The sequence below is a fragment of the Accumulibacter sp. genome, from assembly GCF_029255285.1.
Lineage (GTDB): Bacteria > Pseudomonadota > Gammaproteobacteria > Burkholderiales > Rhodocyclaceae > Accumulibacter.
Map to the genome: position 1 here is coordinate 1 of NZ_JAPUVI010000043.1, position 56597 is coordinate 56597.

The window sequence follows — 56597 nt, forward strand, 5'->3', positions numbered from 1 at the left end:
GCGCGCCAACCTGCTACATGCCCTTGCCAGTACGCTGCCACTTCGCCAGCCTTGCCCATCGCGCTCTCCCGTGAAAACCTCGAGAGGGTGCGGCAACTGGCACTGGATTGGTAGGTGGGCCCGATAGACGCTTACGGTGCGTGGCGAAGGCATGGCGAAGACCGTGGATACCGCCCTCGGGGGCGATGCCGGCGGCGATCGGTGGTAGGGTAGTACTTCGCCAGTTCGATCAGCGCACCGATGTAGGCTTCCTGGGTTCGTCCCGCCATTCCTCGCAGGCACATGGCGTTGCTCATGCGCTCACGCAGCTCACTCATGATCTTCTCCTCGATGGCTGCGGGGACGCCGCCCGCAACGACGAGGATCGAGGACTTGCGAGTGAGTTGGGAAGCGAGGTGTCGAGACCTCAAGCGGTCAGGGCAAGGGCGAGACCCAACGCCGGTAGCGACAGAGGGAGAACGCAAGGGCGCTGGGGTGCTTACACCAGCGCGCAGCGCTTTAATTCAACGAAATAAAAAAGCCCGAAGTGACGAGGGTTTAGGTGTGTTCTCGGCTACTCGGTGCCAGACGCCAAATCACTCCCACTCGATCGTCGCAGGCGGCTTACTCGAGATGTCGTAGACGACGCGGTTGATTCCCCTAACCTCGTTGATGATCCGGTTGGACACTTTGGCGAGCAGACTCAGCGGTAGCTTGGCCCACTGCGCGGTCATGAAGTCTTGAGTCTCCACCGCGCGCAGCGCGACGACGTGCTCGTAGGTTCGTCCATCACCCATGACGCCCACCGATTTTACCGGCAGGAAGACGGCAAATGCCTGGCTGGTCTTCTCGTACCAGCCGGCCGCGCGAAGCTCGTCGATGAAGATGGCGTCCGCGCGGCGCAGCAGCTCGGCGAACTCCGGTTTGACCTCGCCGAGTATCCGGACGCCGAGACCCGGACCCGGGAAGGGGTGACGATAGACCATGTCGTGCGGCAGGCCGAGGGCGACACCGAGTTCCCGCACCTCGTCCTTGAACAGCTCGCGCAAGGGTTCGAGGAGGTCGAGATTGAGCTTTTCCGGCAGGCCGCCAACGTTGTGGTGGCTCTTGATGGTGTGCGCCTTTTTCGTCTTGGAGCCGGCGGATTCGATCACGTCGGGGTAGATGGTACCTTGCGCCAGCCACTTGGCGTTGTTGAGCCGGCTCGCCTCGGCCTGGAAGACCTCGACGAACTCTCCGCCGATGATCTTGCGTTTTTGCTCGGGGTCGACCACGCCTTGCAGTCGTTTCATGAACTGCGCCGCGGCATTGACGTGTACGACCTTGACGCCGAGGTTGCGGGTGAAGGTCTCCATGACCTGCTCGGCTTCGTTCAGGCGAAGCAGGCCGTTATCGACGAAAACGCAGGTGAGCTGGTCGCCTATGGCGCGGTGGATGAGGGCGGCGGCGACCGAGGAATCGACGCCTCCGGAAAGGCCAAGAATGACCTCCTCGTGACCGACCTGCGAGCGAATGCGGGCGACAGCTTCGGCGACGTAATCCGGCATGTTCCAGTCGCGCCCGCAGCCGCAGATGTCGCGCACGAAGCGGCCGATGATTTCCTTTCCCTTCAGCGTGTGGGTGACTTCCGGATGGAACTGCACGGCGAAAAAGCCACGCGCTTCGTCGGCCATGGCGGCGACCGGCGTCGCCTCGTTGCTGCCGATGAGTCTGAAGCCCGGGGGCAAGCGCGTGACTTTGTCGCCGTGGCTCATCCAGACATCGAGCAAACCATGTCCTTGCTCATTGCGGCGATCCTCGAGGCCCCTGAACAAGGCCGAGTGGCCATGGGCGCGGACTTCGGCATAGCCGAACTCGCGCCTCGCCGAGTTCTCGACCTGGCCACCGAGCTGGGCCGCCATCGTTTGCATGCCGTAACAGATGCCCAATACCGGCACCCCCAGTTCGAATACTACCGGTGGCGCCTTGAAGTCTTCGACCTCGTAGACCGAGTTCGGGCCACCGGAGAGAATGATTCCTTGTGGCCTGAAATCGCGGATGAATTCCTCGGCGACGTCATAGGGATGCAGTTCGCAGTACACCTGATGCTCGCGTACGCGGCGAGCGATCAGTTGCGCGACCTGCGAACCAAAGTCGAGAATCAGAATCTTTTGGTGGGACATGGCGGCATCTCAAAAATGGAGCGGGCGGCCCTTCCGCCGCCCGCTGATGGTCTTCGTCGGCCCTTGGCCGTTACCCCTTTCCCCTTGGCAGCATCACTCGACATGGTAGTTGGGAGCTTCCTTGGTGATCTGTACGTCATGGACGTGCGACTCCCTGACTCCGGCCGACGTGATTTCGACAAAGGCGGCCTTGTCGTGCATTTCGGCGATCGTTCGGCAACCGAGATAGCCCATCGACGAGCGTAAGCCACCCATCAACTGATGGATGACCGCCAGCACCGAACCCTTGTAGGGAACACGTCCCTCAATGCCTTCCGGTACCAGTTTGTCGAGCGTCGCGGTATCCTGAAAGTAACGGTCGGCAGCGCCAGCAGTCATGGCACCGATCGAACCCATGCCGCGGTACGACTTGTAGGAGCGGCCCTGGTACAGTTCCACCTCGCCGGGTGCTTCTTCGGTTCCGGCAAAAAGTCCGCCAAGCATTACCGCGTCACCTCCCGCCGCAATGGCTTTCGAGATGTCTCCCGAATAGCGGATACCGCCGTCGGCGATCAGCGGAACGCCACTACCCTTGAGCGCCTCGAACACCATCTGGATGGCGGTGATCTGCGGCACGCCGACGCCGGCAACGATACGCGTCGTGCAGATCGAACCTGGCCCGATTCCTACCTTGACACCGTCGGCGCCATGATCCAGCATCGCCTGTGCGGCTTCGGCGGTGGCGATGTTGCCGCCGATCACTTCGACCAAAGGAAAGTTCTTCTTGACCCACTTGACGCGGTCGAGGACGCCTTGCGAATGTCCGTGTGCGGTGTCCACGACCAGTACGTCGACCCCAGCCTCGGCCAGCAGTTCGGCTCGTTCTTCGGTCCCCGGACCGACACCGAGGGCGGCACCGACGCGCAAGCGGCCAGCTGCATCCTTGCTGGCATAAGGATGCTCGGTCGTCTTGATGATGTCCTTGACGGTGATCAGCCCACGCAGTTCGAAGGTTTCGTTGACCACCAGAACGCGTTCGAGGCGGTGCTTGTGGATCAATGCCTTGCCTTCCTCGACAGTGGCTCCCTCCGGTACCGTCACCAAGCGCTCGCGTGGCGTCATGATGTTGCTGACCGGCTGGTCGAGGCGGGTTTCGAAGCGCAGGTCGCGGTTGGTGACGATGCCGACGACGACCCGGCCATCGAGCACCGGCACGCCCGAAATCTTGTGCAGACGGGTCAGCGCCAGAACGTCACGCACCGACATGGTCGGCGGAACGGTGATCGGATCCTTGAGAATTCCCGACTCGAAGCGCTTGACTTTGGCGGCTTCGACGGCCTGTGCTTTCGGGCTGAGGTTCTTGTGGACGATGCCGATTCCCCCCTCCTGGGCGAGAGCGATCGCCAGGCGACTTTCGGTCACGGTGTCCATGGCTGCCGAGACGAGTGGCAGGTTGAGGCTGATGTTGCGTGTCAGACGAGTCTTCAGCGTGACATCGCGCGGCATCACGGTGGAGTGGGCGGGAAGGAGGAGGACGTCGTCGAACGTCAGCGCCCTTTGGATTACACGCATGGCCTTTGATCCGAGGTCACAAAAACGTATTATACAGTGTGCTTTCTTATCGCTGAACGACCATGAAACACTTTGCTATTGCCGTTGTGGTGTGCTTTGCCGCCTGCGCGGCACATGCCCAGATCTATCAATGGCGGGACGAAAACAACAAGACCGTGATTTCGGATCGCCCGCCGGCGGGCAAGGCGCGTCAGCAGAAGAAGATCGACGCTGAAGCTCCGTCGGCGAGCAGCGATCCCGGAAAGACGATGGCCGACCGCGAGATGGATTTTCGCAAGCGTCAGAAGGAATCCCAGGAAGCCGCCGAGAAAAGCGAAAAGGAACAGCGCGCGGCGGCCGACCGGAAGGCCAACTGCGAAGCCGCGCGCAACTCGCTGCAAGTTCTGGAATCCGGTCAGCGGATCTCGATGCGCGATAGCCAGGGTGAGCGCATCATCCTTGACGACGCTCAGCGCGAACAAGAACTCGCCAGAAGTCGCAAAGCCGTGGAAGCCAACTGCAAGTGAGCTACTCGCCGTCGCTGTCGCCGGCGCCCTTTTTCATGATCTTGCCTTCGGCGGCGCGCTGCTTGCGTACTTCCTTCGGATCGGCAATCAACGGGCGATAAATCTCGACACGGTCCTGATCGCGCAGCGGCGCGTCGAGCTTGCTCAGCTTGGCGAAGATGCCGACCTTGTTTTTCGTCAGATCGATTTCGGGGTATTTCTGCAACAGTCCCGAGGCCTCTATCGCGTGCCGCAGCGTGCTGCCTGGCGGCAGTTTCAGGCGGACGATCTGTTGCCTGGCAGGTAGCGCGTAAATCACTTCGACGCTCAGCGGATCAGGCATTTGGCATTCCATGCACTTCGTTGGCGCGCTTTACGAAAGCGTCGACAAAAGTATTGGCGATCTGACTGAAAACCGGGCCGATCACCTTTTCGAACATGCGGCTCGAAAACTCGTAGGAAAGCTGGAATTCAATCTTGCAGGCCTGTTCGGTCAGCGGCTTGAAACGCCAAAGGCCGTCAAGGCGACGAAAGGGGCCATCGACCAGACTGATTTTCATCCACAAAGGGGACTCCTTATCGTTCTCGGTCGTGAAGTGCGACTTGACGCTGCGGTAATTGATGTGCAGGGTGGCCACCGTCTTTCGGTCGTTCCGAAACTCACAGCGTGTCTGGCTGCACCACGGCAGGAACTGCGGATAGTCCTCGACGCGGTCGACGAGATCGAACATCTGCTTGGAAGAATGCTCGATCAGCACCGACTTGTTGACCATGGCCATCCGCTGCCACACCTCATGAATCCTGTAGAATCAATCATTCTAACACTCTCCGTCCCATCCCGAATCCACTTACCCCGAGAAACGGCACCATGAGTATCGTCGCCAACAAGAAGGCTTTTCATGACTTTTTCATCGAAGAGAAGATCGAGGCCGGTCTGCTCCTCGAGGGCTGGGAAGTGAAAGCCATCCGTGGCGGCCGAGCAAGCATCAAGGAAGCTTACGTGGTCATCCGAGGCGGCGAAGTCTTCCTGTTCGGCATGCATGTCACGCCGCTGCTGGCGGCGTCGACGCATGTCAGGCCCGACCCGGTACGAACCCGTAAGTTGCTGCTGCACAGCAGGCAGATCGGCAAGCTGATCGGCCAGGTCGAACGTTCTGGCTACACCTTGGTGCCGCTCGATCTGCATTTTCAGCGCGGCCGCATCAAGATCGAAATTGGCCTGGCGAAGGGCAAGAAACAGTACGACAAGCGGGAGTCGGAGAAAGAACGCGACTGGGTTCGCGAAAGAGCGCGTCTGTTGCGCGAGAAAGCCTAGGGTGGGTTGACGGCGCACCAAATAGACCGATGTGAAGAGGGCGATAATTGTTTACCATCGAGTCTTTGCAGAAAGGGAATCATGGCCGTCGCGCCCGAGAACGCCATCATGGCGTTGTATTGTGACTTTGAGAACGTCGCGCTTGGTGTGCGCGACGCCAAGTACGACAAGTTCGACATCAAGCCGGTACTCGAGCGCCTTCTGCTCAAGGGCAGTATCGTCGTCAAGAAGGCCTACTGTGACTGGGAGAGATACAAGGGCTTCAAGTCGACCATGCACGAGGCGAGCTTCGAACTGATCGAGATTCCCCATCTTCGGCAGTCCGGCAAGAACTCGGCCGACATCCGGCTGGTGGTCGATGCACTGGATCTTTGCTACACCAAGTCGCACGTTGACACCTTCGTGATTATCAGCGGCGACTCCGACTTTTCGCCGCTGGTATCGAAGTTGCGCGAAAACGCCAAGTACGTGATTGGGGTGGGCGTCAAGCAGTCGACTTCGGATCTGCTGATCGGTAACTGCGACGAGTTCATCTTCTACGACGACCTGGTGCGCGAGAGTCAGCGAACGGCGAGACGCGATTCGAAGGAATTGCCGCCGGCGGTTCGGCGTTCGCCCGAGGAGGATGCGCAGCGCCGGGCCGAAGTCGAAGCGCGGCGCAGCAAGGCGATCGAACTTGCGGTGGCGACTTTCGATGCCCTGGTCGCCGAGCGCGGTGACAGCAGCAAGATCTGGGCGTCCATGCTCAAGGAAGCGATCAAACGGCGTAAGCCGGACTTTAGCGAGTCGTACTACGGTTTCCGGGCTTTCGGCAACCTGCTCGAGGAGGCGCAAGCGCGCGGTCTGCTGGAAATCGGCCGCGACGAGAAGTCGGGGACTTACGTCTATCGCACTAACGGTGTGCCCGCACCACTTCCGCCTGCAGTCGAGCCGCTGCTCGAAACGGTGACAGAGACGCTCGTCGAGCCGGTGGACGAGGGCGTCGGCGGCGAGCCGGCGACCGAGGCGTCGGACGTTCGCCGGAAGGCGCAGGGCAGGCGCAAGGCGGGCGAAAAAGGGGTGCGGCGGAGTCGCGCAAAGGAAGTCAAGGAAGACGCCGTGGACGCCGAAGTCGTCGAGCGCGCGGCGGACCTTGTCATGGCACCTGCTGTCCATGATCTGCCGACCGACGGCCAGGTTCCGGGAGCGAGCGAGGCGGCCGGTGAAATCCCGGCCGCCGAAGTGAGCCTAACGACAGCCGGCGTCGAGAGCTTGCCGGCGGTAGGCGAAGCTGAACCGGCTGCCGAACAGATGACTCCGCTGGTGTCGGGTGACGAAACCCCGGCCAAGATGGTACAGAAGCCCGCGAGCCGCAGCCGCCGGCCGCGCAAGCCTAAGGAAGCGCCGGAAGAAGCCGTCTGAAGCACTTCCGAACGGTCGTCGGTCGGTCTGTGCGGCGCGCCGGTCGACGGAAAAAACCGATCGGTCAACGAAAAAGCCGCGACCAAGGTCGCGGCTTTCGGCACCTCAGAGAGCGCCGTCAGGCCGCTGCCTGTGCCGGAATGTGGCCGGCGGTACGGACGATCCGATTCTGGGTATCCACGTAGATGAGTTGCGGGGCGTACTTGGCAAGTTCGACTTCGTTGTACACCGCAAAGCTGGCGATGATCAGGATGTCACCCGGTGCCGCGCGGCGGGCCGCCGAACCATTGACCGAAATGACACCTGACCCTCGTTCCGCGCGTAGTGCGTAGGTCGTGAAGCGTTCGCCGTTGTTCACGTTCCAGATGTCGATCTGTTCGTATTCACGGATGTTTGCTGCATCGAGAAGGTCCTCATCGATTGCGCAGGACCCTTCATAGTGAAGCTCGGCATGCGTGGCGCTAACGCGGTGCAGCTTTGACTTCAGCATTGTTCTCTGCATGGAATCACCAGTTCGGAGTTGGAGGGGAAGGGCATTGTAGCGACTAATCGCGGCCTGTCAACGACTCCCGTCGAGCTCGATTTCGACGTTGTCGATCAGTCGTGCGGTGCCCAGCCGACTGGCTCCGAGGGCCACCAGCGAGCGTTCTTCGGCGTGCTCCGGAGGCTGCAGATCGGCCTGTCTGCGCAGTGCGACGTAGTCGGTTTTCCAGCCGTGGCGGTCGAGTTCGGCCGCCGCTTCGCGCTCGAGTCGGGCGAAATCGCGTTCGCCGGCGCGGACCGCGCGACGCATACCGTCGAGCAGGCGGTAGAGGCGCGGTGCCTCGGCACGCTCGGCTGGCGAAAGGTAGGCGTTGCGCGACGACAGGGCCAGCCCATCGTCGGCTCGCACGGTCTCACTGCCGACGATGTCGATCGGCAAGGCGAGCTGACGCGTCATGTTGCGCAAGACCATCAGTTGCTGGTAGTCCTTCTTGCCGAACAAGGCGACTTGCGGCTGAACGATGTTGAACAGCTTGAGAACGACGGTCGCGACGCCGCGGAAGTGGCCGGGCCTAAAATGACCGTCGAGTTGATGCTGAATCTCGGGCGGGTCGACATGATATTGCTGGGCTTCCGGATAGAGATCCGTTTCGCCGGGGGCGAACAACAGATCCACTCCGGCCGCCTCGAGTTGCGCGCAATCGGCCGCAAAGGTGCGCGGATAGCGATCGAAGTCGTCGTTGGGCCCGAACTGCAGGCGGTTCACGAAAATGCTGACGACCACCGTCTGGCCGTGCGAACGAGCGCGGGTCATCAGCGCGATATGGCCAGCGTGGAGATTGCCCATCGTCGGCACGAAGACGATGCCTTCCCGGCTTTTCAGAGCCGTGCGCATCTCCGGAATCGTGGAGTAGATCTGCATCTTGCCGGCCTCTGTCAGTACGCGTGTTCCGGGCCCGGGAAACTACCGTCCTTGACCGCGCCGACGTAGGCTGCGATGGCTTCGGCGATCGACGTCCGCCCGTCCATGAAGTTCCTTACGAAGCGGGCCTTGCGGCCGGCCGAGACGTCCAGCATGTCGTGCAGGACGAGTACTTGGCCGGAGCATTCGCGGCCAGCGCCAATGCCTATCGTCGCGATGGCGAGCTTGTCCGTCACCGCCGCGGCCAAAGCCTGCGGAATCGCTTCCAGGACGATCAGCCCGGCGCCGGCATCCTGCTGCGCCAGTGCGTCGGCGATCAGCCGAGCGGCGGCGGCTTCGTCGCGCCCCTGAACACGATAACCCCCGAGCTGATGGACTGACTGCGGCGTCAAGCCGACGTGCGCGCAGACCGGGATGCCGCGCGTGGTCAAGAAGTGCGTCGTCTCCGCCATCTCGACACCGCCTTCGAGCTTGACCATCTGAGCACCAGCCGCCATCAGTTTGGCGGCATGGCGCAAGGCGCGCGATGGGCTTTCCTGGAAGCTACCGAAAGGCATGTCGGCAATCACCAGTGGGCGCCGGCTGCCGCGTGCGACACTCGCCGTGTGGTAGGCGATGTCGGACAGGGTGACCGGGAGCGTCGAATCGTGGCCTTGCAGAACCATGCCCAGCGAATCGCCGATCAGCAGGGCGTCGACGCCTGACGCATCGCAGAGTTGAGCGAAGCTCGCGTCGTAGCAGGTCAGAACCGCGATCTTTTCGCCGTTGGCACGCATCTTGGCGAGGTCCAGATGCGTCAGTCGGCGCGTTGCAACGTGAGTGGACATGGGTTTACTCCAGGTTGAAGGTAATCTTGCTCGGGGCGTCGCGTCGATTTTCGGCTGGCGGCGCCACGCCGCCACTGATCGCCCGCGTCGGCGGTCGCCCATCTCGCCGCCCGGCGCTCCGGGCGACAGGCTCGCCGCGGTGTCGCAGCGAGCCGTGAATCCCTTCCGTACCCCCAAACATCGTGCCACTCCCCTGGTTTTTCGGCCGCTCCGGCGCATTGCTCGGCGTCCTCGCGGCCAGCGTATTGAAACGGCGCCTAGGATACACAGAGCGGCGCGAAGATGCTCGGGTTTGCGTCGCCGCGGACAGAAAAAAACTGCGCATTCGTGGCGATACGGCAGGGGCTGACGGCGTTTCGCTTGTCGGTGCTGCCGTCGGCGGCGCCTGGTGTGGCATCAGAGGTTGCGGGACGCAACATCCGGTAACAACTCGTTACCTACCGATTGCCGGTTGCCGCGTTAACAGAGTGTGATCTGTCGGAGAAACCCATGAAAACGCTCCTTTCCGCCCTGTTTGCCGCCGCCAGCCTGGCCGCTTGCGTCGTCGTTCCCGCTGACCCGCCGGTCGTTGTCGGCGGACCGGCCTTCTACGTCAAGCCGCCACCGGTGCTCGTCGTTCCCGGTCGGCCGTACTACGGGTATGGTCGCGGCTACGGTTACGGCGCTGGTCATCGCCACGGTTATCCGCGCTATCGCCCCTACTACCGGGACTGAGAGGGTAGTTTTTCGACGCGCTGCAGGCTGACCGCCGGCAGCCAGGCGGCGGCGCTGCCGCGACCAGGGATTCGGCAAAGCGGTGCAATCTCGAGCAAAGGGGTGAGGACGAAGGCGCGCAAGTGCATGCGCGGGTGCGGAAGGCGGAGGTGTGGGCTATCGACCACCCGTTCGTCGTGGAGCAGCAGGTCGAGATCCAGCGTGCGCGGCGCATGATGAAATTCGCGGCGGCGACCAAAGCGACGTTCGATGCTGAACAGGGCATCGAGCAGCGCGGCGGGGTCGAGGTCGGTCGCCAATGCGGCCACAGCGTTGATGAAGTCGGGCTGGCCGTGGATTCCGACGGGTGCCGTGCGGTAAAGCGAGGACAGGCAGAGCAGTCGGGATTCGGGCAGGCCGGCGAGCGCCGCTCCGGCCGCCCGTACTTGTGCCACCGGGTCTTCCAGGTTGGCGCCGAGGGCGACGAAAGCCTGGTGCCGGTCACCAGGCACGCGTGGTCAGCATGGCACGATGCGTGCCGTGAAGGTCATCGACGCGAAGCCGCCGGCCTTATCGTTGGCGCGAGCCGTGGTGGAGCGGTCGCTGCCTGCCACGAAGCGCAGCCCGAACGCACGGGCGACAGTGTCGCCGGCCACCCTCATTCGGTGTTGCTCGGCCTGGTGCGCGCCGGCCGGCGACGGCGCTTTCTTGTCTCGCCCGCCGGCGGTGGCAGAAGCATTCCGGCCCGCTCCTCGTCACTGGCGTGCAGGAAGTCCGTCCACCAGGCGCCGATTTCCTGCGCCACCTCGCCCGACTCGACACGCAACAGCAGGAAGTCGTAACCGGCCCGGAAGCGCGGCTGCTGCAGGACGCCATAGGGACGCTTGCCGGAACGTTGTTCGAAACGCGGCTGCAGCGCCCAGATATCCTTGATGTCGCCAGCGATGCGGCGGGTTATCGCGAGTTTTTCGGCCTGCACGTCGAGCACCTCGTCCATCGCCTGGAAGAGCGCAGGAATCAGCGGGTCGCCCCGCTTCTTCAGCGCTTCCCACTTGATGAGTACTTCGTTCCAGAGTAGTGCCGCAAAGAGGAAGCCTGGAGAGACCGGTTTGCCTTCGCGCACACGGCGATCGGTGGATTCGAGAGCGAGCATGACGAAGCGTTCGCCGAGCGGCTGATCGAGAATCACGTCGAGCAAGGGCAGCAGCCCGTGATGCAGTCCCTCTTCACGCAGGCGCGTGACGCAGCGTACGGCATGGCCCGAGGTGAGCAGCTTGAGCATTTCGTCGAACAGTCGCGAGGGCGGCACATTCTCGATCAGCTCGGTCATTTCGCGGATCGGCCGGCTGGCCGCCGGATCGACCATCAGTCCGAGTTTGGCGGCCAGCCGGACGGCGCGCAGCATGCGCACCGGGTCTTCGCGGTAGCGCGTCTTCGGGTCGCCGATCATGCGCAGCGTTTTTTGCTTCAGGTCGGCGACTCCGTGGTGGTAGTCGACAATCGTCTCCGAGCTCGGATCGTAGTACAGCGCATTGACCGTGAAATCTCGACGGGCCGCGTCCTCGGCCTGGCTGCCGAAGACATTGTCGCGCAACACGCGGCCCTGCTCGTCGGTCTGCGCCTTGTTGCCACCCTGTTCGCCGTGATGACCACGGAAAGTAGTTACCTCGATGGTTTCCGTGCCGATGTTGACGTGCACGATCTGGAAGCGGCGGCCGATGATCCGCGCGCGTCGGAAGCAATGACGGACTTGCTCCGGCGTGGCGTTGGTGGCGACATCGAAATCCTTGGGCGTCAGGCCGGCGAGCAGGTCACGCACCGCACCTCCGACGACATAGGCCTGGTAGCCGTTCTCCTGCAGGGTTTCGATGGTTCGCCGGCAAGCGCGACTGATCTGATCGCTCTGCAGACCGTGCTGGGCGACGGCAATGACCGCCGGCCGTTCCGGCTTGGCGGGGCCGGTCCGTCCGAGGACGCGGGAAATGAACTTGCGGATCATCGCGGGTGGCTGGTCGCTCTTCTTGTGCTATAGGCGCGGCATGATAACGGATATTGGGCGCGCCATTACGGTCCTTAGGCCATGCGCTCAATCGAGCAGGCTGATGACCGGCCAGCCGGAGGCTTCGGCGTGTGCGCGCAAAGTCGGGTCGGGATCGACGGCAACCGGATGGCTGACCCGGGAGAGCAAGGGAAGGTCGTTTTGCGAGTCGCTGTAGAACCAGGAGCGCTCGAAACTGCTCCACCAAAGTCCCATAGCCTCGAGCCAGTCCTCGACACGGCGAATCTTGCCCTCGCGAAATGATGGCGTGCCGCGCGGTCGGCCGGTAAATTGGCCGTTTTCCTGCGCTGGAATGGTGGCAATCAGGTGCGCGATACCAAATTCGCGGATCGTCGCCGAGGTAACGAAGCTGTTGGTGGCGGTGACGACGACGCATAGCGCACCGCGTTCGGCATGCTCACGCACCAGGGCACGAGCCTTGCCGCTGACGATCGGTAGAATGTGTCGGGTCATGAACTCTCGATGCCAGGCGTCGAGCAGATGACGCGGGTGGCGCGCCAGGGGTTGCAACTGAAAGTCGAGAAAGAGATCGATGTCGAGCGTGCCGGCCTTGTACTGCTCGTAGAACTCCCGGTTTCTGACTTCGTACAGTTCGCGGTCGAGAACCCCCTTGTTGATCAGAAACTGCGCCCATTCGAAGTCGCTGTCGCCGGCAATCAGAGTGTTGTCGAGGTCGAAGAGAGTGAGGTCCATTGTTTCGCTTTCATTTGGCTCAGTGTTGCGGCGCTGTGTGCAGGACCTCGCGCAACAGCGGCAAGGTAATCGACCGCTTGTATTCGAGCGAATAGCGATCGATGGCGATCAGCAGGGCGGTCAAACTGCGCATGTCGCGCCGCGCGTGCAGGAAAAGATAGTTGAAGGCTTCGGGCGGCAGGCGCATGCCGCGCGCTCGTGCCTGCTCCTCGAGCGCGGCGCGTTGTTCGGCGTCACTCAGCGGCTGCAGTCGGTAGACCAGCCCGCTGCCCAGCCGCGTGCGCAGGTCTTCGCGCAGCATCAGGCGCAAGGGCGGCACGCTGGCGGCGGTGAGCAGGCGTCCGCCGTCCGCGGGCAGGCGGTTGATCAGGTTGAACAGGGCGATCTGTCCGCGCTCGCTGAGCGCTTCGACGTTGTCCACCGCCTGCCAGTCACCGGGCGCCACGACCCGCGACAAATCGGGATCCTGGCCGGCATCGTGGTAGGTGGCGTGACTGGCTCGCAGCAGGTGCGACTTGCCGGAGCCGGTGCCGCCCCAAAGATGGAACAGCGTTTCGCCGCCGCTCGGCGACAGCCAGGCGGCCAGTGCGGCAAGCGTTTCGACGTTCTCCCCGGCGACGAAGTTGTCGAGACCGGGAGGCACTTCCGGCAGCAAATCGAGGAGCAACTGACGCATTGAGAGGGGCTTGGAACTCGGCTGTTGGCGCGGCAATCAGCACGCCCCGCGGTCTTTTCGGATAAGATGCGGGCTCGCTGACGACGGCAGTGGCACATTCTACCACCGCGCCGCATTTGCCAGCCTTGCTTGGAACTCTCACCAGATGACTCAGGAATCGCTTTCCTATCGCGATGCCGGTGTCGATATCGACGCCGGCGATCAACTCGTCGAACGCATCAAGCCGCTGGCGAGAAAAACGCTGCGCGCCGGGGTGCTCGCCGGCATCGGCGGTTTCGGCGCGCTGTTCGAAGTGCCCGCCGGGTATCGCCAGCCAGTCCTCGTCACCGGGACCGACGGTGTCGGCACGAAGCTCAAGCTGGCTTTTCAATTGCAGCAGCATGACACCATCGGCATCGATCTGGTCGCCATGAGCGTCAATGACATCCTCGTGCAGGGAGCCGAACCGCTGTTTTTCCTCGATTACTTCGCCTGCGGCAAGCTCGATGTCGACATTGCCGCCGAGGTCGTCAAAGGGATTGCCCGTGGTTGCGAAATCGCCGGCTGCTCGCTGATCGGCGGCGAGACGGCCGAGATGCCGGGGATGTACGCCGACGGCGAGTACGATCTGGCCGGCTTCGCGGTCGGCGTGGTCGAAAAAGCGGCGATCATCGACGGGTCGACGATCGTTCCCGGCGACGTCCTGATTGGCCTGCCGTCGTCGGGCGCGCATTCGAACGGCTACTCGCTGGTGCGCAAGATCGTCGCCCGCGCTCAGCCGGACCTGGGCTCTCGTTTCGACGGCGAACGGACGCTCGGCGAAGCGATCATGGCGCCGACACGGATTTACACGTCGGCCTTGCTGGCGCTCAAGCAGGCTTTGCCGGTCAAGGGAATGGCGCATATCACCGGCGGCGGTCTGACCGGCAATGTGCCGCGTATCCTGCCGGCCGAGGTCAAGGCGGAGATCGTCCAGGCGGCTTGGCCGCGTCCGAAGCTTTTCGAGTGGCTGCAGGCGGAAGGCGGCGTCGCCGAGAGCGAAATGCACCGGGTGTTCAATTGCGGCGTCGGCATGGTCGTCGTCGTCGCGCGCGAGAATGTGCAGAGGGCGGTTCAGGTTCTGCGTGAGGCCGGCGAGGCGGCGGCGGTCATCGGCAGCATCAAGCCACGCCACCCGGACGAGGCGCCGGTGGTGGTCGTCTGAGGTACCTTACTGGCGGTTCCCGTACGATGGCGGCACTGGCCGTCCCGCTGGCCGCGGCGACCGTGTCAAACCTTGATGCTGATTCTTCCTTCCCCCGAAGCGGTACGGCGGCCCTTCTTGGAGCGCGTGTCGAGCAGGACCGCACGCTTTTCCGAACGGCGCTCCGCTCGCCGGCGTTCGCCGGCGAGCGGGGTTCCGGTGGCCGCCTGGAGCGGCGCCGCAGCGGGAACTGCCGGTCGGCGTGGGGTCTGTTCTCCGGACGCCGAGGGCCGGCCCTGCGGTGACGCCGTGAGATCGTTGGCAAGCCGGGCCGAAGCCTCCACCGGCTCGGCCTTGAGACCGTTTTCGTTGGCCCGGGTCAGGTTGGTGACCGGCGGGATGGCTTCCGATGGAATCCTCATAGTCCCCTTTCCTTCAGGTGGTCCCCAGGCGGCCGGGCAGCCGGCGAAGCTTCGACTGGCAAGGAATCGGCCGCTCGCCGACGGCAAACCGTTTGCGGGCGCTACTGTAACATTCGGCATCGGCAAGATAAACCTCTTTCAGGCAACGACTTGCGGGCGGCTTCGTTGCCCGTTGGCGGGCGGCAGCCAGCGCCGCGCGTGGCGCCCGGATACCGAGTGCCAGGATGCTGCGGATGGCGTCGGCGAAACCTCGTCGTTCTGTCGTCGGCAGCGAGGTTTCCGGCGGGTCGCGACTTCGCCACCCCTGCACAGCCACTTTGAATACCTACACTGGGCCACCATGGCGGAGGAGGCGGATCACCATGCCGATCGAGAATAGCGGTCGCTTTCGGGTTTTGGCGGTGGTCGTCGTCGGTGCGTTGGGGCTCGGCTATCTCGCCTATACGGGTTTTCGCGAGCCGGCAGTCCCGAGTGCCGCCGTCGCTCCCGGCGGTGTCGCCGGCAAGTCCGGCGCCGGCGGCGCGCCGGGTGGCATGGCGTCACCCGTCGAAACGGTGCGCGTGCGACCTGCCGAACTCGTCGTCGAAGCGACGGCGGTCGGCTCGCTGCGCTCCAACGAATCGGTCGTCCTGCGTCCCGAGACGGCCGGGCGGATCGCGGCGATCAACTTTCGTGACGGCGTCGCGGTTGCCAAGGGCTCGGTGCTGATTGCACTCGACGCCGCGACACAGGCGGCCGAACTCGAACAAGCGAGGGCCAGTTTTGCGCTGGCGCAGGCGAACCACCAACGCAGTCTCGATCTTTTCGCCAGGCAGTTCATCAGCCAGCAGGCGCTCGACAACACGCAGGCCGGACTGAAAGTCCAGGCTGCGGCAGTCGCGGTGGCGCTCGCCAGATTCGAGAAGATGCGTATCCGGGCGCCGTTCTCGGGTATCGTCGGCCTGCGCAACGTCAGCGTTGGGGACTACGTCAAGGAAGGGCAGGAACTGGTCAATCTCGAAGACATCCGTACGCTGAAGATCGATTTTCGTCTGCCGGAAGCCTATCTTGGCCGACTCGAGCCGGGGCAGCGGCTTGAGGTGGCGAGCGATGCGATGCCCGGCCGGCTGTTTCCCGCCGTGCTCGACGCCATCGACCCCTTGATCGACGCCGGCGGACGCGCCATTGCCTTGCGTGCGCTGCTGCCGAACGGCGAAGGGCAGTTGCGTCCCGGCATGTTCGTGCGCGTCCGCCTGCTTTTCGAGAAACGCAGCGATGTGCTGTTGATTCCCGAACACGCGGTAGTGCCGGACCGCAAAGCGCCCTACGTGTATCGCGTGGCAGACGGCAAGGCGCGGCGGGCGCCGATACGGACCGGGACGCGGCGCGACGGCCAGGTCGAGGTGGTCGAAGGTTTGGCGGCCGGCGACGAAATCGTGACCGCCGGACAGTTGAAGCTGCGCGACGGGGCAGCCGTGCGTCCGGTCGGTGGCGGCGCGGCTGCCACGGGAGCCGAGGACGAAAGCAGGACCGGCGGCAAGGCAGCCGAGGGAACCGGCCGATGAAGATCTCCGACTTGTGCATTCGGCGGCCGGTGTTCGCGACGGTGCTCTCGCTGTCGATCATGCTCGTCGGCCTGGTTTCGTACACGCGCTTGCCGGTACGCGAGTATCCGAAGATCGACGAACCCGTGGTGACCGTCGATACGACCTACCGTGGCGCCTCGGCTGAAATCGTCGAGTCGCAGATCAGCAAACCGCTCGAGGATTCGCTGGCCGGCATCGAGGGGGTCGACGTCATCACTTCGATCTCGCGCCAGGAGAACAGCCAGATTTCGGTTCGCTTCAAACTCGAGCGCAATCCCGACTCGGCGGCGGCCGACGTGCGCGACCGTGTATCGCGCGTGCGCAACAAGCTGCCGACCGACATCGACGAACCGGTGATCGCCAAGGTCGAAGCCGATGCCAACCCGATCATCTGGATCGCCTTCTCCTCCGATCAGCACTCGGCTCTGGAAGTCACCGATGTGGCCAATCGCATCGTCAAGCCGCGCTTGCAGACGCTGCCGGGCGCGGCCGACGTGCGCGTCTTCGGCGAGCGCAAATACGCCATGCGCGTCTGGCTCGATCGTGACCGGCTGGCGGCTTTCGCGCTGACGCCGCAGGATGTCGAGGATGCCTTGCGTCGGCAGAACGTCGAGGTCCCGGCTGGCCGCATCGAGAGTCAGAGCCGCGAATTCTCCGTCGTCGCGCGCACCGATCTGAGCGAACCGGCACAGTTCGCCGAGATCATCGTCAAGCAGGCGGCCAACTCCCGGGGCAGCTACCCGGTGCGCATCGCCGACCTCGGCCGGGTCGAGCTTGGTGCCGCCTCCGAACGCAGCAGTGTACGCTTCAAAGGCCGGCCGGCGGTTGCGCTGGGTGTCATCAAACAGGCGACGGCGAATCCGCTCGAGCTGTCGCGCGCCTTGCGCGGCGAATTGCCGAAAGTGACCGGCGAATTGCCGAAGGGGATGACGGCGAGCATTGCCTACGACTCGTCGGTGTTCATCGATCGCTCGATCGACGCCGTTTTCCATACGATCGGCGAAGCGATGCTGCTCGTGCTGCTGATCATTTTTCTCTTCCTGCGCAACTTCCGGGCCACGCTGATCCCGCTGGTGACGATTCCGGTGTCGCTGATCGGTGCGTTCACGCTGATGCTGGTGCTCGGTTTCACCATCAACACGCTGACGCTGCTGGCCCTGGTGCTGGCCATCGGCCTCGTGGTCGACGACGCGATCGTCGTTCTGGAGAACATCTTCCGCCACATCGAAGACGGCATGCCGCGCCGGCAGGCGGCTTTCCAGGGTGCGCAGGAGATCGGGTTCGCGGTCGTCGCGATGACCATCACGCTGGCCGCCGTGTACGCCCCGGTCGCTTTTATGACCGGGCGCACCGGCAAGCTGTTCGTCGAGTTCGCGCTGACGCTGGCCGGCGCCGTTCTGGTTTCAGGCTTCGTCGCGCTGACGCTGTCGCCGATGATGTGCTCCTTGCTGCTCCGGCACGAGACGCGCCACGGCAAGGCCTACGTATGGGTGGAAGACGCGCTGAACCGCTTGGCCGCGGGCTATCGGCGCGTACTCGGTGCGGCGCTGGCGCGGCGCTGGCTGGTGATGCTGGCGTTTGCCGTCGTCGCCGCGTCGAACGTCCTGTTGCTCGGTGCGTTGAAATCCGAACTGGCGCCGATCGAGGATCGCGGCATCATTCTCGGTGTCTTCCTCGGACCGGAGGGGGCGACGCTGGACTATACCGACCGCTACGCCAGGCAGCTCGAAGACATCTACGCCAATACCCAGGACGTCGAGCGCTATTTCGTCGTGGCCGGCAACCCGACGGTCAGTCAGGGGATCTCCTTCGTCGGCCTGAGCGACTGGGGTGAACGCGGCCGCAGCAGCGGCGCGGTGGTCAAGGAGCTGTTCCCGAAGTTCATGGGCATCGCCGGCGTTCTCGCCTTTCCGGTCTTGCCGCCGTCGCTCGGTCAGAGCCCGCGCGAGCGACCAATCAATTTCGTCGTCGTCACTTCGGCGTCGTACGCCGAACTCGACCGGATGACCGCCGCGATTCTTGACGAGGTGGCGAAGAACCCCGGTTTCACCAACGTCGATACCGACCTCAAACTGAACAAGCCCGAACTGTCGGTCATCGTCGACCGCGACAAGTCTTCCGATACCGGCGTGCAGATCGAAACCGTCGGCCGCACCCTCGAGACGATGCTCGGCGGCCGCCAGGTCACCCGTTTCAAGCGCGACGGCGAACAGTACGACGTGATCGTTCAGGTGGAAGACGCCGACCGGCGGACGCCGTCCGACATACGCGACATCTTCGTGCGGGCGAAGGATGGCAGCATGATTCCGCTGGCCAATCTGCTGGCCGTCGATGAGTCGGTCAGTCCGCGCGAACTGAACCACTTCGCGCAGCGCCGGGCAGTCATCATCACCGCCAACCTGACGCCTGGGTACGCCATGGGGGAAGCGTTGAAATTCCTCGAAGAAACCGCCGGGCGCCTCCTGCCGTCCGGTTATGCCGTCGACTACGCCGGCCAGTCGCGCGAGTTCAAGCTCTCGTCGTCGTCTCTGGCGCTGACTTTCATGCTCGCGCTGGCCTTCATTTATCTGGTACTGGCCGCCCAGTTCGAGAGCTTCCGCGATCCCTTTATCATCATGCTGACCGTGCCGCTGTCGATGACCGGTGCGCTGCTCGCCCTGCTGCTCAGCGGCGGCACGCTCAACGTTTACAGCCAGATCGGGCTGGTGACGCTGGTCGGTCTGATCACCAAGCACGGCATCCTGATCGTCGAGTTCGCCAACCAGTTGCACGCCCGGACTCACGACATCAGGCAGGCCGTGATCGACGCCTCGGTACTGCGGCTGCGGCCCATCCTGATGACTACCGGCGCCATGGTGCTCGGGGCGATCCCGCTGGCGCTGGCGCGCGGCGCCGGCGCCGAGAGCCGGCAACAGATCGGCTGGGTCGTGGTGGGCGGCCTGCTGCTCGGTACCTTCTTCACGCTGTTCGTCGTGCCGACGGTCTATACGCTGTTGGCTCGGCGCAAAGAGGCGGCGGTCGCCGTGGCTTGAGCCGTGCCCGTCCCGGCGGCACTCAATGCCAGCCGCCGGCCCCGCCTTGTTGCCGGGCCTGATGGTCGCGGCGCAGGTTTTCCTCCAGTTCCTCGCGTCCACTCTTGACGATGGCCACGGTTTTTGCTTCGTCGCGGAAATGTGGCAGCATGGTCTCGAGCGTGCTGAGGTTGTGCCGCCGGAAAGCCTCGGCGATCTGCCGCGCTTCGTAGGGATCGACGCCGAGCAGCGTCAGCGCCTGGCGGGCACTGCGCAGCGACGACTCGAAGGTTTCGCGCTCGATCGACGCCACTCCGCGATCGGCCAGTTCGAGCCAGTGGCGGACGTTGCGCGCACGGGCGACGATGGCGAGCTTGGGGAAACTGGCCTTGGCCAGATCGACCAGCGCCAGGCTGTCGGCGACATCGTCGATCGCGACGACCAGCAGCCTGGCCCTGGCGGCGCCGGCCGCTTCGAGCAGATCGAGGCGCGTCGCGTCGCCGTAGAAGACCTGATAACCATAACGGCGCAGCGTCTCGATCTGATCGGGGTCATGATCGAGGACGGTGATCGGAACGCCTTGCGCCAGCAGCACCCGGCCGACGATCTGTCCGTAGCGTCCCATGCCGGCGATGATCACCGCTGCCCCCTCGTCGTCGATCGCATCGGCGGCGCGTTGCGTTAAGGCCCGGCGTGCGGTCAGGCGATCGAAAGCGATCAGCAGCAGCGGCGTGGCCGCCATCGAGAGCGCCACGGCGGCAGCCAGCAGTCCTTCCCACGCGCGCGGCAGGACATTTGCCTCGCGCGCGACGCCGAGCACGACGAAGGCAAACTCGCCGGCTTGCGAGAGCAGCGCCGCAAACAGCCAGCGCTCGCTCGCTGGAACGTCGAGGCGCGGCGCGATCGCCGCCAGCATCGCCACCTTGACGACCAGCAGGCCGACGACCACCAGCGTCAGCAGGCCGGGGCGGGCGATGACCTGCGCGAAGTCGATCGACATGCCGACGGCAATGAAGAACAGCCCCAGCAGCAGCCCTTTGAAGGGTGCGATGTCGCTTTCCAGCGCGTGCCGGTATTCGGAACTGGCGAGCAGCACGCCGGCCAGGAAAGCACCGAGCGCCATCGACAGTCCGGCGCTGTTCATCAACTGGGCGATGCCGATAACCAGCAGCAGCGCGAAAGCGGTAAAGATCTCGCGCACTTCGGACTTGGCGATCAGCCGCATCAGAGGCCGCGTCAGAAAGCGGCCGATGAGCACCACGCCGACGATCGCACCGATCGCCTTCACGGCGCCGAGCCAGCCGGCGCCGCCGTCGCCGCCGGCGTTACCGAGAAACGGTACCAGGGCGATCAGCGGGATCGCTGCGATGTCCTGGAAGAGCAGTACGGCGAAGCTGCTGCGGCCGACGGGCGCCGTCATCAGGTTGCGTTCGCTCATCGTCTGCACGGCAATCGCCGTCGACGACAGGGCCAGCGCCAGTCCGGTGGTGAGCGCGGCCTGCCAGGGCAGGCCGAGCGCCAGCAGGCAGAGAGCGAGTGCCGAAGCACAGGCCACCATCTGCAGGCTGCCACCACCGAACACCGTGCGCCGCATGGCGAACAGCCGCTTCACTTCGAGTTCGAGGCCGATCAGGAATAACATCAGGACGACGCCGAATTCCGCGAAGTGCAGCGTCGACTCGACGTCGTCGACCAGCCGCAGGCCCCAGGGTCCGATCAGCCAGCCGGCGATCAGGTAGCCGAGGACCGAACCGAGGCCGCTGCGCTTGGCCAGCGGCACGCAAACGACGGCGGCAGCGAGGTAGACCAGAGCGTCGTGCAGCAGCTCAGCCATCTTCACCCGCCGCGACGAAGTTCAGCAAGCGCTGGCGATACTCGGCCGCACACTGGTGCAGCGCCAGTTTGTCGATCTCGTGGGCTCCGTGTACGACCAGCGGCGGCAGCCAGTGCATGCCGCAGTAGCGGGCGGTCATCTCGATCGCCGGGGTGAAGGCGGAGAACGGAAAACGGTGTGCTCCCTGCGGCGTGTAGGTGTCCGACGGACCTCCGGTGGTCGTCACCCACAGGCAGGACTTGCCGACAAGTGCCGTACCGCCGTCGCCGGTGGCCCAGCCGTTGGCGAGCACCGTGTCGAACCACAGCTTCTGCAGCGCTGGCGCCGAGTACCACATGATCGGGTGTTGCCAGACGATCAGTTGCGATTCGAGCAGAAGTCTGCGTTCCGCCGCGACGTCGATGTCGAAGTCCGGATAGCGGTCGTACAGCGAGTGAACCGTCACCGACGGCAGCTCGCACACGGCGTCGAGCAGGACGCGATTGGCGCGCGATCGGGTCGGATGCGGATGCGCGTAAATCAGGGCGATCAAGAGCGATCCTCGGCCGGATGGAGGGAACGATCGACCATCGGCCACTCAGCCACCGGCCAGTCCGGCCAGGCGCGAGAGATCGCCGCGCCGCAGGTCGCCGCGCAGCGGCGTCAAATCCGTCCCCGCCTGTACGACACGCGTGAAATCCTTCGCCGAGCGCGGCGGCCCGACGTAGATCGCGCCGACCAGCACGCCCTGGCGCAGGATCAGCCGCCACCACGCCGCATCGTGCGGCGCCGCGGTGTATTCCTCGTCGCCTGGGCGGGCGACGATTTCGCCGAAACTGCGCAGATCGATACCGTCGCACTTGAGCTGCAGTACGATGCGCGGAGCCTGGTAGGTGGTATCCAGGCCGAGCAGCGCGCCGGCGGCCGTGTTCGCCTGAGCCACGCCGACCGCCCACAGGCCGCCGATCGCACCGGGCAACTCGGCGACGTCGCCGATGGCGTAGATGTCCGCGTCGCTGGTCCGCATGCAGGCATCGACCTGGATGCCGCGGCCGACTTGCAGCCTGGCGGCGCGCGCCAGTTGCACGTTGGCGCCGATGCCGAGGCAGGCGACGAAGACATTCGCCCGCGCGCAGGGGCCGTGGGCCAGCCACGCGGCACGCAGCGTTTCACCTCGACCCTCCCAGCGGCTGACTTGAGTGTCGGTGAGCACCTCGATACCGATGCCTTCGAGATAGGCGGCCAGACGGGCGGCACCCTGTTCGTCAAGTTGGGCGTTCATCAGTCGGTCCGATCGCTGCAGGAGAGTGACGTGCAAACCCAGGTGATGCAAGGCGTCGGCCGCTTCGACGCCGAGTACGCCGCCGCCGACGACCAGCGCGCGCCGTGCCAGCCGCCGTTGCACGTAGTTGCGCAAAGCCTGCGCATCCTCGGCCGTGCGCAGGACGAAAGCGTTTTCGAAGGACAGGAAGTCGGCGTCCGGCGTCGTTCCGTGCGCCCCGGTGGCCAGAATCAGCTTGTCGTAGGGCAGGCTCTCGCCGGTGGCCAGCAGTACCGTCTTGTTCTGCCGGTCGATCGAGCGGACGATCGAGTTGCGCCACACCGCGACCCGGTTGCGGTCGTACCAGTTGTCCGGGATCAGTTGCAGGCCATCCATGCCCGTGCGGCCGTAGATCAGCCGGCCGATCGCCATGCGGTTGTAAAAGTGCAGCGGTTCGCTGCTGATCATGTCGATCTGCAGCGAGGCGCTGAGGCGGCGCAACTGTTCGGCGGCACTGGTGCCGGCGACGCCGTTGCCGACGATCAGGACTCGCGAAACGCCGCTGCCCAGCGCATGGTCCACCGCTGGCGCGGCCGGCGTCGCCGCCGCCGGCTCGTCGGCGGCGGAAGTCGGATCGCGATCGATCACCACCGGGCCGCTGACCCGGCACATGCACGCCAGCCGTGCCTTGCCTTCCAGTCCGAGGCGGCGCAGCGTAGCCGTTTCGTCGTCGCCGGCCGGAGACAGGTGCTTGCTGCCGGCGCACACGACCACCGCGTCGGCACCACAGAGGCCAGCCCGGCAGCCGTAGTTGATCTTCAGGCCGGCGCTTTCGATGGCATCGAGCAGCGTGGCGCCGGGCGCGACCGGGAAAGCGATTTTCGTCTCGCGATCGGTTACCTCCGCTGTCTGCTTGCCGCCGAAGCGGGTACGCATTTGGGTCTTTCGGCTTGGCTCGGGCGCTGGCTCGGCGGCCTTGGCGGACGCCTGGCGAAACAATCCTTCGGCGTACAGGCTGGCGCCGAGCAGGACCAGGCCGCCAATGGCACCGACGCTGCGCGTCGCCGCGACGAGCCAGTCGGGCGGCGCAAACGAAAGAAATCGGGACAGCGTGGCGAGCACGATGGGGCCGCCAAACCAGTAGAATATGGCCAGCGCGACGGCAGCGAAAACCGCGGCGACGCGGTGCGGCGACAAGGGGAAAAAGCTGGTGGCGATGGCATAGAGTCCGGCCGACGCGCAGCAGGACGCGAGCAGGATGGCGAGATAGATCTCGTAGCCGTAGCCCTGGCTTGGCCCCTGCAGAAAATAGCCGCAGATCAATCCGGGCAGCAGGCCGATGAACAGGCGGCGCTGGCCGGCGTAGCGCGGGTCGGGATCGGCGAGGTCGGCAAAAATCGCGCCACGTGGGTTGAAGTCGTAGCAGTTCTTCTGACATCCGACGCAACTCGGGCAATAGCCGTTCGGCACGACGACCAGGGGTGCCTGCCCATAGGTGCGCTGAATCGGTCCGAGGGGACAGAAAGTGCCACACCAGCCGCTGCGCCCGGCGAAGATCAGGCCGCCGACAAACGCCAGACTCAGTACGCCGACGATCCCCGCCGCCACCAATGCGCCTTCGTGGTTGAGAAGCGGCGCGCGGGCGGCGACACAGGTCAGGAAAAGGGTGACGGCGACGAGAAAAGCGGTGTCCTTCCACTTGCCAGGCAAGGGTCGATTGCGACTGCTGTTGGTCATGCGCGGAATCTGGTTCACAAAGGCCATCGGACAGATCTGTCGCCACAGACCGGGAGCGATCACCAGTACGGCGGGCAGCACGGGGATCGCCAGCCCCCACCAGAGCGGCAGTCCGATCGCCGGATCGACCGTCAACAGGACGGCGAAACCCAGGGTGAGCAGCAGCGTGGCGACGCGCAAGACCTGCCAGACAGGCTTCGGCAAGGCCGACCGGCGCTTGGTGTAGTTGGCGAAGAAGACTTCGGGGTTCATGGCGTGCCTCCCGGGTTAGGCGCTCAGCAGGCGATATCGAGCCGCCGCAAGCGTCGACTGGCGTAGACGGCGAGATCCTCGAGCAGGGCGATGGCCAGGACCGGCTTCCAGGCGGCCAACTGGGCGAACGAGGCGCGCCGCAAAGCCAGTAACTCGGTGGTTTCGAGAGCGGTGACGGTGATCGGGCTGGCCTCGCCGTCGAGAAAGGACGAGATGCCGAAAACTTCGCCATCGGACAGGCGGTCCAGTTCCCGCTCGCTACCGTCCGCCGCGCTGCAAGTCATTCGGACGCTGCCGGAAACGACGATGAACAAGGTCGTGTTGCGCTCGCCACGCGCGACGATCGGGCGGCCAGCGGCAAAGCGCAGTTCGGCGACGAAGGCGTGCAAACTGTCGAGTTCGTCGTCGGAGAACTCGCGCAACAACGGGCGCAAGCTCTCTGGAGGTACGATGGCGGTGACCTGCTGGTCCGGGTCGCTGTAGCTGAAAAACTTCATCGTGGGCTCCTCGTGCGTTTTTCGGTACCACTCGTTTCAAGCCGTCTTGCCATCGTCGCCCGGCAGCGATGCGCCGCCAAAGGTTTGCAGGAAGGAACGGACGGGTTGCTCGGGCTGCAGGGCGGCGCGGCTGTTCCAGCGTTCGACATAAATGTCCCACAGCCGCGCTTTGCGTGAGCTCAACAACTGGCCGATGAAACTCTCCGCGGACGCCGCCTGGTCGATGGCTTCTGGGGCCAGTTCTTTGGACAAGACCCGGGTCGCCACTCGAACGGCGGCGTCGATCTGCCGGAAGTGCTGGCGCAACTCGTCAAGGCTCGCCTGGAACGCTTGGCGGCTGTCGAGAAAGGCGCGTCTCGGTGGTCCGAAGAGCACTCGCAGGGCTTCTTCGTTGGTCGGCATGATGGCCAGCGGATTGCTGGTACCGGCGCGCACGCCCGACGGCGGGCCGACCGAGGCGTCGCGCATGACCAGCAACTGGCGGATTTCGTCGGTGAGGAGCAGCACGAGTTCCGCCAGTTGTCCGCCGAGTGCGGCGGCATCGGTTTCACCGATGTCGGCCGGCGAAAGCCCCAAAGCGTTGGCCACGGCGGCCAGAAAGCGGTCGTCCGCCGTGGCCGCCGCAGGCGATCGTCCTTCGCCTCGGCTGCCGCCTTCGTCGCCCGTCTCGGCAGGCGGCCGATCGGCGTCGCCCGCGTCGCCCGTTTTTGCGGTCTGGACTTCCCCTGTCGTTGCCGCCGGTTTTTTGGGCACCCGTGCCAGGCGGGTCACGCCGTCGTCGCCTGGAGCGGCTTTCGCGCCGGCGGCGTCGCTTCCTCCAGCGGCTGCCACCGGGATAGCCGGCAGGTCGGCCAGCGTTGCCGCCGGGTCGCCGCCGCGCCGCGCGCTCCCGCGAGGCCGGGCCGCCGCTGGCGGTGGCGAAGAAACCGCCTCGGGCGGTGAGGCCGGGGCTTGCTCTTCCGCCTTGCCGGTCGGCGGCACGCTCCTCGGCAGGCCGCTGATGCGTACGGCGATCAGATAGCTGCCGATCAACAGCCGGTCACCGTCGGACAAGCGATAGGCGCTGGTGATCCGCTCGCTGCCACCATTGACGAAGGTACCGTTGGCGGATCTGTCCTCGAGCAGGAAGGCGCCGTCGGCGAAGCGGATTGAGCAGTGGTCGCGGGAAACGCCGCCGGTCCGGTCGGGCAGCGTCCAGTCCGCATTGTCGTCGCGGCCGATCTTCAGCATCCCCTGGCGGCCGAGCCGGACCGCCGGTGGCTGCAGGTCGCCAGGCTTGTTGTCGACCGTCAGTTCCAGCCAGGGTTCGGCAGCCGTTGCGCCAATTAGGCGCGTCCGCTCGTCGGCCGCCGGCTGTTCGTCACCACCGCTCAGTTCGACGCGGACGACGTAGGCACCGATCCGCAGCCTCTCGCCATCGCGCAAGTTGTGCGGACCGCTCAGACGGGTCGGGCTGCCGTCGATGAAGGTGCCGTTGGTCGACAAGTCGTACAGCAGGTAGCTGTCGGCCGAGCGACGAATTTCGCAGTGCCTGCCCGACATCAGCCGGCTGGGATCCGGCAGAGTCCAGTCGAGGCCGGTCAGGCGTCCGATGGCGAGGCACTCCCGGTCGCCGAAGTCGATGCCGGTATCGGCGTCGGCCGGCAGACCCGTCGCGTTCTCGAGCGTCAGACGAAGACATTTCATGCGTTGCTCCTGGAAAGTGGTGGGTCGGCCGAGCGACGGCCCGTGGCGCTCCTGTCGGTCGTTGTTGCGGATCGGACGTGGCGCATTCTCGGCCAAAGCGCTACTTTGGGGCAAGCGCTTTCCGGACGGAATTCGTTCGCCAATTCAGCACCATGCTCATGGGATTTGACGGCGAGTGGCGAGGTCGGGGATACTCCGGACGCGGCGTCAGGCGGCCGTCAAGCCGGCATGACGCGCGTTGGGGTTTGAGTCGGCGCAGGCCGGCACTTTCGCCCATTCCAAGCCAGTGTCCAAACGATGCAACCGACCCGGAAGGCGGGAAGCCATGGAGAAAATCTCTCTCATCTACGCGCAAAACCTGATCAACAGAAAAGCGGCGATGGCGCAGCAGGAGTTGTCCTTCGTCGTGCTGGTCGACAACCTCTGTTACGACAAAAGCGTCGATGTCGTGTGGGCCGGCGAGGACGGCGTCTGGCATGCCGTGCCGGCGTCCTATCACGGCGGCGCCGATCAGCAGCGGGAATACTGGCTTGCCCGTCTGACGTTTGCCGTCGCGCCCGACAAGCCGCTGCCGGGAAACGTCCAGTTTGCCTTGTGCTATCGCGCACTCGGCAAGGAGTACTGGAACAACAATGATGGCCGGAACTACGCCATTCAGGCGGATTCCGGGATTCTGCCCGGGCCGGGGAGGGGGGTGGTCAATACCGGTTTCGAGAGCCGCCTGAGTGACGAGGACTCGCCGGTTCGGCTCGTCGTCGGGGTGGACACCGGCTTGGCGGCCAGGGCGGTCAGCATCCAGTGGTCGACCGACAACTGGCGGACGACGCGCCAGACCCCGTGTCGCCTGGCGACGGACTACTGGGACGAGGCCTGGCTCAGCAACGCCCGCAACCCGAATCACTACGGCTGCCAGGTGTGGAGCGGCGCACTGCGGGCGGCGGATGCCTTCCGCGTCGACTATCGGATTCGCTGCGAGACGCGGCGTGGCATCGTCTGGGACGATAATTTCGGCACCAGTTATGCGATCCAGCGCCCGGCGCTGAAGGTCTTGATCCTCAATCTGCATTGTTGTCAGGAGGACAACCAGGACGACAAGCTGTCACAGATTGCCAAGGCGATCGGCGAACTCGAGGTGGATATCGTGTGCCTGCAGGAGGTGGCCGAACTCTGGAACGACGGCCAGGGCGACTGGCAGACGAACACGGCGCGGATCATCAACGAACGCCTGGAGTCTCCTTATCATCTGGTCAGTGACTGGTCCCATCTGGGCTTCGAGCGCTATCGCGAAGGCGTTGCGCTACTCAGCCGCTACCCGATTCGCAAACATTCGGCGAGATACGTTTCCGCCAGCCAGGATCCCTTCAGTATTCATTCGCGAAAAGTCGTGATGGCACAGATCGAAGTGCCAGCGGTCGGACTGATCAACGTCTTCTCGTCGCACTTGAGCTGGTGGGAAGACGGTTTTGCCGAACAATTCGAGACGCTTCGGCGGTGGGCGCGCGACGAGCACGGTAGCCGCGTGGTGGCGACGATGCTCGGCGGTGATTTCAACATCAAGGCGGGTGCGGAAGGTTATCGATTGGTGGTCGCGGCGAACGAATACGAAGACCAGTTCCTATTGGTCAAGTCGCCGTCGCTGTTCCACCGGATTTTCGAGGCGGGGGATTCGCACTGGCATCACGAGTTGGCCGACGACCGTCGCATCGACTACATTTTCCTGCGCAAGGGGAGTGCGCTGCGCGTCACTTCGGGTCGCGTCGTGTTTACCGAGCGGGACTACGGGACGGTCTCCGACCACGCGGGTTATCTGATGACTTTCGTGCCGAAGTGACGGCGCACGGCGCGGCAAGCGCTATTACGCTGGCGACAACACGTGGCCAGCATTGAACAGGACTTTTTTCAGTCAGGCGATGAAAAAAGCTGAGAACTATGCAGTACCGGTACACGGAAACCTCGGTGGGTCGTTTCCGCGGGTCAACGACTTCAACGAGAAGTTCTATCTGCGCTGGGGCAAGATCCTCTTCGACGTCTCGTACGGCGCTCAACTCAACGTCAAAGTGATCCTCAGGGTTTACCGCGAGCACCATATTTGCGAAACCTATGTCGTCGACACCGACCCTTACGATGTCCATTGGGACCACCACAAGCGCCGCACACGGGACTTCTACATCCACCCATTTTCGAACACCTTTGGGCATATCACCTGCGTCAAGTTTGCCTACGTCGTGCACCTCGACGAGCACTCCACGGCCTCGCAACTCGAGTACATTTTCATGGACGGCGGGCAGGTGCGGGACGGGCATCCGCAATACCGGCGGATCACCGCCGAGTGGGCGACCGAAAACCACTATCGCACGCACGAGCTCCAGGCCTGGGAGTTGCAGAGCGACGTCGACTGGTACAACCACCATTTTGAATCGCTGCGCCTGATCCCGAAGTTCACCAAGGGGCAGCAGTATCATCCCTACCATCCGAAGCGCTTCATCCACGATCACATCGACAAGGTGATCCATTGCAAGCGCGAGCATCCAGGCCGCTTCTGCACGATCAAGGTAAGCGTCGATTGCATCGATGACCACGACTTCACCCAGCACCTCGTGCATGCCAGTCATCATGGCGTCTGGGTGCAGTGCATCGTCGACTGGCGAAAGATGACGCTGACCAACAGTCCGAACTATGCGCGGCTGAAGCGCGCCGGAATCGAATTGCTGGGGGTGGTGTGCACCCCTCAGCACCACCTGATCGAAGTCGCTCCGGACATGCACACCAAGTTCATCATCTTCAACGACGAGGACGCGATACTCGGTTCCTTCAACATCACGTTCGACCGCTGGTGGGCGAACTGGGAATCGGGAATGACTTTCCATTCACGGGGTGTCTGCCGCCTGCTCGACAACGTTTTCCAGAGCGAGCGGGGGGGTGTCAACCAGAAGTACGGCATCGACCCGCTCAGCCACTTCAATCTGCTTTACACTTTTGGCCGGCACGCCATGCTGGATGGTCGCTACTACCGTCCGCATCACGCCATCCTGGCCGAGATACACCGTGCCAGACACTCGATCAGGCTGGTGTTGTTCCTGATCGGCGACCTGCTCGGCGAGCATGGCGACAGCGTCGTCGATGCCCTGATACACGCCAAGAATCGTGGCGTCTACGTGCATCTCCTGCTCAACGGGCATCTCGCTCGGCAGGGCCGGGTGGGTATCGAACGGTCGATGCACGAGGAACTGAACCGGCCGCTGTTACCCGCCGTGCAACGCCTGAGGGACGCCGGCGTGGCCGTCGGCCTGGTGTATGGGCAGCAGGATCACCCGGTGCCCTATTCGCCGATCCACTCGAAGTATTGCGTGATCGACGACGCGACGGTCATCGAAGGCAGCTTCAACTGGTACAACACCTCGGTGTTCTCGCACGACTTGATGGTCCTGGCGACCAACCGCGACGTAGCGAAAGCCTATCTGTACGAATTCGACCAGATACAGCGGCTCTTCCGCATCTATTGAGGCTGGCCGGGCCGCTTCGGGCGCTGTCCCGACCGTGCTCAGACGCGGATGATGCGTACGCTGTCGGTACTGCCTGCGCGCGGCCCGGCCGACCCGAAAACCACCGCGACGAGATCGCCGTCGCGCACCAGTCCGGCACTGCGGGCTGCCGCGATGGCCGGTTGCAGTTGCTCGTTGCGCGAGCTTTCGGGAACCAGCAGCGGCCGTACTCCCCAGACCAGGCTGAGTCCGCCGAGTACCGGGCTGGAGGTCGCAATGCCGGCAATCGGCACCTTCGGTCGGAAGGCCGCGACACGATGCGCTGTCTGACCGCTGCGCGTCGGGCAGAGGATCGCCGCCACACCCAGATCCTCGGCCGCCTGCACCGCGGCGTGTGCCACGGCCCAGGCGACGCGGTCAGCATCGGCGCCGACGATCGCCGCCGGGTCAGCGCGCTCGTGCGGCCAGCCCTCGGCGGCCTCCGCCACCTCGCTCATCATGCGCACGGTTTCGTTCGGGTACAGGCCGACCGCCGTTTCTTCCGACAGCATCAGCGCGTCGCTGCCGTCGAGCACCGCGTTGGCGACATCGTTGACCTCGGCGCGCGTCGGCAAGGGAGAGCGGGTCATCGATTCGAGCATCTGGGTGGCGGTGATCACCGGCTTGCCGGCGGTGTTGCACAGACGAATGATCTCCTTCTGGAGCAACGGCACGCGGCGGGCCGGCATCTGGATTCCCAGGTCGCCGCGCGCGACCATGACGGCGTCAGCGGCCTGGATGATCCCGGCCAAGTTGTCGACCGCGGTCGCGGTCTCGATCTTCGGTACCAGCGCCGGCCGCATGCCGCGCTTGGGCAGCATCGCGCGGACGCGCTCGACATCGTCGGCCCGGCGGACGAATGACAGGCCGAGGAAGTCGACCTTGGCGGAAATCGCCATTTCCAAAGCCAGAGCGTCGCGATCGGTGAACGGGTCGACGTGCGCCTCGGCGCGCGGCAGGTGCATGCCCTTGCGTGAGCGCAGGGTACCGCCGCGAACGACTTCGGTGCGCACATCCCGGCCGAGCGACTCGAGGACGCGCAGTACGATGGCGCCGTCAGCGAGGTAGACCTCGTCGCCACGGCGCGCCCACTGTGCCAGTTCAGTCAGGGTCGTCGCCACGTGATGCCGGTCGCCTGCTCCGTCGTCTGTCGCGGTCAGCAGGAACTCGCGGCCCGACTCCAGCTCGACCGCGTCACCCAGCACGAGACCGGTACGGATCTTGGGGCCGGGCAGGTCGACCAGTACCCCGACGCTGCGTCCGAGCGAGGCGGCGATCTCGCGCACCAGGCGGGCATTGTTGCTGTGCGTTTCCATGTCAGAGTGCGCGGCATTGAGCCGCACAACGTCGACACCGGCGACCAGCAGTTGCCGCAAGGTGTCCGGTGCAGAAGTGGCAGGGCCGATCGTGGCGACAATTTTCGTCCGGCGCATCAGGTACTCCTCAATCGCTTCGACACGCCCTCTCGATCCCCGGGCCGCGTGGTCGTGCGGCAAGGCAGCGGTAGGAAGGTCGGCGGAAAGCCCGCGAGTATAGGTAGGGGGGACAGCCGCCGTCAATCTCCGGCGTTGCCGACCGGCGACGCGGCCGCGTGCTCAGAGTGCGCTGTCGTCGAGGTGGCTCACGTCGTCCCGCAGGCGCTGGTTGGCCTGATGGCGCAACTTGACAAGATACATCATGCCGCTGACGAACAGTCCGAAGAGGGTAATGACCCAGTAGATCGAGAGGTCGGATCGGATCATCACGTAGTACAGCCCGGTCATCGCCAGGATCGACAGGTTCTCGTTGAAGTTCTGCACGGCGATCGAGTGACCGGCCCCCATCAGGATGTGGCCGCGATGTTGCAAGAGCGCGTTCATTGGCACGACGAAGAAACCGGAGAGGGCTCCGATCAGGACGAGGAGAGAAACGGCCAGCCACATGTGCTGGACGAAATTCATCACCAGGACAATGACTCCCATGGCGATGCCCAGCGGGATGACGCGCACCGATTTGCGCAGAGTCACCAGTCGTGCGGCGCCGACCGCACCGAGTGCCACGCCGACGGCTACCACGCCTTGCAGCATGCTCGACTTCGAGAGGTCGAGTTGCAACGCGACTTCCGCCCACTTGATGACGATGAACTGCAGGGTGGCGCCGGCGCCCCAGAAGAGCGTCGTTACGGCCAGAGAAACCTGACCCAGGCGGTCACGCCAGAGCAGCACCAGGCAGTGATTGAACTCGCGCAACAGATACCAGGGGTTCTTGTGCAGTACGCGGTGGTCGACGCCGGTGTCGGGAATATACAGATTGAACAGCGCGGCTAGCAGGTAGAAAAGAGCAACGAAACAGAGCGCCATTTCACCGATCGTATCGACACCGGTATCGATCAGCGGGAAGTCGAAGCCCAGCAGCGCGTGGGCGATCTCCGGCCGGATCAGCGTGCCACCGACGACGACACCGAGAATGATCGCGCCGACCGTCAACCCTTCGATCCAGCCATTGGCGACGACCAGCAGTCGATGCGGCAGATATTCGGTCAGGATGCCGTATTTCGCGGGCGAGTAGGCGGCGGCCCCGAGACCGACCACGGCATAGGCGAAGAGGGGATGGACGTCCCAGTACATCATGGCGCAACCGACGATCTTGATGCCGTTGCTGATGAACATCACTCGCCACTTCGGCATCGAGTCGGCAAAAGCCCCGACGAAAGCCGCCAGAACGACATAGGAAACCGTAAAAAAGGTTTTCAGCAGCGGTTCGTAGGCGCTAGGCGCGTGCATCTCGCGCAGCGCGGAAATAGCGATGATCAACAGGGCGTTGTCGGCCAGCGCGGAAAAAAACTGCGCGGCCATGATGATGTAGAAGCCGAAAGGCATAAGGAGAGTGGTTGGTGTTTTTGGTGTTGTTTGTCTGAATGCGAGCGTTCTTCGAGTGTTGGGCTTATACCATGAAAGAGGCCGTATTGTTAGCGCGCCTGCCGGCGGCAAGCGGCGAGCGCTCGGGCCGGATCTGTTCGGCGTGCCGGATTTGTGATTCAATCGCTTTATATAAGTCGATTAAAGGAAAGGGCTTATGGCTGATCGTCGCTTGCAGGTGTTTCACGCGGTTGCCAAACACCTATCGTTTACCAAGGCCGGTGAAGCGCTGCACATGACGCAGCCGGCGGTGACCTTCCAGATCAAACAGCTCGAAGAGCGTTTCAATACCCGGCTCTTCGATCGCGGTGGCGGCCGAATCTCTCTCACCCGAGCCGGTGAACTGGTCCTCGACTACGCCGAGCGCATCCTCGGGCTGTCCGCCGACCTCGATTTGCGGGTCGCCGAGATGACCGGGCAGATGAGCGGCAGTCTGCTGGTCGGCGCCAGTACGACGATCGCCGAGTTTATGCTGCCGCCGATTCTCGGTGAGTTCAACGTCCGTTATCCGCAGGTCCGTGCGCGTCTGACGGTCGCCAACTCGGAAGCGATAGGCAACGCCATCGCGGCACATACGCTGGATATCGGGCTGGTGGAATCACTCACCAGCCACCCTAGCCTGCAGTGTGAGGTCTGCGGCGACGACGAATTACAGGTCATTTGCACGCCGACGCATCCGCTGGCCAAGCGTATCGAGGTCGACGCCAAGAGCCTGCTGGCGTACGACTTCATTGCCCGCGAGGCAGGTTCCGGCACGCGCGAAGTGACTGACGATTATCTGCGCGCTTGCGGCGTCGAGCCGGATCAGCTCAAGACACTGATGGAACTGGCGAGTCCGGAAGCTCTGAAGGGGGTCGTCGCGACCGGGCTCGGCTGTTCGATCGTTTCACGGGCGAGTTTCGAGAAAGAACGTCAGTTGGGGAGTCTGGTCGCCGTTCCGCTGCGACCACGCCTGACACGTACATTGTCGCTGGTCTACCAGAAGGAGCGCTTTCGCTCGAAAGTGGTGCTGACCTTCGTCGACTTCGCGCGCGACAAGCTCAGGGAGTTGTCGGCCTGATGCCGCGGCCGATTCTGGCCCGTCTCGACGCGGCGGCGCTGCGCCACAACTATCGGCTGGCGAAGAAGCAGGCCGCCGTCGCTGGCGGCCGAGCCAAGGCCTGGGCCGTCGTCAAGGCTAACGCTTACGGCCACGGCTTGCGGTGGGCCGCGGCAGCGCTCGGCGATAGCGCCGACGGCTTCGCTTTGCTCGATCTGGCGGAAGCGGTCAGCTTGCGCGAGGCCGGCGTTCGTCAGCCGATTCTGCTGCTCGAGGGTCTGTTCGAAGCGGCCGATGTGGCCGTCTGTGCGGCGCACGATCTGACGCTGGTCGTTCATCGTCTCGAACAACTGCAGATGCTGCGCCAGGCTGGCTTGCCGGTGCGCCCGCCAATCTATCTCAAGCTCAACACTGGCATGAATCGCCTCGGTCTGACGGCGAGCCAATTGCCGGCGATCAGGAACGAACTGGCGGCCGCCTCGGCAGACGGTCCGATCACCTTGATGACGCATTTCGCCGAAGCCGACGGTCCCGGCGGCGAGGCCTGTTTGGCCTGGCAACTCGAGCGTTTCGCCCGCATGCTCGCGGACTGGCCGGAAGCTGCCGGTTTTCCCGTTTCGCTGGCGAACTCAGCAGCCATCCTGCGCTACCCGCAGACGGCGCGCGACTGGGTACGGCCTGGGATCATGCTCTATGGCGGCAGTCCGTTTGCCGATCAGGATGCCGCCAGCCTCGATCTCAAACCGGTGATGACCCTCAGCAGCCGCATTCTGGCGGTTCAAGAGATCGACGTCGGTGAACGAGTTGGCTACGGTGGCACCTTCGTCGCGCGTCGGCCAACGCGCGTCGGCGTCGTCGCCTGCGGATACGCCGACGGTTATCCTCGGCACGCTCCCGGCGGCACCCCGATCGTCGTTGCCGGGCAGCGGACGCAGACCCTGGGTCGCGTCTCGATGGACATGCTGGCTTGCGATCTGACCGATTTGCCGACGGCAGGCGTCGATAGTCCAGTCGTCCTCTGGGGTGAAGGGCTGCCCGCGGACGAGGTGGCTGCCGCCGCCGGGACCATCAGCTACGAGTTGTTCTGCGCTTTGGCGCGGCGCGTGCCGGTCGTCGAAGTCTGAACATGGGACGCGCCGAAGGCGGTCAAAGAACCGTTTTTTCGTGCCCCGAGTGCGGCGCCAGTGCGGCCAAGTGGCAGGGGCAGTGCCCCGGCTGCGGGGCCTGGAACACTTTGGTCGAAACGTTCGCCGAACCGTCCGCCGGTCGGCCGAAGCGCTTCGCCGCGCTGAGTGGCACGTCGGAACTCCAGACGCTGTCCGAAATCGAGGCGCGCGAGGAGGATCGACTGCCGACCGGGATTGGCGAGTTTGACCGCGCGCTCGGTGGTGGCTTGGTCGGAGGCGGTGTCGTGCTGCTTGGCGGCGACCCCGGGATCGGCAAGAGCACCTTGTTGCTGCAGGCGCTGTCGGCGATGTGTAGAACACGTCGGGTGCTCTACGTCAGCGGTGAGGAGTCGGGACAACAGATCGCCATGCGGGCCCGGCGCTTGTCGCTGGTCACCGACAAGCTCCGTCTGTTGGCCGAAATCAATCTCGAGAAGATCGTCGCCACGCTGCACACGGCGGCCCCACAGGTGGCGGTGATCGACTCGATCCAGACGCTGTGGTCGGAGCAGCTCAACTCGGCACCGGGTTCCGTGGCGCAGGTGCGCGAGTGCGCCGCGCAGCTTACGCGGCTCGCCAAACAGACGGGCATCGCCGTAATCCTGGTCGGGCACGTGACCAAGGAGGGCGCGCTGGCCGGGCCGCGCGTGCTCGAGCACATCGTCGATACGGTTCTTTATTTCGAAGGTGACACCCACTCGAGCTTCCGCCTGATTCGCGCGGTGAAGAACCGCTACGGCGCGGTCAATGAAATCGGAGTCTTCGCGATGACCGACAAAGGACTCAAAGCGGTCAGCAATCCGTCGGCGATCTTCCTGTCGCAACATGGAAGCGATGTCGCCGGCTCCTGCGTTCTCGTCACCCAGGAAGGCTCGCGGCCGATGCTGGTCGAGATCCAGGCCCTGGTCGACCAGGCGCACGGCAATCCGCGTCGGCTGACCGTGGGCCTCGATGCGCAGCGCCTGGCGATGTTGCTGGCGGTGTTGCATCGCCACGCCGGAATCGTCTGCTTCGATCAAGACGTTTTCGTCAACGCCGTCGGAGGTGTTCGGATTGGTGAGCCGGCGGCCGATTTGGCGGTCGTTCTGGCAATTGTTTCATCACTGAAAAACAGAGCATTGCCAGCCAAGCTTATTGTCTTCGGTGAGGTTGGACTGGCGGGCGAGGTGCGTCCCGCGGTGCGCGGTCAAGAGCGTCTCAGGGAAGCCGCCAAGCTCGGGTTCACGCGTGCGATGATTCCCGAAGCCAATACGCCGCGGCAGGCTATCGCCGGCATCGAAGTGATTGCCGTGCGGCGTGTCGAGGAAGCTGTCCTGCGCCTGCGAGATCTCGAATGAACGGCGGCGGTGCGTGCGTCGAGGCGGTGGCGAGGACGGTTCAGCGTCAGGCAGCGAGTCCGTCGTCGAGGGTGATGTCGACCATCAGGTCGTTCGACAGGTTTTCCAGGTCGCTGGTCAATCTGCCGACATCCAGCGTCGACGACGCTGTCAGTTCGGCGCTGGCGTGAAAAAGCAACTCGGCCGACATCGGCGCGCTGGCCGTGTGCGTGCTGAGGTCTTCGACGTTGATCCCGTGTCGAGCCAGTACCTGCGAAACTTCACGTACGATGCCGATGCGGTCGTGGCCGACCAGCGAAAGTTTGAAGCGGCGCACGCCGGCCGCCGTGGCTGCCGCACGCGAGACCTCGGAGGTGATGCGCAGACCAGGCAGCGCAGCCAGGGCGCCGGTCAGCGCCGCGAGCTGCGGTTCGGCAATGCTCACGCAGACGATCCCGGCAAACTTGCCGGACAGGTTAGACATCGACGATTCCAGCCAATTGCCATGGTATTGACTGATGGTGGTGGCAAGCTGCTCGACGAGACCTGGACGGTCATCACCGATGACGGTCAGGATAAGGGAAACGCTCATGAAAGGACTCCTCGCAAGGTGAGCCGCCATTCTAACCTTTGCCGTGCGCCGGATCGGCGCCACGGCGCCGGTGCCGTACCTCGGCCGCCATCGCGGTGCGCTGGCCGGTCGCGCGATCAGGCCGACCGATGGCCCTGTCGGGGAGGACCCTTGGCTTGTCGCGCCTTGCTCTGACCATGACCATGCCGCTTCCGCAACTACTGCCCTTCGCTTGGCGAATGCTGAAGCGCGACGCGCGTAGTGGCGAACTGCACCTGCTCGCCGCGGCCTTGGCGGTCGCGGTGGCGGCGCTGAGCGCGGTCGGTTTTTTTGCCGATCGCGTGCGTTTGGCGCTCGAACGCGAGTCTCACCAGCTACTCGGTGCCGATCTTCTGTTGACGGCGGATCATCCGTGGCCTCAGGCGCTGATCGAAGAGGCGCGGGCGCGTGGTTTGCAAGTGGTTGAGACGCGCACCTTTCCGAGCATGGTGACGCGCGGTTCGGATGGCGAGTTGCGGGCGCAACTGGCCGAGATCAAGGCGGTGGCGGCCGGCTATCCGTTGCGCGGTGCGCTGCGCGTCGCTCCGGCGCTGAATGTCGCCGACGCGCCGGCACGTGGCGTACCGCCGGTCGGCACGACCTGGATCGACGAGCGCCTGGCGTCGGCGCTGGCGGCTCGCGTCGGCGACCAACTCCTGGTCGGGCGGGTCGCCCTGCGCGTCGACGCCGTGCTGACGCTGGAGCCGGACCGCGGCATCAACTTCTTCAGCGTGGCGCCCCGCCTGTTGATGAACCTCGACGACCTGCCGGCTACCGGACTGGTGCAAGTCGGTAGCCGGGTCGGCTATCGTCTTCTGCTGGCTGGCGAGGCGTCGCTCGTGAATCGTTTCCAGCGCGAGATCGAGCCTCGCCTGGGGCGTGGTCAGCGGATCGAGGATCCGCAGAACGGTCGACCGGAGATCCGCCTGGCGCTCGAACGGGCGCAGAAGTTTCTCGGTCTCTCGGCTCTTTTGAGCGTCGTGCTGGCTGCAGTGGCGGTGGCGCTGGCCTCCCGGCGTTACGTTCAGCGCCACCTCGATCCCTGTGCCGTGATGCGTTGCCTGGGGGCGACGCAGGGTCTGCTGCTGCGACTGTTTCTGGGTCAGTTTGCCGTCCTCGGTGGTTTGGCCGCGATCATCGGTTGCGCTTTGGGCTACCTGGCGCATTTTGTTCTTTACGCGTGGTTGGCGCAGTTGCTGGCCACGCCGCTGCCGTCGCCGGGTCTGCTGCCGGCGGTGCAGGGCGTGGCCGTCGGTTTGGTGCTGCTCTTCGGCTTTGCCGTCCCACCGCTGCTGCAGCTCAAGAAGGTATCGACCCTGCGCGTTCTGCGCCGCGAACTCGGCAGCCTGCACAGCGGTTCGCTGGGCGGCTATCTGGCCGGCTTTCTGACCTTGGTCTGCCTGATGTTCTGGGTGGCCGGCGAAGTTGAGCTCGGTGCTTGGGTGGCTGGCGGCTTTGGCGCCGCGCTGCTCGTCTTTGCCGTTGTCGCGCGCCTGGCCGTCAGCTTGGCCGCCGCGTTGCGGGGCAGGGGGCGGTCGGACAGCTATCGCGCGGGCGGCGTCGGCTGGCGTTATGGGCTGGCCAGTCTGGAGCGGCGGGCCGGTGCCAGCGTCGTGCAAATCGTCGCGCTGTCGCTGGGCTTCATGGCGTTGCTCTTGCTGACCGTGATCCGTGGCGATCTGCTCGACGCTTGGCGGCGATCCGTTCCACCCGGTGCAGCGAACCGTTTCATCGTCAACATTCAGCCGGAACAGGTGGCGTCGGTGCGCACCGCGCTGACGGCGCTGGGGGTGTCGCCCGAACTGGCGCCAATGGTGCGCGGTCGGCTGGCGCGCATCAACGGCCGCGCAGTCAGCGCCGCCAATTACACGGATGAGCGGGCGCAGCGCCTGATCGACCGCGAGTTCAATCTGTCGATGCGCGCCGATCTGCCAGAAGGCAATACGCTCAGCGCGGGGCGCTGGTTTTCGTCCGCCGATCTCGCGGCGACCGGCGACGACGCGGCCGCCTCGGTCGAGGACGGCCTGGCCAGGACGCTTGGCCTGGCGGTCGGTGACCACCTCGAGTTCGTCGTTGCGGGCGACACGGTCGGCGTGCGTGTCGTCGGTCTGCGCAAGGTGAATTGGGATACGATGCGCGCCAACTTCTTCGTCCTGACGCCGCCAGCTGTTCTCGAAGGCTATCCCGCAAGCTGGATTACGAGCTTCTACCTTGCCCCTGAAAATGCCGATTTCGTCAATCGCCTGATAGCGGACTTCCCCAACCTGACGGTGATCGACGTGGCGGCGATTCTGCGTCAGTTGCGGTCGATCATGGATCAAGTGGCACGGGCCGTACAGTTCGTGTTCCTGTTCACGCTCGCGGCCGGCGTGATCGTGCTCTATGCGGCTTTGGCTTCGGCGGCCGATGAGCGGCGCTATGAACTGGCGGTGATGCGTGCCCTGGGCGCCCGCCGGGACCAGTTGCGACGCGCCTTGTTGACCGAATTCGCGGCCAGTGGCGCGCTCTCCGGGCTGATCGCGGCGCTTGCGGCGATCGCTGTCGGACAGTTCCTGGCGCGTCAGGTTTTTCGCTTCGAGCTGGCGATCGATCTCTGGCTGCCGCCCGCTGCCATGCTTGGCGGCGCCTTGCTGGTCACTGGCGCCGGTTGGTTTGCCGCCACCCGCTTGCTGCAAGTCGCGCCGCTCGAGACGCTGCGTGGCGGTAGCAGTTGACGACTCGGCGGCAGCGAACGGCGGCGTATCCGCTATCATACGTTCCGCTGCCAGGAGCGGCGGCCGGCCGGCAAGCGCTTTCTGGCCATCGTTGATCAACGGGAGGAGGGTTTTCGACATGAAGGGCAGGACACTACTGGTATTGCGCCACGGGAAGTCGGACTGGAGCACGGGTCAGGAAGATTTCCATAGACCCTTGGTCAGTCGTGGTCAACTGGGCAGCCGCAAGATGGGGGCCTGGATCCGGCAACAAAAATTGCTGCCGGACACGGTTCTGAGTTCTCCCGCCGAGCGCGCGCGGGCGACCACGGTGGCGGCCTGCAAGGCCATGGGCCTGCCCGTCAAGCAGGTTCGCTTCGACGAGCGCCTCTACGGCGCGTCAGTCGAGGATCAACTGACCGTTCTTGCCGAATGCCCCGCCAGCGCACGCCGAGTGATGCTGGTCGGGCACAATCCCGGGCTGGAAGAATTGATCCAACATCTGGCGGCAGGGCCGGTCGCGATTCCCGAAGACGGCAAGCTGTTGCCTACCTCGGCGCTGGCTCAACTGGCGGTGACCGACGAGTGGCGGAATCTGGGCCGAGGCTGCGCCAGCTTGATCTCCGTCACACGGGCCGGGGAAGTGCCGGACGAGTTGGCAAGCCGCAGCGCCGAACTGCCCAGTGATGAGCCAAGGGGACCCGTTCCGGACTACTTTTTCACGCAATCGGCGGTCCTTCCCTATCGCTTCACCGATGGCAACCTGGAGATCATGGTCATTGCCTCACGAAAAGGGACGCGCTGGGTCATACCGAAGGGGGTAAAGGAGCCCGAGTTGTCGCTGCGTGACTCGGCAGCCAAGGAAGCGCTAGAGGAAGCCGGAGTGCGCGGCCAGCTCGACGACGAACCGATAGGCCACTACGATTACGCGAAGTGGGGCGGCGTGTGCCAGGTCGCCGTATTCCCGATGGCGGTGAGCGAAAGTGTTCCGGAAGAAGAATGGGAGGAGAGCCATCGTGCCAGGCGATGGGTTGACCCGAAAGAAGCGAAGCGTCTGCTCGACGAACCGGCGTTACGCAAGCTGGTGGGAAAACTGGTCAAGTGCCTGGCGGAACGTTGATCTTGCGAAACAGTGCATCGGGTGGCGCCCGAAAGGAATCGGGCGCGCCCAAGCCCGTTCGCTGCGGCCGCCTTGACCGCTAGGCGTCCGCTTTCTCGTTCGCCAGAATACCGATCAGTTCGACGTAGTCCTTCTGGTTTTGGCGGATTACCAGGAAAAACACCAGGCCGAGCAGCGCGGCCGAGATCAGGATTAGCAACTCGTGCCATCCGAGACTGGCCAACAGTTCAAGATTCATGGCTTTACCCGTCTATGCTTGGTCGTGGGCGAGGTCCAACTCCCCAGTGTCCTCCTGGCCGGCCGGCGGGGTGGCGGCTCGCCGGCCTGAACTTTCCGCGACCGTGATCAGATCACCCGCACGCGAATCACGTGCGCCACAGCCTGGATAGCGTCGATTACCTGGTCACTTGGCGTCCTCTCGACATCGACGATGTTGAAAGCGAGTTCGCCGCGACTCTTGTTCATCATGTCGACCACGTTGACCTGGTTGTCGGCCAATATCGACAGCACATCACCGAGGACTCCGGAAACGTTCTCGTTCGCGAAAGTGATGCGCGACGTTCCCGGACTACGCTCCATGCCGATCCGCGGAAAGTTGACCGAGTTTACGATGTTGCCGTTCTCCAGGTAGTCGATCAACTGGTTGGCCGCCATCACCGCACAGTTTTCCTCCGATTCCTCGGTGCTGGCGCCTATGTGAGGCATGGCGATGATCTGCGGATGGCCGAGCAGAGCCGGTTCTGGGAAATCGCAGACATACCTGCCGAGCCTGCCACCGGCCAGACTGCGCAGAATGGCTGCCGGGTCCACGATCGCGTCACGAGCGAAATTGAGCAGCACCGCGCCGGTCTTGATCACGGCCAGGGTGTCGTCGTTGATCATGTGTCGTGTGGCGTCGAGTGCTGGAACGTGCAAGGAGACGTAGTCGGAGCGCGCAAGCAAGGACTGCAGGTTCTCCATGCGGCCGACTTCGTTCGACAGACGCCAGGCGGCGTCGATCGATAGCACCGGATCGAAACCGATGACCTGCATTCCCATCGCCAGCGCCATATCGGCAACCATCGAGCCGATCGCCCCCAGACCGACTATGCCGAGCGTCTTGCCGCGGATCTCGGTGCCGGCGAAGCGCGACTTTTCTTTTTCGAGCCGGGCCGACATCTCCGCGGGATCTTTCAGGTCGCCGAGCGATTGTACGAAGTTCATGCCATCGACGACCCCGCGCGCGCTGAGCAGCATGCCGGCCATGACCAGTTCCTTGACGGCGTTGGCATTGGCACCCGGCGTATTGAACACGACGATTCCTCGTTTACCGTATTCGGTCACTGGGACGTTGTTGACGCCGGCACCGGCGCGCGCCACGGCGAGCAGCGAGGCTGGCACCTCGATCCCCTGGAGCTTCTGACTGCGCAGGAGAAAGGCGTCGGGGTGGGCGATGTCGCTGCCCACTTCATAGGCTTGACGGGAAAAACGATCCAGTCCCTTGACCGAGATCTTGTTGTAGGTTCGGACCTTATACATGGAAGCCTGGCTCCTAGGGTGGTTGGGCGGAAGGTAGGGTAGCGCCGCGGAATCAGGCCGCGACCTGCTGATAGGCCCAGGCCAGCCAGGGCATCAGGGCTTGCAGGTCGGCCGTCTCGACGGTCGCTCCGCACCAGATGCGAATACCTGCCGGCGCGTCTTTGTAGGAGCCGATGTCGAACGCGACGCCGGCGCTGTCGAGCAGCTTGACGAGCTTCTTGACCTGCTCGGCGTCGAGTTCGAGGCTCAGGCAGACGCTGGTATTCGAGCGCGTTGCCGGATCTTTGGCCAGGAAGGTGATCCAGTCGTTGGCCGCGACGAAATCGGCGATCACTGCCAGGTTGGCTTCGCTGCGGGCAATCGCTGCGCCAACTCCGCCGATCGACTCGATCCACTGCAGCGCATCGAGATAATCGGCGACGCACAGCATGGAAGGGGTATTGATCGTCTCGCCACGAAAAATGCCTTCGCTGAGCTTACCGCCAGAAGTCAGGCGAAAGACCTTAGGTAGCGGCCATGGCGGCGTATAGGACTCGAGGCGCGCGACGGCGCGCGGGCCGAGAATCAGCATTCCATGCGCTCCCTCGCCACCCAGCACTTTTTGCCAGGAAAAGGTCACCACATCGAGTTTGTCCCAGGGCAAATCCATGGCGAACACCGCCGAGGTCGCATCGCAGATCGTCAGGCCAGCCCGGTCGGCCGGGATCCAGTCGCCGTTCGGCACCTTGACACCGGAAGTCGTGCCATTCCAGGTGAACACCACATCGTGGTCGAAATTGACCTGCGAGAAATCGACGATTTCGCCGTAATCGGCCTTCAGCACCCTGGCGCCGGGAATCTTGAGTTGTTTGACGACGTCGGTGGCCCAGCCCGAGCCGAAGGACTCCCAGGCCAGAACGTCCACTCCCCGCTGACCAAGCAGGGACCACATTGCCATTTCCACTGCTCCGGTATCCGACCCCGGAACGACACCCACTCGATAGCCCTCCGGCAAACCGAGAACACGGGCCGTTTCCGAGCACACCAGCCCGAGTGCTTTCTTGCCCAGCGCCGACCGATGCGAGCGGCCAAGGGTATCGAGCGGCAGGGTGCTGACGTCGTAGCCTGGGCGCTTGCTGCAAGGACCTGACGAGAAGTTGGGATTCGTGGGTTTGGCTGTGGGTTGCATGATGGCCTCTGTCTGGAGAAAAAAACCGGCCGGCCGGCGCCTTGGCGAAGCCATGGCCACCTCCGGCGAAAGAGTCCTCGATTGTAGCAGAGTGTCTTTTCGCCGGCAGCACAGCCGAGTCGGGGCGCGCGTTCTCGTCGCTTTCATGGCAGTGGCCGTGCCACAGCGCAGTGAGCTTGCTGGGCCGCGCTAAAGTAAACGTCTTTCGCGCCGTCTCTAGCTCTACGAGCTCACAGCAACAGGAGACGGAAATCAGCCGCGCAGTTGGTGCCGTAGGCCGCTTGTCGGCCGGAATTCGTTGGCGTCTGGCCAAGGTATCGCCGTGGCTGGTTCTGGCGCTTGGCTTGTCGGCCACCTGGCTTGTCCAGCGAGTTGCGCTGGGTGCCGCGTACGAGGCCCAACAGGAAAGTTTCTCTTCCCAGGCACGCGAGATCATCTTGCGGATCGAACAGCGTCTGGCGGCCTACCGGCAGATTCTTTACGGTGCGAGAGGACTCTTCGCGGCGTCGGAAAGGGTCGGGCGCGACGAGTTTCGCGAGTATGTGTCCGGCCTGAGTCTCAATCGTGCGTACCCGGGGGTTCAGGGGGTCGGTTTCGCGTTAGTGGTGACGCCATCCGAGAAGGACGCGCATGTCGCGGAAATCCGCAGGGAAGGATTCCCCGACTACACGCTGCGCCCCGCGGGTAAGCGAGAGCTTTACACTTCGATCATTTACCTTGAACCGTTCGCCGACCGGAATCTGCGCGCCTTCGGTTACGATATGTACTCCGACCCGGTTCGCCGGCAGGCCATGGAGCGCAGTCGTGATCTGGACGAGGCGGCGATATCGGCCAAGGTGACCCTGGTCCAGGAAGACCGAACACGTGTGCAGGCCGGTTTTCTCATGTATGTGCCGGTCTACCGCAAAGGTCGCTCGCACGCCAGCAAAGCTGACCGCCGGGCGAACATCGTGGGTTGGACCTACTCGCCCTTTCGCATGGGTGACCTGATGTTGGGCGTTCTCGGCCAACATCCCGACGACCTCGAGCTCCAGATTTTCGACGGCGGGCAGATCTCGCCCGAAACACGGCTTTTCGATTCGGGCGAGCGCCAGACGACGCCCGAGGCGCTCGACGCGCTTTACCGGAACAGACAACTGATCGACGTCTTCGGCCATGCCTGGACGATTATCATCACATCCAACGCACGCTTCGAAGCGAATCTCGACACTCGCCTAGTGCGGGCCATTCAGCTTGCCGGAGTGCTGACCAGCGTTCTGCTTTCCCTGCTCGTGTGGCAGCTTGCCAACAGCCGCGTTCAGCTACACCGGGTGCTGGCACTGGCTGACGAACTGCGGACCAGCGAGGAACGCTGGCAGTTCGCCCTCGAAGGCGCCGGCGAAGGGGTCTGGGACTGGAACTTGCAGACCGGCGAAGCGACCTATAGCCGGCGCTGGAAGGAACTGTGGGGATTTGCCGATACCGAGATTGGCAATACCGCCGACGAATGGATACACCGGGTACACCCTGACGATTTGGCGGGTGTCAATGCGGCGCTGCAAAGACATCTCGACGGCGAGAAGAGCGACGCTTCGGTCGAGTTTCGCATGCTCTGTAAGGACGGGAGCTGGCGATGGACGTTGGGTCGGGGAAGGGTCGTCAGCCGCGATGCGCAAGGCCAACCCTTGCGTCTGGTCGGTACCAATGCCGACATCACGGAGCGCAAGCTGCATGACGAGGAACTGAAGCGATCGCACGCTGAGCTCGAGCAGTTCAATTACGCGATTGCGCACGATATGCGGCAACCGTTGCGAATGATCTCGAGTTACCTGCAACTGCTCGAGATGAACCTCGCCGAGCAACTCGACGACGAGCAACGCCAGTCCTTCGACTTCGCCATCGACGGCGCCAAGCGCCTCGATCGCATGCTGCTCGCGCTGCTCGACTTTTCGCGCATCGGTCGCCTCGGCGAAGTGGCCGCGATTGCCAGTCGATCTCTGGTAGATGAGGCGCTGCGCCAGCTCGCGCCGACGATTGCTTCCGCCACGGCGCAACTTCGAATCGAGGGCGAGTGGCCGATCATCGTCGTCCGCCACGATCAGATCGTCCGCCTGCTGCAGAACCTGATCGACAACGCGGTAAAGTTCAGAACGCCCGGCCGCCAGATCGAGGTCGTCATTGCAGGACTGACGGTCGGCAACGACTGGTGTCTTAGTGTCGCCGACAACGGGGTCGGCATTCGTCCCGACCAACTCGGCCGGTTGTTCCAGATGTTTCAACGCTTGCATAGCCGGACCCACTATGAGGGTACGGGTATCGGTCTGGCCTTGTGCCGCAAGATTGTCGAGAATCATGGCGGGCGGATCTGGGCCGAATCAGCCGGCGAGGGACTCGGAAGTCGCTTTTTCGCCAACTTGCCGTTCGCGGTCGTCGATCCCGCTCAGCCAGTCGACTTCTGAGCGTCTATGATATAGGCGGAGCAAGCGCATTCTCAGCTCGCGGCAGGGGCCGTGGGTTTCTCTCCGGAGGTCAAATGAGTAGCGGGGCCGAACACGACGAGCTGTTTTCAGCGATGCCCGCTTCCGGGTCGGCCGACGCCGCTGCCCCGGCGGGCGGCAACATGTGGAAGGTGTTGCTGGTCGATGACGAAGCGGACGTCCATGCCGTGCTCCGCCTCACCCTTCAGGATGTTCAGATCGAAGGTGGTCGGCTGGCTTTGCTCGATGCTTTTTCGGCTACCGAAGCCGCATCATTGCTCGCGGCGCAAACCGACATCGCACTGGTCTTGCTCGACGTGGTGATGGAATCCGACCGCGCCGGTCTTGACCTGGTGCGCCAAATTCGTGAGCAGTTGGCCAACCGCAGCGTTCAGATCGTTTTGATCACCGGGCAGCCGGGTTATGCACCGCAGCGGGATGTGGTGAGCGGCTACGAGATCAACGGCTACTGGATCAAGTCGGAGATGAACGCGGAGCGGCTCTTCGTTGCCGTGTGCTCGGCGATTCGCACCTATCGCTTGATACGCGAACAGGCCAGCTTGCAGGCGGCACTCCGGGAGAAGGTGGATGAACTCGACAACACCTTGCGTACATTGCGCGAAAGCGAGGCGACTTTCATTCGCGCTCAGTCGGTTGCCCACGTCGGGAGCTGGACCTATGACATGACGAAAGACGAAATGCGTCTGTCGGCGGAAACCTGCCGGATTTATGGTTTGCCCGAGGGTACGATCGGGCAACGCCACACTTACCTGGAGCGCGTTTGTCTGGACGACCGTGGCGGGCTCGAAGAGGCCTGGCAGGCGGCGCTCGATGCGGGAAGGCCTTTCAAGCACGAACATCGAATTCAGGTCGGCAAGACGCTACGCCATGTTCGTCTGCAGGCGGATGTGATCTGCGACGCTAGCGGCAAACCCTTGCGCTGCGTCGGGACGACGCAGGACATTACCGAGCGCAAGCTGGCCGAGGAGGAACTCAGGGTTTCGAACGCCGAGCTCGAACAGTTCAGCTATGCCATTTCGCACGATCTTCGGCAACCGCTGAGAATGATTTCGAGTTATCTCCAGCTCTTGGGAATGAGCCTCGCCGACCAGCTCGACGCCGAGCGGCGCGAGTACTTCGACTTCGCGATCGACGGTGCCAAGCGCCTGGACCGCATGCTGGTGGCTCTGCTCGAATATTCGCGCGTCGGCCGTCTGGGCGAACCGCCGGCCTGGGTCGACAGCCGGGCAATCCTCAACGAAGCGCTGCTATTCTTGCAGCCGGCGATTGCCGAGGCGGAGGCCAGGGTCAAGGTCAGCGGTCGGTGGCCGCGAGTCTTCGTACGTCCGGACGAGATGCTGCGCCTGTTCCAGAATCTGGTGGGCAACGCGACCAAGTTTCGCGTTGCCGGGCGCAATCCGGAGATCGGCGTGACCAGTACGGTTACCGCCGCGGAGTGGCGCCTAACGATTACCGACAACGGGATCGGCATCCGTCCCGGGCAAGTCGGCCGCCTGTTCCAGGTCTTCCAGCGTCTGCAGAGCCGTGCCGCTTTCGAAGGCAGTGGCGTCGGGCTGGCGCTTTGCCGCAAGATCGTCGAACACCATGGCGGCCGGATCTGGGCGGAATCGGCTGGCGAAGGACAGGGCAGCCGCTTCTGCGTCGCGCTGCCACTGGTTCGGGAGGGCGCATGACGCAACCGGCGAACCCGCAGACTGCGCACGGCGGCGGCAGGGTCGCCAGGGCCAGCTTTCGGCTGCTCTGCCGACCGGCACACGTGGCGGTGATCGTCTTCGTGCTGGCCGCCGCCTTGGCCGCCGGGCTGATCGGCCGGCAGGAACAATATCGGCTGCGCGAAGAGCGGGCGCTGGTGAGCAATCTGGTGGCGGAACGCGCTTACGCGATACAAACCAGCGTCGATCGCGTGCTGTCGGCGACTTACGCTCTCGCTGCGATGGTGCGGCAGGGCCGCGGGGAGATCCCGGAGTTCGCGCTGACGGCTGGGCAGTTGCTCCGCTTCTATCCCGGCGCCGCCACGCTGCAACTCGCGCCCGGCGGCATGGTCCACCAGGTGGCGCCATTGCAGGGCAACGAGAAGGCGCTTGGTTACGACCTGTTCAACGATCCGCAACGACGCGGCGAGGCCGCACTCGCGCGAGACACCCGGCAACTCGTGCTGGCTGGACCGTTCAACCTTTTTCACGGCGGTCTGGCGGCAGCCGGTTATTTGCCGGTGTTTCTCAACGACGGTGACGACGACGAGGCGTTCTGGGGTTTCGTCATTGTCGGCGTGGCCTTTCCCGAGGTGTTGACGCCGGCCCGCCTCGGCGATTTGGCCGATCGTGGATATGCTTACGAGTTGTCACGCAGATCTCCGGACGTGGCGGAAAAGCAGGTAATCAGCGCTTCCTCGGCGGACGCTCTGGTCGACCCTGTGGAACGAGCGCTGACCGTTCCAAATGCGGTATGGACCTTGAGTGTCGCGCCCATCGGTGGCTGGAGCGACCTTTCCGATCTGGTGTGGAAATCGGCGATCGGTCTGTTGTTCAGCCTGTCGCTCGCCTGGCAGGCCGCGTGGCAGGCGCGACTGATAGCCGCGGCCAACGCGCAGGAGCGCAAGCTCGAACTGCGTGCGGCTCAACGGAGCGCCGACCTGCAGCGTTTCGCGGAAGTCACGGCGCATCATCTGCAGGAACCGGCGCGGCGGGTCGCGAGCTACGCCGGCCGCTTGCGTGCCCTCTTGTCGGGCCGGGTAGACGACACCGAAGCCCAGCAATCACTCGACTTCATCAGTCAGCAGGCGGCGCGACTGCAGGAACTGCTGCACGATGTCGAGCTTTACCTGGCGGCCGATCAGCCGCGCGGCGAACTTGAAGCCTGCCGTGTCGACACGGTGCTCTCCGCCGTCGTGGCCGAGTTCACGGAGCGGGTCGATCTGTCCGGTGCCGTCCTCAGCGTGGCTAGCCTGCCGGACGCCCTGATCGACTCGCCGCGCCTCGGCGAGCTGTTCCGGATCGCGCTCGACAACGCCCTGCGGCATGGGCGCAGCGAACGAACGTTGTGCATCGATATCGACGGCGAGCAGCGAGGGGCTTGCGTCCGTTATCGCGTGAGCGATAACGGTCCCGGCGTCGAGGAGCAATATCGCGAACGAGTCTTCCGGGTATTCGAAAGGCTGTCGTCGAGCAGCGACGGAACAGGAGTTGGGCTGGCCATCCTGCGCCGCGTCGCCGAGAGCGCCGGCGGCCGGGCCTGGCTCGATGAGGCGCCCGGCGGTGGCTGCTGCGTGCTGATCGAATTGCCGTTTGCGGGCTCGCCGAGCAGCCGGCCAAGGACGGAACAACCATCATGACCACTCCGGCGCAGCCATTCGTGATTTTGTTGGTCGAGGACGAAATGGCCGACGCCCATCTCGTCAAGCTGGCATTGACCGAAAACCAGATACCGGCGGTGGTCGAGCACGTCCTCGACGGCCGCGAGGCGCTCGAGTATCTTCGTCGGCAGACGGCGCGATTTGCCGAAGCGGTGCGTCCCGATCTGATCCTGCTCGATCTCAACATGCCGCGCCTCGATGGCCGCGAGTTCCTCGCCGCGGTCAAGCAGGATGCCGCGCTGCAGGCCATCCCGGTAGTCGCGTTAAGCACCTCGGCCGTCGAGCGCGACATCGTTGGCGCCTACCGACTCGGGGCGGCGGGCTACATCACCAAGCCGGTCGATGTGGCCGACTTCATTACTGAGATACGCCAACTGACCCAGTACTGGATGTCTTTGGTGCGCCTTCCCAAACATCGATGAGCGTAAGGACATGAAGCCGCTCGCACCGCGCTTGCGCCTCCTGATTGTCGAGGACGAGCCCGGCGATTCTCGTCTGTTACAATTCGCGATCGTCAGAAACGGCTTTGCTGCCGATGTGCGCGAGGCCTGTGATGGCTACGAAGCACTGCGTTACCTGCGCAAGGAATCGCCGCACTGGGCGGCGGAAGCAAGGCCCGACCTGATTCTGCTTGATCTCAAGATGCCGGGGCAGAGCGGCCTGGACTTCCTCGCCGCAATAAAACAGGACGAAAGCTTGCGCAAGATTCCGGTCGTCGTCGTTACCACTTCGCTGCTGGAAGCCGATGTGCGGGCCGCCTACCAGCTGGGTGCTGCCGGCTATGTACAAAAGCCGGCCGATCTGCGCGAGTTCATCGCTGCCGTGCGAATACTGTGCGAGTACTGGTTCCAACTGGTATGCCTGCCGCCACGCAGCGACGACTGAGGACCGCGACAGCGGCTTCGCTAGCGGGGCGATTGCCGAGCACGGCTACCGGATGACGGAGAACGGGAAATGAGCAAGTCGATCGAACAACCGATTTCCATTCTGGTCGTCGAAGACGACATCGGCGATCTCGGGCTGATCCGGGCCAGTGTTCGCCTGGCCGGTCTGCGTCCGATCGGCGACGAAAGTGCGGTGGTCGGCGTCCCGACGTTGGCCGAAGGAGTTGCCGCCGCGGCCCGCAGCAAGCCCGATGTCGTCCTGCTCGACTTGTCCTTGCCCGACTCGGCGGGACTCGCGACGGTGCAGGCGATGCGCTCGGCGATTCCTGACGTGCCGATCATCGTGCTTACCGGGCAGGACGATCACCAGCTTGCCGAGTCGGCGCTGCAGGCCGGTGCCCAGGACTACCTAGTCAAAGGACAGTTTCAGCACGACGCGCTGGGTCGAGCCGTCCGGCACGCTCTGATCCGCCAGCGGCTGGAATCGCGTCTGCGTCTGTTCGAGGCGGCATTGAACTCGGCTGCCAACGGCATCGTCATCACCGACGTCAACGCGACGATAGAGTGGGCCAATCCGGCTTTCGCGAAGATGACCGGCCGAAGCTTGAGCGAAGCCGTCGGTCGCAGCGCGGGCGAGATGCTCAACTCGGGAAAACAGGACGCTGCTTTCTACCAGCGCATGTGGGCCACGATTCTCGCCGGGCAGGTGTGGAGCGGCGAACTGGTGAACCGGCGCAAGGACGGCAGTCTCTATGACGAAGCGCTGACTATTTCTCCAGTCACCGACGTGAAAGGCAGAATTCATCATTTCGTCGCCATCAAGCAGGATATCTCCGAGCGCAAGGTGACCGAAGAGCGTGTGCAACATCTCGCCCACCATGATCAGCTAACCGACCTGCCGAACCGTGTGCTGCTCACCGACCGGCTCGCGCAGGCGTTGGCGCAAGCGCGTCGCGATAGAGGAACGCTGGCTCTGATGTTCCTCGACCTGGACAAGTTCAAGCCGGTGAACGACACCCTCGGCCACGATATCGGCGATCTGCTTCTTAAGGAGGTGGCGCTGCGGCTGCAAAGCTGCGTGCCGCGCGAGTCGGACACCGTCTCGCGTCTGGGCGGCGACGAGTTCGTCATTCTGCTGGCCCAGATCGACAAGGCGGTCGATGCCGTCGTCGTCGCGCACAAGGTTCTGGCGGCGCTCGATCGCCCGTTCAACATCGGTCCGCACGCGATCTCCATTTCGGCCAGCCTCGGCATCGCCGTTTATCCGCAGCACGGCGAAGACGTCAATCGTCTGCTGAAGAACGCCGACACGGCGATGTACCACGCCAAGAAGGCAGGCCGCAATTGCTATCGCTTTTTCCGGGCCTTGGCCGAAAAAACCGACGCCTGAGGGCGCCATGCCGCGCTCGCTTGCTACCTTCCGCTTGGCTGGCCTCGCCGAAGCCGCAGTTCACTTGGCCTCGCCGCGCGCCGCCAGATAGATTCCGGCGAGCAGCAGGACGAAGCCGAGTCCCTGCAGTCGAGCGAAGGATTCGTCGAAGAAAAACCACGCCAGCAGTGCACTGCCCACGGGTTCGCCGAGCGTGACGACGGCGACGAAAGTGGGCGAGACGTGCTTCAGCGACCAGTTGTACGACGTGTGGCCGAGCAGTTGAGGTCCGACCGCCAGGCCGAGGGCGACCAGATAGGCGGTGTTCGCATAACCGGTCAAGGGCGTGCCGCCGATCTGGCAGGCGAGCACCAGAAAGATCGCCGCGCTGCCATAGGCTAGCCAGACGTAGGCCGGCAGCGGCAGGCTGGCACGCAGGCGGCGGCCGATCAGAAGATAAGCCGAAAAACACCAGCTACCAGCAACGGCCAGGAAATTGCCGAGCAGGGGCTCGGCGCCGGCGGCGCTCGTCCGGCTGTCACTCCAGAAAATCAGCAGGCTGCCAGTCAGCGAAATGGCGATGCCGACGAGCATCAGCCGGTTCGGCCGATCGCCGAACAACAGAAAAGACGCGATGCCGATCCACAGCAGATTGGTCGTTACCAGTGCCGTGCTGCTGGCCACCGAGGTGTACTCGAGCGAAGTGATCCAGGTCGCGAAATGCAGAGCCAGGAAAAGTCCGGCGCCACAGGTCAACAAGCCCTGGCGTCGATCGAGCGAGCGTAAGGCGCGGCCCGACTGCCAGATGGCCAGCGGCGTGATGAACAGGGCCGCCAGCCCGAGGCGCAGGGTCGCGATGCTCAGCGACGGCAGGCCGTAGCCCTGCGCCAGGCGGGCCAGAATGGCGCCGAAGGAGATCGCCAGCAGGCCGACGCCGAGCACCAGGAAGGGCAACCAGCGCGGCGGCGCGTGCTCCACGATTGCGCCGCGCGCCGGCTCAGGCCGCCGGCCGGGCTGCGGCGGCGTGCCCGCCTTCGAGGTAGGCAGCGTGCACCTCGGGGTTGGCCAGCAACTCGCGGCCGCTGCCCGACAGAACGATCTGACCGTGTTGCAGCACGTAGCCGCGATGCGCCACGCGCAGCGCGTGGTGCGCGTTCTGCTCGACGAGGAGGATCGTCATCCCGTGCTCGCGGTTCAGCTCGCGCACGATCTGGAAGATCTTCTTGATGTAGAGCGGCGCCAGGCCGAGCGAAGGTTCGTCGAGCAGCAGAAGTTGCGGCCGGCTCATCAAGGCACGTGCGATGGCCAGCATCTGCTGCTCGCCGCCCGACAGGGTTCCGGCGCGCTGCGTGCTGCGTTCCTCGAGGATAGGGAAGAGGGCGTACATCCGTTTCAGGTCGACGTCGAAGTTGCTCTCTTCGCCGAGCACGGCACCCATTTGCAGGTTTTCGATCACCGTCATGCGCGGAAAAATGCGCCGGCCTTCGGGAACCAAGGCAATGCCGCGGCGAGCGATCTCGTGCGTCGGCAAAGCGGTGATGTCTTCGCCATCGAAGACGATGCGACCGCTCGAAGCGCGTGGCTGGCCAAACAGGGTCATCATCAGCGTCGACTTGCCGGCACCGTTGGCGCCGATCAAGGTCACCACCTCGCCGACCTGAACCGCCAGATCGACGCCGTGCAGCGCGTGAATCGCACCATAGTGGGCGTGCACCCCGGACAATTGCAGCATCATTGGACACCCTCCGGACGATGTTCTTCGTCGCTCCCTAGCTCGTCGGCCTCTTCCTCGCCGAGATAGGCCTTGATCACGTTCGGATCCCTCTGGATCTCCGCTGGCGAACCTTCGGCGATCTTGCGGCCATAGTTGAGAACGCAGATGTGGTCGGAAACATTCATCACGACGCTCATGTCGTGCTCGATGAGCAGGATGGCAATCCCTTCGACGCCGGCCAGATGCTTCAGCAGTTCGTTGAGTTCGGCCGATTCGCGCGGATTGAGGCCGGCCGCCGGCTCGTCGAGACAGAGCAGGAGCGGGTCGACGCACAGCGCACGGGCGATCTCGATGCGCCGCTGCATGCCATAGGGCAGGGCTCCCGCCGCCGTATCGGCCTTGTCGATCAGCCCCAGGCGCTGCAGCCAGCCTACCGCCTTCTCCATGGCCGCCGTTTCGGCCCGGCGATAACCAGGCAAACCGAGCAAGCCGGCGAGCGAGAATCGCGACGCCTGTTGCAGTGCGTTGTGCTGCGCGACGATCAGGTTCTCGAGGACCGTCATCTGGGGAAACAGGCGAATGTTCTGGAAGGTGCGGACGACTTGCGCCGAGCGCGCGACCTGATGGCTGGCCAGCGTCTCGAGCCGCAGCACGCCGCGCTGCGGGTGGTTGAGGCGGACGCTGCCGACGGTCGGCTTGTAGAAACCGGTCAGGCAGTTGAAGAAAGTCGTCTTGCCGGCGCCGTTCGGTCCAATGACGCCGGTGATCCGGCGCGCGGCAACGTCGAGCGACAGATCGTCGATCGCCAGCAAGCCGCCGAAGCGCATCGTCAGGCGCTCGACGCTGAGCAGTGGTGCCGGCTGGCTCATCGCCGTCCTCCGTTCGCCCGGTAGCGCAGGGTGGGTTCGCGGTGCGACAGGATGCCGCCCGGTTTCCAGACCATGATCAGGATCATTGCCGCGCCGAAGAGCAACATCCGGTATTCGGCGAAGTCGCGTCCGAGTTCGGGCAGCAGGACCAGGACGAGCGACGCGAGAACCACGCCAAGCTGGCTGCCCATGCCGCCGAGAACGACGATCGCGAGGATGATCGCCGACTCGTTGAAGGTGAAGGACTCCGGCGAAATGAAACCCTGGCGGGCGGCGAAGAAAACTCCGGCGAAGCCGCCGAGCATGGCGCCGATGGCAAAGGCCGAGAGCTTGACGTTGCGCGCGTTGATTCCCATCGCCTTGCAGGCGATCTCGTCCTCGCGGATCGCCTCCCAGGCGCGTCCGATCGGCAAGGTGCGCATGCGCGACACGAAGAGATTGGTCAGCAGTGCCAGCGCGAGAATCAGGTAGTAAAGGAAAACGATGCGGTGGTTGGTCGAATATTCGAGGCCGAAGAAGGAGGCAAAAGTGGCTTCGTCGCCGGGCGGCTTGAACGGCAGGCCGAAGAACGACGGCCGGGCAATCGAGGCGATACCGTTCGGACCACCGGACAACTCGGTCCAGTTGACCAGGATGATGCGGATGATCTCGCCGAAGCCGAGCGTCACGATGGCCAGATAATCACCGCGCAAGCGCAGCGTCGGCCAGCCGAGCAGGATCCCGAAGCTGGCGGCGATGGCTCCGGCGACCGGCAGCGCCTGCCAGAAGCCCCAGCCGAACTGGGTCGACAGGAGGCCATAGGTATAGGCGCCGACGGCATAGAAAGCGACATAACCGAGGTCGAGCAGACCGGCCAGGCCGACGACGACGTTCAGGCCCCAGCCGAGCATGACGTAGATCAGCACCGTCGTCGCCGTATCGACGACGTAGCGGTTTTCCGAGAATACCATCGGCAGCGCCAGCGCGACGCCGAGCGCTGCCCATCCGATCCAGGTCAGCCAGGGGCTGGCCGTCCGATCGGCTGCCGCCAGTTCGACATCGCTGCGCTCGCGCGCCTGTTTGGCGGCCCGCAGGCGATCGATCGCCAGGCGCAGGATCAGGCGGCCGGTGAAGCAGATGGCGACGAAGGCGAACAGCGTCGGCCAGCGGGTGGCGACGCGCAGCGCACCGCCCTGGTCGACGGTCAGGAGTCCGATCATCGGGATGCCGAGCAGCAGAGCGATGAAAGCGACGGCCGCGGCATCCTTCAGGCGGTCGGCGGGCGAGGTGCCGTGTGGTGCGAGGACGAGGGCGGTCATCAGACTTTCTCCACTTCGGGACGACCGAGCAGGCCGGACGGGCGGAACATCAGGACCAGAATGAGGATCGTGAACGTCGCCACGTCCTTGTACTCGGCCGACAGGTAGGCGGCCCAGAACGCTTCGATCAGGCCGATCAGCAGGCCGCCGAGCATCGCCCCCGGCAGCGACCCGATGCCACCCAGGACGGCGGCGGTAAAGGCCTTGATGCCGGCGACGAAACCGATGAAGAAATCGACCACGCCATAGTAGACAGTGACCATCATCCCGGCGACGGCGGCCAGCGCGGCACCGAGCATGAAAGTCAGCGAAATCGTCCGGTCGACGTTGATGCCGAGCAAGGCCGTCATCGTCCGGTCCTGTTCGCACGAGCGCTGCTGGCGGCCGAAAGAGGTCTTCGTGATCAGCCAGGTGAAGCCGGCCATCAGCGCTACCGTGACGAAGACGATCAGGATCTGCGAATAGGCGAGGCGAACGGTGAAGCCATCGACACTCAGCAGGTCGATGCCGCCGACGAGCACCGGCGCCACCGGCTTGACGCGTGCGCCCTGCGTCAGTTGCACCATGTTCTGCAGGAAGATCGACATGCCGATCGCCGAGATCAACGGCGCCAGCCGGGTCGACCCGCGCAGCGGCCGGTAGGCCATCCGCTCGACCGTCCAGCCGTAGATCGAGGTGAAGAAGACGGCGACCAGCAGGACCACCAGCAGTGACAGCGGCACCGAACTGATGCCGAAGCCGGCGAGCAGTGTGAACACGGTTACCGCGATGAAGGCGCTGACCATGTAGATGTCGCCGTGCGCGAAATTGATCATGCCGATGATGCCGTAGACCATCGTGTAGCCGATGGCGATCAGGCCATAGACGGCACCCAGGGTCAGGCCGTTGATCAGTTGTTGTAGTGCGAGAGCCATGATCCTCCTCCTTGTTGTCG

At 64.1% G+C, this 56597-nt stretch carries 49 protein-coding genes; 20 read left to right on the top strand and 29 right to left on the bottom strand.

Annotation, left to right across the window (positions count from 1 at the left end; all coding sequences use genetic code 11):
- Positions 1–131: 131 nt before the first annotated feature.
- The 3 genes from Q1M07_RS06140 to guaB form a co-directional block, all read right to left on the bottom strand.
- Positions 132–317, bottom strand: a complete 186-nt coding sequence (locus Q1M07_RS06140) for a hypothetical protein (RefSeq protein WP_300452102.1) — start codon at positions 315–317, stop codon at positions 132–134.
- Between the two features lie 258 nt (positions 318–575).
- Positions 576–2141 (bottom strand): glutamine-hydrolyzing GMP synthase, encoded by a 1566-nt coding sequence (gene guaA / locus Q1M07_RS06145; protein ID WP_300452104.1) that lies wholly within the window; start codon positions 2139–2141, stop codon positions 576–578.
- A 93-nt stretch (positions 2142–2234) separates the two neighbouring features.
- A complete protein-coding gene (gene guaB, locus Q1M07_RS06150) occupies positions 2235–3692 on the bottom strand; it encodes an IMP dehydrogenase (RefSeq protein ID WP_300452106.1) in 1458 nt (485 codons plus the stop codon).
- A gap of 62 nt (positions 3693–3754) precedes the next feature.
- Here guaB and Q1M07_RS06155 point away from each other — a divergent pair, with 62 nt between their 5' ends.
- Entirely contained in the window at positions 3755–4198 is a 444-nt protein-coding gene (locus tag Q1M07_RS06155) for a DUF4124 domain-containing protein (RefSeq protein ID WP_300452108.1), read from the top strand.
- Between the two features lies 1 nt (position 4199).
- On the opposite strand, the gene Q1M07_RS06160 is transcribed toward Q1M07_RS06155, so the two are convergent.
- Both Q1M07_RS06160 and Q1M07_RS06165 read right to left on the bottom strand, forming a co-directional pair.
- Positions 4200–4520, bottom strand: coding sequence for an RnfH family protein (locus Q1M07_RS06160; RefSeq protein WP_300452110.1), 321 nt, complete (start codon positions 4518–4520; stop codon positions 4200–4202).
- Entirely contained in the window at positions 4513–4956 is a 444-nt protein-coding gene (locus tag Q1M07_RS06165; RefSeq protein WP_300452352.1) for a type II toxin-antitoxin system RatA family toxin, read from the bottom strand. Before Q1M07_RS06165 ends, Q1M07_RS06160 begins: the two co-directional genes overlap by 8 nt.
- Positions 4957–5045: 89 nt before the next feature.
- On the opposite strand from Q1M07_RS06165, the gene smpB reads away from it, so the two are divergent.
- On the top strand, positions 5046–5492 hold the full coding sequence (gene smpB, locus Q1M07_RS06170; RefSeq protein WP_300452111.1) for an SsrA-binding protein SmpB: 447 nt from the start codon (positions 5046–5048) through the stop codon (positions 5490–5492).
- A gap of 81 nt (positions 5493–5573) precedes the next feature.
- The gene (locus tag Q1M07_RS06175; RefSeq protein ID WP_300452113.1) at positions 5574–6893 is read left to right on the top strand and encodes an NYN domain-containing protein; all 1320 of its coding nucleotides are present in this window, start codon (positions 5574–5576) and stop codon (positions 6891–6893) included.
- A gap of 118 nt (positions 6894–7011) precedes the next feature.
- On the opposite strand, the gene panD is transcribed toward Q1M07_RS06175, so the two are convergent.
- Genes panD through panB form a run of 3 tightly spaced genes read right to left on the bottom strand, consistent with a single transcriptional unit; the run spans position 7012 to position 9125 of the window.
- A complete protein-coding gene (gene panD / locus Q1M07_RS06180) occupies positions 7012–7395 on the bottom strand; it encodes an aspartate 1-decarboxylase (RefSeq protein WP_300452114.1) in 384 nt (127 codons plus the stop codon).
- A 57-nt stretch (positions 7396–7452) separates the two neighbouring features.
- Entirely contained in the window at positions 7453–8298 is an 846-nt protein-coding gene (gene panC / locus Q1M07_RS06185; RefSeq protein WP_300452116.1) for a pantoate--beta-alanine ligase, read from the bottom strand.
- A 14-nt stretch (positions 8299–8312) separates the two neighbouring features.
- Positions 8313–9125, bottom strand: coding sequence for a 3-methyl-2-oxobutanoate hydroxymethyltransferase (gene panB, locus Q1M07_RS06190; protein WP_300452118.1), 813 nt, complete (start codon positions 9123–9125; stop codon positions 8313–8315).
- Between the two features lie 489 nt (positions 9126–9614).
- Here panB and Q1M07_RS06195 point away from each other — a divergent pair, with 489 nt between their 5' ends.
- The gene (locus Q1M07_RS06195) at positions 9615–9839 is read left to right on the top strand and encodes a hypothetical protein (protein WP_300452120.1); all 225 of its coding nucleotides are present in this window, start codon (positions 9615–9617) and stop codon (positions 9837–9839) included.
- Here the strand turns inward: Q1M07_RS06195 and folK are convergent.
- From folK to hda, 4 genes are all read right to left on the bottom strand, one after another.
- Complete coding sequence (gene folK, locus Q1M07_RS06200; protein ID WP_300452121.1) at positions 9827–10330, bottom strand: 2-amino-4-hydroxy-6-hydroxymethyldihydropteridine diphosphokinase; 504 nt, start codon at positions 10328–10330, stop codon at positions 9827–9829. The two genes, Q1M07_RS06195 and folK, sit on opposite strands and share 13 nt — an antisense overlap.
- A gap of 146 nt (positions 10331–10476) precedes the next feature.
- Positions 10477–11817 carry a polynucleotide adenylyltransferase PcnB gene (gene pcnB, locus Q1M07_RS06205; RefSeq protein ID WP_300452123.1) on the bottom strand — a complete coding sequence of 447 codons (1341 nt, stop codon included), beginning with the start codon at positions 11815–11817 and terminating at the stop codon, positions 10477–10479.
- Between the two features lie 87 nt (positions 11818–11904).
- Positions 11905–12570, bottom strand: a complete 666-nt coding sequence (locus Q1M07_RS06210) for an HAD family hydrolase (protein ID WP_300452125.1) — start codon at positions 12568–12570, stop codon at positions 11905–11907.
- A gap of 19 nt (positions 12571–12589) precedes the next feature.
- Positions 12590–13246: a DnaA regulatory inactivator Hda gene (gene hda, locus Q1M07_RS06215; RefSeq protein ID WP_300452127.1), complete on the bottom strand. Its 657-nt coding sequence runs from the start codon at positions 13244–13246 to the stop codon at positions 12590–12592.
- Between the two features lie 145 nt (positions 13247–13391).
- Between hda and purM the strand changes: the two genes are divergently transcribed.
- A complete protein-coding gene (purM, locus tag Q1M07_RS06220; RefSeq protein WP_300452129.1) occupies positions 13392–14429 on the top strand; it encodes a phosphoribosylformylglycinamidine cyclo-ligase in 1038 nt (345 codons plus the stop codon).
- A 65-nt stretch (positions 14430–14494) separates the two neighbouring features.
- On the opposite strand, the gene Q1M07_RS06225 is transcribed toward purM, so the two are convergent.
- On the bottom strand, positions 14495–14830 hold the full coding sequence (locus Q1M07_RS06225) for a hypothetical protein (RefSeq protein WP_300452131.1): 336 nt from the start codon (positions 14828–14830) through the stop codon (positions 14495–14497).
- A 362-nt stretch (positions 14831–15192) separates the two neighbouring features.
- Here Q1M07_RS06225 and Q1M07_RS06230 point away from each other — a divergent pair, with 362 nt between their 5' ends.
- Together Q1M07_RS06230 and Q1M07_RS06235 are read left to right on the top strand one after the other, a co-directional pair.
- Positions 15193–16374: an efflux RND transporter periplasmic adaptor subunit gene (locus tag Q1M07_RS06230; RefSeq protein WP_300452133.1), complete on the top strand. Its 1182-nt coding sequence runs from the start codon at positions 15193–15195 to the stop codon at positions 16372–16374.
- Positions 16371–19427, top strand: coding sequence for an efflux RND transporter permease subunit (locus tag Q1M07_RS06235; protein WP_300452135.1), 3057 nt, complete (start codon positions 16371–16373; stop codon positions 19425–19427). The genes Q1M07_RS06230 and Q1M07_RS06235 overlap by 4 nt, the downstream gene beginning before the upstream one ends.
- 22 nt (positions 19428–19449) lie before the next feature.
- On the opposite strand, the gene kefC is transcribed toward Q1M07_RS06235, so the two are convergent.
- The 5 genes from kefC to tagH are packed head-to-tail and all read right to left on the bottom strand — an operon-like array spanning position 19450 to position 26652.
- Positions 19450–21240, bottom strand: a complete 1791-nt coding sequence (kefC, locus tag Q1M07_RS06240) for a glutathione-regulated potassium-efflux system protein KefC (RefSeq protein WP_300452137.1) — start codon at positions 21238–21240, stop codon at positions 19450–19452.
- On the bottom strand, positions 21233–21772 hold the full coding sequence (locus tag Q1M07_RS06245; protein WP_300452138.1) for an NAD(P)H-dependent oxidoreductase: 540 nt from the start codon (positions 21770–21772) through the stop codon (positions 21233–21235). The genes kefC and Q1M07_RS06245 overlap by 8 nt, the downstream gene beginning before the upstream one ends.
- Before the next feature lie 45 nt (positions 21773–21817).
- Positions 21818–24469, bottom strand: coding sequence for an FAD-dependent oxidoreductase (locus tag Q1M07_RS06250; RefSeq protein ID WP_300452140.1), 2652 nt, complete (start codon positions 24467–24469; stop codon positions 21818–21820).
- A gap of 23 nt (positions 24470–24492) precedes the next feature.
- Positions 24493–24966: a cyclic nucleotide-binding domain-containing protein gene (locus Q1M07_RS06255; protein ID WP_300452142.1), complete on the bottom strand. Its 474-nt coding sequence runs from the start codon at positions 24964–24966 to the stop codon at positions 24493–24495.
- Between the two features lie 36 nt (positions 24967–25002).
- Positions 25003–26652 (bottom strand): type VI secretion system-associated FHA domain protein TagH, encoded by a 1650-nt coding sequence (gene tagH, locus Q1M07_RS06260; protein WP_300452144.1) that lies wholly within the window; start codon positions 26650–26652, stop codon positions 25003–25005.
- Positions 26653–26977: 325 nt separating this feature from the next.
- On the opposite strand from tagH, the gene Q1M07_RS06265 reads away from it, so the two are divergent.
- Complete coding sequence (locus Q1M07_RS06265) at positions 26978–28483, top strand: endonuclease/exonuclease/phosphatase family protein (protein WP_300452146.1); 1506 nt, start codon at positions 26978–26980, stop codon at positions 28481–28483.
- 79 nt (positions 28484–28562) lie between these two features.
- The gene (locus tag Q1M07_RS06270) at positions 28563–30155 is read left to right on the top strand and encodes a phosphatidylserine/phosphatidylglycerophosphate/cardiolipin synthase family protein (protein WP_300452148.1); all 1593 of its coding nucleotides are present in this window, start codon (positions 28563–28565) and stop codon (positions 30153–30155) included.
- A gap of 38 nt (positions 30156–30193) precedes the next feature.
- Here the strand turns inward: Q1M07_RS06270 and pyk are convergent, their stop codons facing one another.
- Together pyk and lplT are read right to left on the bottom strand one after the other, a co-directional pair.
- A complete protein-coding gene (pyk, locus tag Q1M07_RS06275; RefSeq protein WP_300452150.1) occupies positions 30194–31606 on the bottom strand; it encodes a pyruvate kinase in 1413 nt (470 codons plus the stop codon).
- A gap of 162 nt (positions 31607–31768) precedes the next feature.
- Positions 31769–33031 (bottom strand): lysophospholipid transporter LplT, encoded by a 1263-nt coding sequence (gene lplT / locus Q1M07_RS06280; RefSeq protein ID WP_300452152.1) that lies wholly within the window; start codon positions 33029–33031, stop codon positions 31769–31771.
- A 196-nt stretch (positions 33032–33227) separates the two neighbouring features.
- Here lplT and Q1M07_RS06285 point away from each other — a divergent pair, with 196 nt between their 5' ends.
- The 3 genes from Q1M07_RS06285 to radA are packed head-to-tail and all read left to right on the top strand — an operon-like array spanning position 33228 to position 36612.
- The gene (locus tag Q1M07_RS06285; RefSeq protein WP_300452154.1) at positions 33228–34130 is read left to right on the top strand and encodes a LysR family transcriptional regulator; all 903 of its coding nucleotides are present in this window, start codon (positions 33228–33230) and stop codon (positions 34128–34130) included.
- A complete protein-coding gene (alr, locus tag Q1M07_RS06290) occupies positions 34130–35233 on the top strand; it encodes an alanine racemase (RefSeq protein ID WP_300452156.1) in 1104 nt (367 codons plus the stop codon). The genes Q1M07_RS06285 and alr overlap by 1 nt, the downstream gene beginning before the upstream one ends.
- Before the next feature lie 2 nt (positions 35234–35235).
- A complete protein-coding gene (radA, locus tag Q1M07_RS06295; protein WP_300452158.1) occupies positions 35236–36612 on the top strand; it encodes a DNA repair protein RadA in 1377 nt (458 codons plus the stop codon).
- A gap of 46 nt (positions 36613–36658) precedes the next feature.
- On the opposite strand, the gene Q1M07_RS06300 is transcribed toward radA, so the two are convergent.
- Entirely contained in the window at positions 36659–37183 is a 525-nt protein-coding gene (locus Q1M07_RS06300) for an ACT domain-containing protein (RefSeq protein WP_300452160.1), read from the bottom strand.
- A gap of 176 nt (positions 37184–37359) precedes the next feature.
- Between Q1M07_RS06300 and Q1M07_RS06305 the strand changes: the two genes are divergently transcribed.
- On the top strand, positions 37360–39915 hold the full coding sequence (locus tag Q1M07_RS06305) for an FtsX-like permease family protein (protein ID WP_300452162.1): 2556 nt from the start codon (positions 37360–37362) through the stop codon (positions 39913–39915).
- A gap of 118 nt (positions 39916–40033) precedes the next feature.
- Positions 40034–41014: a histidine phosphatase family protein gene (locus Q1M07_RS06310; protein ID WP_300452164.1), complete on the top strand. Its 981-nt coding sequence runs from the start codon at positions 40034–40036 to the stop codon at positions 41012–41014.
- Between the two features lie 79 nt (positions 41015–41093).
- On the opposite strand, the gene Q1M07_RS06315 is transcribed toward Q1M07_RS06310, so the two are convergent.
- The 3 genes from Q1M07_RS06315 to Q1M07_RS06325 all read right to left on the bottom strand — a co-directional run bounded on the left by Q1M07_RS06315 (position 41094) and on the right by Q1M07_RS06325 (position 43700).
- A complete protein-coding gene (locus Q1M07_RS06315; protein WP_300452166.1) occupies positions 41094–41252 on the bottom strand; it encodes a hypothetical protein in 159 nt (52 codons plus the stop codon).
- 107 nt (positions 41253–41359) lie between these two features.
- Positions 41360–42532, bottom strand: a complete 1173-nt coding sequence (locus Q1M07_RS06320; protein ID WP_300452168.1) for a phosphoglycerate dehydrogenase — start codon at positions 42530–42532, stop codon at positions 41360–41362.
- 52 nt (positions 42533–42584) lie between these two features.
- Positions 42585–43700 (bottom strand): phosphoserine transaminase, encoded by a 1116-nt coding sequence (locus Q1M07_RS06325; protein ID WP_300452353.1) that lies wholly within the window; start codon positions 43698–43700, stop codon positions 42585–42587.
- 281 nt (positions 43701–43981) lie between these two features.
- On the opposite strand from Q1M07_RS06325, the gene Q1M07_RS06330 reads away from it, so the two are divergent.
- The 6 genes from Q1M07_RS06330 (at position 43982) to Q1M07_RS06355 (ending at position 51803) form a co-directional block, all read left to right on the top strand.
- The gene (locus Q1M07_RS06330; protein WP_300452170.1) at positions 43982–46138 is read left to right on the top strand and encodes a CHASE domain-containing protein; all 2157 of its coding nucleotides are present in this window, start codon (positions 43982–43984) and stop codon (positions 46136–46138) included.
- Between the two features lie 74 nt (positions 46139–46212).
- Positions 46213–47850, top strand: a complete 1638-nt coding sequence (locus tag Q1M07_RS06335; protein WP_300452172.1) for an ATP-binding protein — start codon at positions 46213–46215, stop codon at positions 47848–47850.
- Positions 47847–49508 (top strand): ATP-binding protein, encoded by a 1662-nt coding sequence (locus Q1M07_RS06340; RefSeq protein ID WP_300452174.1) that lies wholly within the window; start codon positions 47847–47849, stop codon positions 49506–49508. The genes Q1M07_RS06335 and Q1M07_RS06340 overlap by 4 nt, the downstream gene beginning before the upstream one ends.
- Positions 49505–49951, top strand: a complete 447-nt coding sequence (locus tag Q1M07_RS06345) for a response regulator (RefSeq protein ID WP_300452176.1) — start codon at positions 49505–49507, stop codon at positions 49949–49951. Before Q1M07_RS06340 ends, Q1M07_RS06345 begins: the two co-directional genes overlap by 4 nt.
- A gap of 10 nt (positions 49952–49961) precedes the next feature.
- The gene (locus Q1M07_RS06350; protein ID WP_300452178.1) at positions 49962–50414 is read left to right on the top strand and encodes a response regulator; all 453 of its coding nucleotides are present in this window, start codon (positions 49962–49964) and stop codon (positions 50412–50414) included.
- A 69-nt stretch (positions 50415–50483) separates the two neighbouring features.
- Positions 50484–51803: a diguanylate cyclase gene (locus Q1M07_RS06355; protein ID WP_300452180.1), complete on the top strand. Its 1320-nt coding sequence runs from the start codon at positions 50484–50486 to the stop codon at positions 51801–51803.
- Positions 51804–51863: 60 nt separating this feature from the next.
- Here Q1M07_RS06355 and Q1M07_RS06360 read toward each other — a convergent pair whose 3' ends face one another.
- Genes Q1M07_RS06360 through Q1M07_RS06380 form a run of 5 tightly spaced genes read right to left on the bottom strand, consistent with a single transcriptional unit; the run spans position 51864 to position 56577 of the window.
- The gene (locus Q1M07_RS06360; RefSeq protein ID WP_300452182.1) at positions 51864–52760 is read right to left on the bottom strand and encodes a DMT family transporter; all 897 of its coding nucleotides are present in this window, start codon (positions 52758–52760) and stop codon (positions 51864–51866) included.
- A gap of 19 nt (positions 52761–52779) precedes the next feature.
- Complete coding sequence (locus tag Q1M07_RS06365) at positions 52780–53514, bottom strand: ABC transporter ATP-binding protein (protein WP_300452355.1); 735 nt, start codon at positions 53512–53514, stop codon at positions 52780–52782.
- Complete coding sequence (locus tag Q1M07_RS06370; protein ID WP_300452184.1) at positions 53514–54365, bottom strand: ATP-binding cassette domain-containing protein; 852 nt, start codon at positions 54363–54365, stop codon at positions 53514–53516. The genes Q1M07_RS06365 and Q1M07_RS06370 overlap by 1 nt, the downstream gene beginning before the upstream one ends.
- The gene (gene livM, locus Q1M07_RS06375; RefSeq protein ID WP_300452186.1) at positions 54362–55663 is read right to left on the bottom strand and encodes a high-affinity branched-chain amino acid ABC transporter permease LivM; all 1302 of its coding nucleotides are present in this window, start codon (positions 55661–55663) and stop codon (positions 54362–54364) included. Before livM ends, Q1M07_RS06370 begins: the two co-directional genes overlap by 4 nt.
- Positions 55663–56577: a branched-chain amino acid ABC transporter permease LivH gene (locus Q1M07_RS06380; protein ID WP_300452187.1), complete on the bottom strand. Its 915-nt coding sequence runs from the start codon at positions 56575–56577 to the stop codon at positions 55663–55665. The genes livM and Q1M07_RS06380 overlap by 1 nt, the downstream gene beginning before the upstream one ends.
- Between the last annotated feature and the right edge of the window lie 20 nt (positions 56578–56597).

What these genes read in the sequence shown, in the direction of transcription:
- Q1M07_RS06140 (WP_300452102.1), bottom strand. Translation starts at nt 317, where the DNA reads ATGAGTGAGCTGCGTGAGCGCATGAGCAACGCCATGTGCCTGCGAGGA.
- guaA (WP_300452104.1), bottom strand. Translation starts at nt 2,141, where the DNA reads ATGTCCCACCAAAAGATTCTGATTCTCGACTTTGGTTCGCAGGTCGCG.
- guaB (WP_300452106.1), bottom strand. Translation starts at nt 3,692, where the DNA reads ATGCGTGTAATCCAAAGGGCGCTGACGTTCGACGACGTCCTCCTCCTT.
- Q1M07_RS06155 (WP_300452108.1), top strand. Translation starts at nt 3,755, where the DNA reads ATGAAACACTTTGCTATTGCCGTTGTGGTGTGCTTTGCCGCCTGCGCG.
- Q1M07_RS06160 (WP_300452110.1), bottom strand. Translation starts at nt 4,520, where the DNA reads ATGCCTGATCCGCTGAGCGTCGAAGTGATTTACGCGCTACCTGCCAGG.
- Q1M07_RS06165 (WP_300452352.1), bottom strand. Translation starts at nt 4,956, where the DNA reads ATGGCCATGGTCAACAAGTCGGTGCTGATCGAGCATTCTTCCAAGCAG.
- smpB (WP_300452111.1), top strand. Translation starts at nt 5,046, where the DNA reads ATGAGTATCGTCGCCAACAAGAAGGCTTTTCATGACTTTTTCATCGAA.
- Q1M07_RS06175 (WP_300452113.1), top strand. Translation starts at nt 5,574, where the DNA reads ATGGCCGTCGCGCCCGAGAACGCCATCATGGCGTTGTATTGTGACTTT.
- panD (WP_300452114.1), bottom strand. Translation starts at nt 7,395, where the DNA reads ATGCAGAGAACAATGCTGAAGTCAAAGCTGCACCGCGTTAGCGCCACG.
- panC (WP_300452116.1), bottom strand. Translation starts at nt 8,298, where the DNA reads ATGCAGATCTACTCCACGATTCCGGAGATGCGCACGGCTCTGAAAAGC.
- panB (WP_300452118.1), bottom strand. Translation starts at nt 9,125, where the DNA reads ATGTCCACTCACGTTGCAACGCGCCGACTGACGCATCTGGACCTCGCC.
- Q1M07_RS06195 (WP_300452120.1), top strand. Translation starts at nt 9,615, where the DNA reads ATGAAAACGCTCCTTTCCGCCCTGTTTGCCGCCGCCAGCCTGGCCGCT.
- pcnB (WP_300452123.1), bottom strand. Translation starts at nt 11,817, where the DNA reads ATGATCCGCAAGTTCATTTCCCGCGTCCTCGGACGGACCGGCCCCGCC.
- Q1M07_RS06210 (WP_300452125.1), bottom strand. Translation starts at nt 12,570, where the DNA reads ATGGACCTCACTCTCTTCGACCTCGACAACACTCTGATTGCCGGCGAC.
- hda (WP_300452127.1), bottom strand. Translation starts at nt 13,246, where the DNA reads ATGCGTCAGTTGCTCCTCGATTTGCTGCCGGAAGTGCCTCCCGGTCTC.
- purM (WP_300452129.1), top strand. Translation starts at nt 13,392, where the DNA reads ATGACTCAGGAATCGCTTTCCTATCGCGATGCCGGTGTCGATATCGAC.
- Q1M07_RS06225 (WP_300452131.1), bottom strand. Translation starts at nt 14,830, where the DNA reads ATGAGGATTCCATCGGAAGCCATCCCGCCGGTCACCAACCTGACCCGG.
- Q1M07_RS06230 (WP_300452133.1), top strand. Translation starts at nt 15,193, where the DNA reads ATGCCGATCGAGAATAGCGGTCGCTTTCGGGTTTTGGCGGTGGTCGTC.
- Q1M07_RS06235 (WP_300452135.1), top strand. Translation starts at nt 16,371, where the DNA reads ATGAAGATCTCCGACTTGTGCATTCGGCGGCCGGTGTTCGCGACGGTG.
- kefC (WP_300452137.1), bottom strand. Translation starts at nt 21,240, where the DNA reads ATGGCTGAGCTGCTGCACGACGCTCTGGTCTACCTCGCTGCCGCCGTC.
- Q1M07_RS06250 (WP_300452140.1), bottom strand. Translation starts at nt 24,469, where the DNA reads ATGAACCCCGAAGTCTTCTTCGCCAACTACACCAAGCGCCGGTCGGCC.
- Q1M07_RS06255 (WP_300452142.1), bottom strand. Translation starts at nt 24,966, where the DNA reads ATGAAGTTTTTCAGCTACAGCGACCCGGACCAGCAGGTCACCGCCATC.
- tagH (WP_300452144.1), bottom strand. Translation starts at nt 26,652, where the DNA reads ATGAAATGTCTTCGTCTGACGCTCGAGAACGCGACGGGTCTGCCGGCC.
- Q1M07_RS06265 (WP_300452146.1), top strand. Translation starts at nt 26,978, where the DNA reads ATGGAGAAAATCTCTCTCATCTACGCGCAAAACCTGATCAACAGAAAA.
- Q1M07_RS06270 (WP_300452148.1), top strand. Translation starts at nt 28,563, where the DNA reads ATGAAAAAAGCTGAGAACTATGCAGTACCGGTACACGGAAACCTCGGT.
- pyk (WP_300452150.1), bottom strand. Translation starts at nt 31,606, where the DNA reads ATGCGCCGGACGAAAATTGTCGCCACGATCGGCCCTGCCACTTCTGCA.
- lplT (WP_300452152.1), bottom strand. Translation starts at nt 33,031, where the DNA reads ATGCCTTTCGGCTTCTACATCATCATGGCCGCGCAGTTTTTTTCCGCG.
- Q1M07_RS06285 (WP_300452154.1), top strand. Translation starts at nt 33,228, where the DNA reads ATGGCTGATCGTCGCTTGCAGGTGTTTCACGCGGTTGCCAAACACCTA.
- alr (WP_300452156.1), top strand. Translation starts at nt 34,130, where the DNA reads ATGCCGCGGCCGATTCTGGCCCGTCTCGACGCGGCGGCGCTGCGCCAC.
- radA (WP_300452158.1), top strand. Translation starts at nt 35,236, where the DNA reads ATGGGACGCGCCGAAGGCGGTCAAAGAACCGTTTTTTCGTGCCCCGAG.
- Q1M07_RS06300 (WP_300452160.1), bottom strand. Translation starts at nt 37,183, where the DNA reads ATGAGCGTTTCCCTTATCCTGACCGTCATCGGTGATGACCGTCCAGGT.
- Q1M07_RS06305 (WP_300452162.1), top strand. Translation starts at nt 37,360, where the DNA reads ATGACCATGCCGCTTCCGCAACTACTGCCCTTCGCTTGGCGAATGCTG.
- Q1M07_RS06310 (WP_300452164.1), top strand. Translation starts at nt 40,034, where the DNA reads ATGAAGGGCAGGACACTACTGGTATTGCGCCACGGGAAGTCGGACTGG.
- Q1M07_RS06315 (WP_300452166.1), bottom strand. Translation starts at nt 41,252, where the DNA reads ATGAATCTTGAACTGTTGGCCAGTCTCGGATGGCACGAGTTGCTAATC.
- Q1M07_RS06320 (WP_300452168.1), bottom strand. Translation starts at nt 42,532, where the DNA reads ATGTATAAGGTCCGAACCTACAACAAGATCTCGGTCAAGGGACTGGAT.
- Q1M07_RS06325 (WP_300452353.1), bottom strand. Translation starts at nt 43,700, where the DNA reads ATGCAACCCACAGCCAAACCCACGAATCCCAACTTCTCGTCAGGTCCT.
- Q1M07_RS06335 (WP_300452172.1), top strand. Translation starts at nt 46,213, where the DNA reads ATGAGTAGCGGGGCCGAACACGACGAGCTGTTTTCAGCGATGCCCGCT.
- Q1M07_RS06340 (WP_300452174.1), top strand. Translation starts at nt 47,847, where the DNA reads ATGACGCAACCGGCGAACCCGCAGACTGCGCACGGCGGCGGCAGGGTC.
- Q1M07_RS06345 (WP_300452176.1), top strand. Translation starts at nt 49,505, where the DNA reads ATGACCACTCCGGCGCAGCCATTCGTGATTTTGTTGGTCGAGGACGAA.
- Q1M07_RS06350 (WP_300452178.1), top strand. Translation starts at nt 49,962, where the DNA reads ATGAAGCCGCTCGCACCGCGCTTGCGCCTCCTGATTGTCGAGGACGAG.
- Q1M07_RS06355 (WP_300452180.1), top strand. Translation starts at nt 50,484, where the DNA reads ATGAGCAAGTCGATCGAACAACCGATTTCCATTCTGGTCGTCGAAGAC.
- Q1M07_RS06365 (WP_300452355.1), bottom strand. Translation starts at nt 53,514, where the DNA reads ATGCTGCAATTGTCCGGGGTGCACGCCCACTATGGTGCGATTCACGCG.
- Q1M07_RS06370 (WP_300452184.1), bottom strand. Translation starts at nt 54,365, where the DNA reads ATGAGCCAGCCGGCACCACTGCTCAGCGTCGAGCGCCTGACGATGCGC.
- livM (WP_300452186.1), bottom strand. Translation starts at nt 55,663, where the DNA reads ATGACCGCCCTCGTCCTCGCACCACACGGCACCTCGCCCGCCGACCGC.
- Q1M07_RS06380 (WP_300452187.1), bottom strand. Translation starts at nt 56,577, where the DNA reads ATGGCTCTCGCACTACAACAACTGATCAACGGCCTGACCCTGGGTGCC.